At 59.9% G+C, this 57671-nt stretch carries 41 protein-coding genes (1 of these 41 running past the window's edge); 18 read left to right on the plus strand and 23 right to left on the minus strand.

The features are described 5' to 3' along the window. Positions 1-105: 105 nt before the first annotated feature. Entirely contained in the window at positions 106-528 is a 423-nt protein-coding gene (gene hpaR, locus AC07W7_RS17985; protein ID WP_076961398.1) for a homoprotocatechuate degradation operon regulator HpaR, read from the minus strand. Between the two features lie 206 nt (positions 529-734). Between hpaR and AC07W7_RS17990 the strand changes: the two genes are divergently transcribed. Both AC07W7_RS17990 and AC07W7_RS17995 read left to right on the plus strand, forming a co-directional pair. Further along, positions 735-2033, plus strand: a complete 1299-nt coding sequence (locus tag AC07W7_RS17990; RefSeq protein WP_495039820.1) for an NAD(P)/FAD-dependent oxidoreductase — start codon at positions 735-737, stop codon at positions 2031-2033. A gap of 30 nt (positions 2034-2063) precedes the next feature. Beyond that, the gene (locus tag AC07W7_RS17995) at positions 2064-2429 is read left to right on the plus strand and encodes a cupin domain-containing protein (protein WP_099168517.1); all 366 of its coding nucleotides are present in this window, start codon (positions 2064-2066) and stop codon (positions 2427-2429) included. 163 nt (positions 2430-2592) lie between these two features. Here the strand turns inward: AC07W7_RS17995 and feaR are convergent, their stop codons facing one another. The 3 genes from feaR to AC07W7_RS18010 all read right to left on the minus strand — a co-directional run bounded on the left by feaR (position 2593) and on the right by AC07W7_RS18010 (position 5701). Continuing rightward, a complete protein-coding gene (gene feaR, locus AC07W7_RS18000; RefSeq protein ID WP_495039821.1) occupies positions 2593-3528 on the minus strand; it encodes a transcriptional regulator FeaR in 936 nt (311 codons plus the stop codon). A 108-nt stretch (positions 3529-3636) separates the two neighbouring features. Further along, on the minus strand, positions 3637-4257 hold the full coding sequence (locus AC07W7_RS18005) for a DUF3156 family protein (RefSeq protein ID WP_495039822.1): 621 nt from the start codon (positions 4255-4257) through the stop codon (positions 3637-3639). Next, a complete protein-coding gene (locus tag AC07W7_RS18010) occupies positions 4202-5701 on the minus strand; it encodes an APC family permease (protein ID WP_495039823.1) in 1500 nt (499 codons plus the stop codon). Before AC07W7_RS18010 ends, AC07W7_RS18005 begins: the two co-directional genes overlap by 56 nt. A 215-nt stretch (positions 5702-5916) precedes the next feature. Here AC07W7_RS18010 and AC07W7_RS18015 point away from each other — a divergent pair, with 215 nt between their 5' ends. Both AC07W7_RS18015 and AC07W7_RS18020 read left to right on the plus strand, forming a co-directional pair. Beyond that, positions 5917-7245 (plus strand): alginate export family protein, encoded by a 1329-nt coding sequence (locus AC07W7_RS18015; protein WP_495039824.1) that lies wholly within the window; start codon positions 5917-5919, stop codon positions 7243-7245. A gap of 123 nt (positions 7246-7368) precedes the next feature. After that, positions 7369-8856, plus strand: a complete 1488-nt coding sequence (locus AC07W7_RS18020; RefSeq protein WP_495039825.1) for an aldehyde dehydrogenase family protein — start codon at positions 7369-7371, stop codon at positions 8854-8856. Here AC07W7_RS18020 and AC07W7_RS18025 read toward each other — a convergent pair whose 3' ends face one another. The 13 genes from AC07W7_RS18025 to AC07W7_RS18085 all read right to left on the minus strand — a co-directional run bounded on the left by AC07W7_RS18025 (position 8857) and on the right by AC07W7_RS18085 (position 19849). Further along, positions 8857-9258, minus strand: coding sequence for a RidA family protein (locus AC07W7_RS18025; protein ID WP_236309256.1), 402 nt, complete (start codon positions 9256-9258; stop codon positions 8857-8859). Positions 9259-9289: 31 nt separating this feature from the next. After that, on the minus strand, positions 9290-10087 hold the full coding sequence (locus AC07W7_RS18030) for an ABC transporter permease (RefSeq protein WP_076961390.1): 798 nt from the start codon (positions 10085-10087) through the stop codon (positions 9290-9292). Further along, a complete protein-coding gene (locus tag AC07W7_RS18035; RefSeq protein ID WP_169864342.1) occupies positions 10084-10773 on the minus strand; it encodes an ABC transporter ATP-binding protein in 690 nt (229 codons plus the stop codon). The genes AC07W7_RS18030 and AC07W7_RS18035 overlap by 4 nt, the downstream gene beginning before the upstream one ends. A gap of 300 nt (positions 10774-11073) precedes the next feature. Further along, positions 11074-12333: an OprD family porin gene (locus AC07W7_RS18040; protein ID WP_495039851.1), complete on the minus strand. Its 1260-nt coding sequence runs from the start codon at positions 12331-12333 to the stop codon at positions 11074-11076. A 170-nt stretch (positions 12334-12503) separates the two neighbouring features. Continuing rightward, positions 12504-13004 (minus strand): flavin reductase, encoded by a 501-nt coding sequence (locus AC07W7_RS18045; RefSeq protein ID WP_076961387.1) that lies wholly within the window; start codon positions 13002-13004, stop codon positions 12504-12506. Positions 13005-13023: 19 nt separating this feature from the next. Further along, positions 13024-13986 (minus strand): PDR/VanB family oxidoreductase, encoded by a 963-nt coding sequence (locus tag AC07W7_RS18050; RefSeq protein ID WP_495039826.1) that lies wholly within the window; start codon positions 13984-13986, stop codon positions 13024-13026. A gap of 60 nt (positions 13987-14046) precedes the next feature. Beyond that, positions 14047-14787, minus strand: a complete 741-nt coding sequence (locus AC07W7_RS18055) for an SDR family NAD(P)-dependent oxidoreductase (protein WP_495039827.1) — start codon at positions 14785-14787, stop codon at positions 14047-14049. Positions 14788-14797: 10 nt separating this feature from the next. After that, entirely contained in the window at positions 14798-15274 is a 477-nt protein-coding gene (locus AC07W7_RS18060) for an aromatic-ring-hydroxylating dioxygenase subunit beta (protein ID WP_099168550.1), read from the minus strand. Positions 15275-15276: 2 nt separating this feature from the next. Then, positions 15277-16563, minus strand: a complete 1287-nt coding sequence (locus AC07W7_RS18065) for an aromatic ring-hydroxylating oxygenase subunit alpha (RefSeq protein ID WP_076961384.1) — start codon at positions 16561-16563, stop codon at positions 15277-15279. Positions 16564-16610: 47 nt separating this feature from the next. Next, complete coding sequence (locus AC07W7_RS18070; protein WP_076961383.1) at positions 16611-17135, minus strand: nuclear transport factor 2 family protein; 525 nt, start codon at positions 17133-17135, stop codon at positions 16611-16613. Positions 17136-17144: 9 nt separating this feature from the next. Then, positions 17145-17504, minus strand: a complete 360-nt coding sequence (locus tag AC07W7_RS18075; RefSeq protein ID WP_099168529.1) for an IacB protein — start codon at positions 17502-17504, stop codon at positions 17145-17147. 31 nt (positions 17505-17535) lie between these two features. Then, positions 17536-18708 (minus strand): acyl-CoA dehydrogenase family protein, encoded by a 1173-nt coding sequence (locus AC07W7_RS18080; RefSeq protein ID WP_495039828.1) that lies wholly within the window; start codon positions 18706-18708, stop codon positions 17536-17538. Positions 18709-18727: 19 nt separating this feature from the next. After that, positions 18728-19849, minus strand: coding sequence for an amidase (locus AC07W7_RS18085; protein ID WP_495039829.1), 1122 nt, complete (start codon positions 19847-19849; stop codon positions 18728-18730). A gap of 695 nt (positions 19850-20544) precedes the next feature. On the opposite strand from AC07W7_RS18085, the gene AC07W7_RS18090 reads away from it, so the two are divergent. The 5 genes from AC07W7_RS18090 (at position 20545) to AC07W7_RS18110 (ending at position 25932) form a co-directional block, all read left to right on the plus strand. Continuing rightward, positions 20545-21693 carry an ABC transporter substrate-binding protein gene (locus AC07W7_RS18090; RefSeq protein ID WP_495039830.1) on the plus strand — a complete coding sequence of 383 codons (1149 nt, stop codon included), beginning with the start codon at positions 20545-20547 and terminating at the stop codon, positions 21691-21693. 80 nt (positions 21694-21773) lie between these two features. Further along, the gene (locus AC07W7_RS18095) at positions 21774-22811 is read left to right on the plus strand and encodes a branched-chain amino acid ABC transporter permease (RefSeq protein WP_076961378.1); all 1038 of its coding nucleotides are present in this window, start codon (positions 21774-21776) and stop codon (positions 22809-22811) included. After that, entirely contained in the window at positions 22808-24598 is a 1791-nt protein-coding gene (locus tag AC07W7_RS18100; RefSeq protein WP_495039831.1) for a branched-chain amino acid ABC transporter ATP-binding protein/permease, read from the plus strand. Before AC07W7_RS18095 ends, AC07W7_RS18100 begins: the two co-directional genes overlap by 4 nt. Then, entirely contained in the window at positions 24595-25371 is a 777-nt protein-coding gene (locus AC07W7_RS18105) for an ABC transporter ATP-binding protein (protein WP_495039832.1), read from the plus strand. The genes AC07W7_RS18100 and AC07W7_RS18105 overlap by 4 nt, the downstream gene beginning before the upstream one ends. 84 nt (positions 25372-25455) lie before the next feature. Beyond that, positions 25456-25932 (plus strand): MarR family winged helix-turn-helix transcriptional regulator, encoded by a 477-nt coding sequence (locus tag AC07W7_RS18110; protein WP_099168534.1) that lies wholly within the window; start codon positions 25456-25458, stop codon positions 25930-25932. A gap of 11 nt (positions 25933-25943) precedes the next feature. Here AC07W7_RS18110 and AC07W7_RS18115 read toward each other — a convergent pair whose 3' ends face one another. Both AC07W7_RS18115 and AC07W7_RS18120 read right to left on the minus strand, forming a co-directional pair. Next, positions 25944-27431 carry an aldehyde dehydrogenase family protein gene (locus tag AC07W7_RS18115; protein ID WP_169864332.1) on the minus strand — a complete coding sequence of 496 codons (1488 nt, stop codon included), beginning with the start codon at positions 27429-27431 and terminating at the stop codon, positions 25944-25946. 61 nt (positions 27432-27492) lie between these two features. Next, a complete protein-coding gene (locus AC07W7_RS18120) occupies positions 27493-28839 on the minus strand; it encodes an aminotransferase class III-fold pyridoxal phosphate-dependent enzyme (protein WP_495039833.1) in 1347 nt (448 codons plus the stop codon). A gap of 213 nt (positions 28840-29052) precedes the next feature. On the opposite strand from AC07W7_RS18120, the gene AC07W7_RS18125 reads away from it, so the two are divergent. After that, on the plus strand, positions 29053-29982 hold the full coding sequence (locus AC07W7_RS18125; protein ID WP_169900421.1) for a helix-turn-helix domain-containing protein: 930 nt from the start codon (positions 29053-29055) through the stop codon (positions 29980-29982). Here AC07W7_RS18125 and AC07W7_RS18130 read toward each other — a convergent pair. Further along, positions 29953-30531: a TetR/AcrR family transcriptional regulator gene (locus tag AC07W7_RS18130; RefSeq protein WP_495039834.1), complete on the minus strand. Its 579-nt coding sequence runs from the start codon at positions 30529-30531 to the stop codon at positions 29953-29955. The genes AC07W7_RS18125 and AC07W7_RS18130 overlap by 30 nt on opposite strands. Positions 30532-30712: 181 nt before the next feature. Between AC07W7_RS18130 and AC07W7_RS18135 the strand changes: the two genes are divergently transcribed. Both AC07W7_RS18135 and AC07W7_RS18140 read left to right on the plus strand, forming a co-directional pair. Further along, the gene (locus AC07W7_RS18135) at positions 30713-31864 is read left to right on the plus strand and encodes an efflux RND transporter periplasmic adaptor subunit (RefSeq protein WP_495039852.1); all 1152 of its coding nucleotides are present in this window, start codon (positions 30713-30715) and stop codon (positions 31862-31864) included. Between the two features lie 30 nt (positions 31865-31894). Further along, complete coding sequence (locus AC07W7_RS18140; RefSeq protein ID WP_495039835.1) at positions 31895-35041, plus strand: multidrug efflux RND transporter permease subunit; 3147 nt, start codon at positions 31895-31897, stop codon at positions 35039-35041. Positions 35042-35120: 79 nt separating this feature from the next. On the opposite strand, the gene AC07W7_RS18145 is transcribed toward AC07W7_RS18140, so the two are convergent. The 3 genes from AC07W7_RS18145 to AC07W7_RS18155 form a co-directional block, all read right to left on the minus strand. Next, entirely contained in the window at positions 35121-35447 is a 327-nt protein-coding gene (locus AC07W7_RS18145; protein ID WP_495039836.1) for a DUF2388 domain-containing protein, read from the minus strand. A 328-nt stretch (positions 35448-35775) separates the two neighbouring features. Then, a complete protein-coding gene (yddG, locus tag AC07W7_RS18150; protein WP_495039837.1) occupies positions 35776-36681 on the minus strand; it encodes an aromatic amino acid exporter YddG in 906 nt (301 codons plus the stop codon). Positions 36682-36781: 100 nt separating this feature from the next. Continuing rightward, on the minus strand, positions 36782-37558 hold the full coding sequence (locus AC07W7_RS18155; RefSeq protein WP_495039838.1) for a helix-turn-helix domain-containing protein: 777 nt from the start codon (positions 37556-37558) through the stop codon (positions 36782-36784). A gap of 557 nt (positions 37559-38115) precedes the next feature. Between AC07W7_RS18155 and AC07W7_RS18160 the strand changes: the two genes are divergently transcribed. The 6 genes from AC07W7_RS18160 to AC07W7_RS18185 form a co-directional block, all read left to right on the plus strand. Further along, entirely contained in the window at positions 38116-46437 is an 8322-nt protein-coding gene (locus tag AC07W7_RS18160; RefSeq protein ID WP_495039839.1) for a Tc toxin subunit A-related protein, read from the plus strand. A 34-nt stretch (positions 46438-46471) separates the two neighbouring features. Then, positions 46472-48208, plus strand: a complete 1737-nt coding sequence (locus AC07W7_RS18165) for an Ig-like domain-containing domain (RefSeq protein ID WP_076961364.1) — start codon at positions 46472-46474, stop codon at positions 48206-48208. A gap of 90 nt (positions 48209-48298) precedes the next feature. Continuing rightward, a complete protein-coding gene (locus tag AC07W7_RS18170) occupies positions 48299-48904 on the plus strand; it encodes a hypothetical protein (protein ID WP_232243861.1) in 606 nt (201 codons plus the stop codon). Position 48905: 1 nt separating this feature from the next. After that, positions 48906-56276, plus strand: coding sequence for a SpvB/TcaC N-terminal domain-containing protein (locus tag AC07W7_RS18175; RefSeq protein WP_495039840.1), 7371 nt, complete (start codon positions 48906-48908; stop codon positions 56274-56276). Positions 56277-57138: 862 nt separating this feature from the next. Next, a complete protein-coding gene (locus AC07W7_RS18180) occupies positions 57139-57372 on the plus strand; it encodes a hypothetical protein (protein WP_495039841.1) in 234 nt (77 codons plus the stop codon). 96 nt (positions 57373-57468) lie between these two features. Continuing rightward, positions 57469-57671, plus strand: partial view of a hypothetical protein gene (locus tag AC07W7_RS18185; protein WP_495039842.1) — the beginning only. 223 nt of this gene lie beyond the right edge of the window; only the first 203 of its 426 coding nucleotides appear in the window; its start codon is at positions 57469-57471; its stop codon lies off the right edge, out of view.

Consider the following 57671-nt stretch of genomic DNA (forward strand, 5'->3'; position numbering starts at 1 on the left):
CGCGATGGCGGTGTATCAGTACCAAATTTATTGGCTGACCCACCGCCATCGCGAGCAAGCCCGCTCCCACACAAGCCCGCTCCCACATTTTGGATGTGTGGTGTTTCAACGCTTGATGCTTTTCAGCTCATCGAGCAACCCCAGCAAAGTCTGCAATTTCTGCGCCCCCAACTGTTCCTGCAAGCGCTGGTAGTTGGCCTCCATGCACTGGCTCATGGAGGCAAAACTCGCCCGGCCCTTGTCCGCCAGGGTCACCAGGACCCGCCGTTGATCCTGCTCGGCCTTGCGCCGATGGATCATCCCCGCCGCTTCCATGCGCACCAGCACGCCCGTCATGCTCGGCTTGAGGATGCAGGCCAGTTCCGCCAGTTGGTAAATCTCCAGTTCGTCGTGTTGATTGAGGATGCGGATCACCCGCCATTGTTGCTCGGTCAGGCCATGTTCGTTCAGCGAGGGGCGGAAAAAACTCATGGCCGCTTCGCGGGCCTGTAGCAAAGTGAGGGTCAAGGACTGCCGGGGTTTGAGCATAGAGTCAGGGTCACGTGCTATTTAGTTAATGTTTTAACGAAACTCTAACATCCCCACTCCGCGCAAGCGCTATAACTTAGGGGTCGCGCACGTTCATGGCGCGCTGAATCAAAAGCCCCGGCACGCAGGATCAAGACATTGCTGGCGCCAGGGGCCCTAATGAAGACATCTGCTTTAGAGCCTTCCTTCACTTTTCAGGCGGCGCCATGATCAACATTGAAACCCCCACGTATTACACCGCGACCAAGAAGTACAACCTGAGTTTCCCCACCCTGGAACAGGACATCGAGGCCGACGTCGTGGTAATTGGCGGCGGCTTTTCCGGGATCAATACCGCCCTGGAACTGGCAGAAAAAGGCATCACCCATATCGTCGTGCTGGAGGCGCGCTACCTGGGCTTTGGCGGCACCGGGCGCAATGGCGGGCAGATCATGGCCGGCATCGGCCACGACCTGGAGAAGATCAAGCAAGACGTCGGCGAAGACGGCCTGCGCCAGGTGTTCGAGATCAGCGACCTGGGCGCCGACATCATCAAGGCGCGGATCGCCAAGTACAACATTGATGCCGACTTCTGCCACGGCTACGGCTATATGGGCTTTAACGCCCGCCAGGAAAAGACCCTGCGGGCCTGGGAAAAAGACTTCAAGTCGCTCAACAGCCAGCATGAAATCCGCTTTCTCGGCGGCTCCGACGTGAAGCAGATCATTGGCTCCGACGCCTACAGCAGCGCCCTGCTGCATATGGGCGGCGGGCATGTGCATTCACTGAACCTGCTGCTGGGCGAAGCCAGCGCCCTGGCCGGCCATGGCGTGCAAATCTTCGAGAACAGCCCGGCGCTGGAGATCAGCTATGGCGAGCGCATCACCGTGCGCACCGGACGCGGCTCGGTCAGGGCCAGCAAGCTGCTGTGGGCGTGTGACAGCTTCCTCAACAAGCTGGAGCCGGAGCTGCATCGCTCGACCATCAACACCTACGCGTTCCAGATGATGACCGAGCCGTTGAGCGAAGAACTGATCCGGCGCATCAGCCCGATCCGTGGGGCCTACAGCGATATCCGCCCGGTGATCGACTACTACCGCGTGACCAACGAAAACCGCCTGCTGTTCGGCGCCGCCACGCCGCTGGTAGAGCACATTCCCGGCGACTTGAAAGCCTGGAACCGCAAGCTGATGCTGAAGATTTTCCCCTACCTCAAGGACGTGAAGATCGACCTGGCCTGGGGCGGCCCGATGGCCTGCAGCCCCAACCTGTTCCCCCAGGTCGGCACCCTGCCGGGGCGCAGCAATGCGTTTTTCGTCCAGGGTTACTCGGGCTTTGGCGTCACCCCCAGCCACATCATCTGCAAGGTCCTGGCCGAAGGCATGAGCGAAGGCTCGGCGCGCTATGACCTGGTCAGCTCGATCCACCGCCCGACGATTATCGGCAAGGATGCAATCCGCCCCCTGCTGCTGACCGCCGGCAAATCCTGGCACCAACTGTCCGGTTACTGGAATGGTCGCCGCTAACCCCGTTTTTATCCCTCTGGAGCAACTGCCATGACCTTCGTTACCCTCAAGAAAGATATCCAGCTGTCTGAACTCGATGCCTGGGGCACCGTTGCCGATCTGGGCGCCGAGATCCTCGCCGGCGAGCTCAAGTCCTTCGGCAAAATGACCTTCGGCGCGCCCACCGACAAAGTCAGCAGCGCTTACTTCGGCACCACCCGGGGCAAATTCCGCATGGTCTATCCGTTTCATGAACAAGCCACGGTGGTCACTGGCGAGGTGCGCCTGACCGACGAAAATACCGGCCAAACCACCCGCTACCAGGCCGGTGACAGCTGGTTCGTGACCCAGGGCACGCCGGTGCTGTGGGAAGTGCTGAGCGAGAGTTTCGTCAAACACTACTTGGCGGTCGCATAACTGCGTTGTTTTATGTGGGAGCGGGCTTGTGTGGGAGCGGGCTTGCCCGCGATGGCGGTGGATCAGTTAAATACTTCTAATCTGACACACCGCAATCGCGGGCAAGCCCGCTCCCACACAAGCCCGCTCCCACATTCGGTATGTGGTGGCTGATGAATTGGGTTCAGGCCATCCGGCTGGAGCGGAACTCCTTGGGCGACAGCTCGAACTGCTTCTTGAACGAACGGCTGAAATGCGCCGAATCGGTAAAGCCCCACTTATAGGCAATCGAGGTGATCGACTCGCTGCGCAGGAACGGGTTGGTCAAGTCATCGGCGCTGCGTTTGAGCCGCGCACGCTGGATGTAGCGGCAGACGCTGTCGTCCTGCTCCTCGAACAACCGGTATAAATGGCGCACCGAGATGTTCAGGCGGCTGGCCAGGCCCACCGGGCTCAAGCCAGGCTGGCTCAGGGACTCTTCAATGACCTTCTGCACATAGCTGCGCAGGTTGTTGCCTTGCAATGCCACGGTATCGTCGCGCCCGTCGTCGTCCTGCTCCAGGGCTGAACCCAGCAGCGACACAAAGGCACACTGCAATGCCTCGACCTCATCCTCGGCGCCTTCGCCGCCCTTGCACAACTGGTCCATCAACACATGCAGCATGCGCCCACAGGCCTTGCTGGAGGAAATCTTGCCAAAGGTCTTCGATTGGCTGCCCATCTGCTTGCACACCTGGGCGCGCGGCAACGACAGCGAGAGATGTTCGATCAAGCCGAACGGGGTGATTTCAATGGAGCCCACCGAGTCCATCAACAGCAGTTCGCCAGGGGCCAGTTGTACCCGCTGGCCGTTCTGCACAATCTGCGAATAGCCGCTGCGCTGGCTGACCAAAAAACAATCCTGGTCGTTATCGCGGTCGGGGTTGCTCGCCTGGCGCTTGATCAACCCGGCGTTGGTACGCAGGCTGGCCAAGGGCAACCCGCCATTTGAAAGCATGGAAAACTCGCCGATAAACAGCGAGCGGTTGAAGGCCAGTTCGGTGTCGAAGTGGCCGCACATCGCACGCAAATCGCGGTTCCAGGTGTCGAGCCCCTGTTGTGCACGCTGTTGGATACCCATGGGTGTCTCCACAATGGCTTATTGTTTTTGTCGGGCAATAGTTAACATGTTATCTATATGCGCGCAACCAGTACCTGTCCGCCATGGTGATTGCACGAATGATGCCAGTCAGAGCCCGCCCACTACGCGCTGCAAGCCGGCCAGCGCAGCCAGCAGCGCATCCCGCTGTTCACGGCTCAAGGCGATGTAGCGCCGAAAGGCCGGCAGGCGATTGACCACCTCGCTGCCGCCCATATGTTCCAGGCGGATGTGCCATTGCCGGGCGTGCAGCTCGATATGCAGGCGCTTGAAATCCAGGGGCATCAACGCCGCTTGCAAGGCGCTGTCCTGTTGCAGGCGCGCCTGCAGCAGCCCCAGCAATGCGCCCTCGCCCGAGCGTTGCCGGCAACGGATGCCGGTCCGGCGGATGGCCCCGCCATGGTGCAATGCAAAGCGCGCCGCGCCCTCTGTCGAGGCGGGCAGGCACAAACTGAACTCGGTGATGACCAGGTGCATCAACAGCTGCGATTCGGTGCGCTCGCGGATCTCCAGGTGCAGGCTGTCGTCCTCCAGGGCTGCCCGCGCCAAGGTCGGCGACACCTGCTCGAAACGCGCCAGCCCCAGGTTGCGCCGCAATTGCCCCAGGGTGCGCCCCGGCTGATATCCCGCCGGTGCGCGGTGTGCGCTGAAGCCTTCAGACAGCTTTTGCCGCAGGGCCGCTATAGCCGTGGTGAGTGTGACCCGGTTCATTGGCAAACTCCTTGGCCAGCACGTCTTCTACCGACGCCGGCGTGAATGGATTGACCTTCTGCACCACCAGGGTCCAGAACAGCGCATACACCGCAGTACCGCCCAGCATCACGCCAAACGGGATGTAGATATCCGCCGGGTTCATCCCCGGTGGCGTGATAAACCACATGCCCAACAGGATGCCGACGCTGGACAGCAGCTGCGGCAGCGGGAACCACGGCGAGCGGTAGGCCCGTGGCAAATCGGGGCGGCGAATACGCAGGATCACCACCGAGAGGGTGACCAGCAGGTAAGCGAAACTCCAGGCACACACCGCCGCCAGCACCAGGTGCATGATGGTGTCGGTGTTGCCGCCCAGGTACAGCGCGTGCAGGCAGGGAATCAGCATTGCCAGCAGGATACACAGCACCGGGGTCTTGAAGCGTGGGTGCAGGTAAGTGAAGACCTTGGGCAATGCGCCGTCCACCGCCATGCCATACAGAATGCGTGGCACACCGGCCATCAGCGTGTTGATGGTGGCGGCGCCGGCAAACAGAAAGCCGATGCCCAGCCACAGCGGCCCGATCTGCCCCATCACCTGCTCGGCAAAGCGTGGAATGGCCATGGGTGTGTCCAGCAGATGCACGCCGCTGGCTGCGTCCAGCACCACGTTTTCCACCTGGCGCTTCATGGCCGCGCCGTAGATGAACATGCACGTCGCCACGCCCATCAGGCCGAGCATCATCGCCCGTGGCATGACCTTGGCCGACTGGCGCAAGTCCGGGGCCAGCGGGGTGACGAACTCGCAGCCGACAAACATAAACATCGCCATGCCCACCAGGGACAGCACCGTCACCAGGTCGCTGCCCACCAGGGATTCGCCAAACCAGCCGTCCAGTTGCACCGCCGGGGCGGCGATCAGGCCCAGCACGCCAAACACCATCAAGGTGATCCACATACCGAAGGTGAGGATGATCTCGGCGCGGCCAAAGGCGCTGACGCCAAACACGTTGAGCACACCGAACACCAGCACAAAGCCCACCCCCAGCAACCAGGAGCCACCGGCGGATTCGGCCAGGGTATTGAGGTGTTCAAAGTTCACCAGGGCCATGACCCCGGCCAGGATGGTTTCGGCGGTGCCGGCAAAGACGTGCACGATCAAATAGGCCGACAAGGTGCCGGTGATCGCAAAAAAACGCCCCAGGCCGCAATTGATGTAGTCGTACACCGAGCCGGTGGTGGGCAGTATCGAGGCGGCCTCGGCGAAGGTCGTGGCCTGGGCCAGCATCATCACCACGGCGAGCAGCATGGCCAGCGCAAACGCGCTGCCGCCAATGCCAAAGCCCATGGTCGCGGTGAGAATCACCGGGCTGGCCATGATCAGGCCAATGGTGCTGGCCAACGCGGTGGGGAAACCCACCGTGCCCCGGTTCAGGTGCGCGGTAAGTCTGTCATTGCTCGACATGGTGCAGATCCTCGCAAGGGATTTTTTAGAAGTGTTTGCACTGTGCACCCGCCCAACCGGAGCGTCTTGCCCCTGGCTGCCGCCGATTTTGTTGCTGCCTGCCAGGGCTTGCGGCTTGGCGGCCAGGATCAATTGCCTGGCACGCAGGTGAAAGACTTGCGCCGCCGACGCTCGCCCTAATGCGCCCTCAACTTAACCCCTGGGGGACTATAACAATGGAGCACACACTCAAAACCCGCCACCTGCGCCCGGCTGCCGGCCTGGTTCTTGCGTTGTGGCTTGGCCACCCTGCGGCCCAGGCAATCGAACTGTATACCGACGACGACACCACCATCACCGGCAACTTCCTGGCTGTATACGGCCTGTTCAATAGCCGCAAGAACTACGAGGGCAGCCCGGGCGGTTCGACCTGGCGCGAAGGCTTTATCAAGTATGGCTTGAGCGTCGAGCAGACCCTGGGTGGCCCAGGCAGTGTGTATGGCACCGCCAACCTGGTGAGTTCCGGCACCTGGGGCGATGGCGATGCCTCCCACGTGACCGACGGCAGCGAGCGCACCACCACGTTCGACGAAGCCTTTGCCGGCTGGCGCTCGGGGGACCTTTTACCGGCGCTGGGCAAGGATGGCCTGGACCTGTCGTACGGGCGCCAGATCATCACCGTAGGCGACGGTTTTATCGTCAACGACGACGGCCCGAACCTGGGCAATGGCGTGGCCGACGGCGAGTTCGACCGTGGCGGCGCCTATTACATCGCGGCGCGGCATGCCTTCGACAAGGCGGCCGTGATGCGCCTGGGCGGCAAGGACGGCCTGCATGGCAGCCTGATGTGGATCGAGTCCGACAACCGCGCCCAGGCCCTGACCGAAATGGCCATCGGCACCCTGGAATACAGCGCCGCGCCAGGCACCCTGGGCTTGACCTATCTGCACGGTATCGATGTGGATCAGCGCTTTGCCAACGACCTGCAAAAGCAACGCCGGGGCATGAACCTCTACAGCCTGCGCGGCAGCGGCAATGCCGGGATCGACAACGCGCACTTCTCGTTTGAATACGCCTGGCAGGACAAGGACCCCGGCCCGGAAAAAGCCTGGTACGCCGAGGCGGGCTATACCTTCGCCGACCGGCCCTGGTCGCCGGACCTGACCTACCGCTATGCACGCTACTCGAAAAACTGGGACGCCCTGTTCGCCGGCTTCAATCGAGGGTTTGGCACCTGGGTCCAGGGCGAAGTGGCGGGCAACTACGCCGGGCCCTACAACAGCAACACCTCGGTGCAGCACGTGGCGCTCAAGGTCAAGCCGCTGGACAACCTGACCCTCGGCGCGCTGTTCTTCGACTACCAGACCGTGAGCAAGCGCAACAGGCTCGACCTGGATGGCCGCGAGCTGGATCTGTATGCCGAATGGGCGGTGAATGAGCACTTGATCATCACGCCATTGATTGGCCTGTACCGCCCCGACAAAGACCAGGAGACGGGCGGCAACCAGGTGGGTGGCAATGGCACCAACGTGTATAGCCAGTTGGTGGTGGCGGTGCCGTTCTAAGACGTGGCTGCCCGCTCCCACAGGGGCATGGCAGCCACAGGCATACGCCCCGGCAGGCACAGTCAAGCGTTATCCCGCAGCATTGGTTAGCCTCGGGTTTTCCTTTTTGATCAGGCACACCCCATGAGCGATATCGCGCTGCTACCCCAGGTCGAAGCCTTCCTGCGTCGAGACCACGGCCTGTTTATCGACGGTGGCTACATCCCCAGCCAGGCCAGCCAGACCCTGGAAGTGATCAACCCCGCCACCGGCCAGGTCATCGCCACGGTCGCCGACGCGCAAGCCAGTGATATCGAGCTGGCCGTGGCCTCCGCCAGGCTGGGCTTCAAACAGTGGTCGCGGACCGCCCCGGCGATCCGTGGTCAGGTGCTGCTCAAACTCGCCGACCTGCTGGAACGCCACCGCGAGGAACTGGCACAGATCGAAACCTGCCAGTCGGGCAAGCTCATCCAGATTTCCCGCGCCTTTGAAGTGGACCAGGCCGCGCATTTCCTGCGTTATTACGCGGGCTGGGCAACCAAGATCAGTGGCCAGACCCTCACCCCGTCGCTGCCCTCGTTTGCCGGCGAACGCTACACCGCCTTCACCCTGCGCGAACCGGTCGGCGTGGTGGTGGGCATCGTGCCGTGGAATTTCTCCACCATGATCGCCATCTGGAAGCTCGCCTCGGCCCTGGTGACCGGGTGCAGCATCATCATCAAGCCCAGCGAATTCACGCCGCTGACCCTGCTGCGCTTGGCCGAACTGGCGGTGCAAGCCGGCCTGCCCGCTGGCGTGCTGAACGTGCTGACCGGTGGCGGCCAGGTGGGCAAGGGGCTGATCGAACACCCCGGCACCGACAAGGTGTCCTTCACCGGCTCGGTGCCCACCGGCCTTGCGGTGGGCCGTGCGGCCATGGGCGCCGGCCTGACCCGCGCAACCCTGGAGCTGGGGGGCAAAAACGCGGCGGCGTTCCTGCGCGATGTGAAGCTGGAAACCGCCGTCAACGGCATGATCGAAGCGGGCTTCCTGCACTCGGGGCAGATCTGTGCGGCGGCCGAGCGTTTCTTCGTCCACCGCTCGCAGATCAACCCGGTCATGGAAGCCCTGGCCCAGCGCTTGAGCCGGCTGAACATCGGCTCGCCGCTGGATGAGCGCACCGAGTTCGGCCCGGTCACCCATCGCCAGCACCAGTTGAAGCTGGAAGGCTTTTTTGCCACCGCCCGCGCCGAACACAACACGATCATCCATGGCGGCCAGCCGATGGAGCGGCCCGGCTGCTATGTGCAACCCACGATCATTCTCGCCAACAGCATCAACGACACACTGCTCACCGAGGAAACCTTCGGCCCCATCGCCACCTTCCTGCCCTACGACGACGAGGACGAGTTGCTGGCGTTGATGAACCACACCCCTGGCGGCCTCAGCGCCAGCCTGTGGACCAACGACCTAGGCAAGGCGCTGCGCATGGTCCCGGCGATCAATGCCGGCACGGTGTGGGTGAATATGCACACCCTGCTCGACCCGGCCGTGCCATTCGGCGGCAACCAGTCCTCGGGCATTGGCCGGGAGTTTGGCAGCGCGTTTATCGAGGACTACACCGAGCTCAAGTCGGTGATGATGCGCTACTGATCACCCCGGGATCAGCGCCTCCGCCTCGATCTCGATCAACCACTCGGGCAGCGACAGGCCGCTGACAATGATCCACGACGACGGCGGCGGGTTTTCCGGAAAGCGCTCGCGCAACGCGGCGGCGATGGGTTCCTGCTGATCGCGGGCGGACTCGACGATATACAGGCGCAGCATGATCACATGGGACAGATCGCCTTCGGCTGCGGCCAGGACCTTGGCGATATTGTCCAGGGCAGTGGCGGTCTGCTCGGCGATGCCGGGGCCGACGGTGCGCTCGTCAGCGTCCACCCCCACCTGGCCGGACAGCAGGATACGCCGGCCCTCGCGCACTTCCATGGCCTGGCTGAAACCGTATTGCAGGGAGTTGAAGACTGTCGGGGGGTTGAGGGTTCTTCGTTGCATGACGACTCCTTGTTGTCTGTAGGAAACAAGGCTACCCCAAGCGTTCCTCCAGGCGATACCTCAAGAAGCGATGGTCCGCGCAAAACAGCCGCCGGTAGGTCAGCAGCACCGCCCCCACCGTGCCCAATGCCGACGATGCGGCAATCAGGAACATGATCACGATCTGATAACGCACCGCGTCCTGCGGGCTTTCGCCGGCCAGCACCTGGCCGGTCATCATGCCCGGCAGGCTGACGATGCCCACCACCGTCATCTGGTTGAGCGTCGGGATCATGCCGGCCCTCACCGCCTGGCGGATCGCGCCCTGGGCAGCTTCCCAGCGTGAGCCGCCCAGGGCCAGGATCATCTCGAGGCTGTTGCGCCCGGTGGTCAGTTCCTGGGTCATGCGCTCGATGCCCAGGGACACACCGGTCAGGGTGTTGCCAAGGATCATCCCGAGGATGGGGATGGCATACTGCGGCTCGTACCAGGGGTGGATGCGAATAATCGCAAACAACCCCAATGCCGTGACCAGCCAGGAACTGCCCCACACCGACACGATGCTATCGACCCGCTGGCCCTTGTAGGTGCGCTTGCCCCGGCCGGCCGCCGACAGGCCGGCGATCAGCGTCATCAGGCACATCAGCGGCAGCACCACGTACCAGTAGGCAAACGCGAAGACCCAGCCCAGCAGATAACCAATCGCCAACAATTGCACCACCGTGCGGATGGCGGCCCAGATCAGCTCGCGCCCCAGGCCCAGCCTTAACAGCAGGGACAGTGCGCCATTGATCAGGATCAGTGAGGCAGCGATTGCCAGGTCGGTGGCGCTGAGATTCTGGTAATTCATGCCTGGCCCACCGCGCTCAAGACCCCGGCGTCCATGTGCAACTGCCGCGTGCTCATCCGCCGAGCCTGTTCATGATCATGTGACACCCAGATATAGGCATGGGCGCTACTGCTGTCAAACCAGGCGCGGATCAAGGCTTCGACTTCACTGGACGATGCGGGATCGAGGGCTGCGGTCGGTTCGTCCAGCAGCAACACATCCGGGTCTGACTGCAGCGTGCGAATCAGCGCCAGCACCTGGGCTTCGCCGCCCGACAAATCCCCGGCGTTTTTCGACAGGAAGTCCGGCGCCTTTCTGCCATGGGCCAGCAATGCGCAGACCTTCTGCCGATCAAACGTCAAGTGGCGCCAGGTGGCGAGCGAGTAAGGAAAACGCAGATTGTCCTCCACCGTGCCCTCGAGCAGCGCAGGCCGTTGGGAGAGGTAGCAGACGCGGCTGCGATAGGTCGGAATCCGCGCATGAGCGATGGCCTGGTTGTGCCACAGGACCTGCCCCGACGTGGGCGCATCCAGCAGGGCAAGGGCCCTGAGCAGGACACTTTTGCCCGAACCGGAGGCGCCGGTGATTGCGACGCGGTCGCCAGGGTACAGCTGGAAATCGGTCGGTTGCAGCAACGCCGCCTGGTGACGCTCGTCCAGTCGCAGCAGGGCCTTGGCCTCGATCAGGGGGGATTGGCGGTCGGCCATGGACTCATCACTCGGTTGAACAACTGGCAATCAAATACCCCACTGCCTCATTCGCGCAAAGGGCTGCACCCAAGACATGATGGCATACTCCACCACTACGACTCCCAACCTTAAAGCGGATAAGGTTTGTGCAAGAAGATCGCTTCGCGCTTTCACATCCCTTTCACAGTCGGGGGCCTAGGGTGATCCCAGCTCCTAGTGAAACCCTTTAAGCCCGCACTCCCCATCGCGGGCTTTTCTTTGTCTGGGATTTGGCTGGCAGCGAGGTGCACACTCACTGCCAGCACACTGAAGTCTTCCTCAGAACTTAACCACATACGTCGTAATCAAGCGCGTTTCCGTATAGTCCGGCCCCGCCGCGCTGCCATTGCCGTAGCGGGTCTTGACGTCATAACGGCGCCACTCCAGCCCCAGGTTCTTGAACGTCCCATCCTGCACCACATAACCAAGGCCCAGCCAGCGTTCGCTTTCAACATTCTGGTCCAGGGCGTTGTTACCGCGGTCGATGCCTGTTCCGCGAAAATAGCGGGTCTTGAACTTCAACCCGGGGATGCCCATCGCCGCGAAGTTGTAGTCATAACTCACCGACCAGGAGCTTTCATTGGGCTTGACGTAGGACACCACGGACCAGTTCACCAGGTACGGCTGGGGCGCGTAACCGTTGAGGGTGGGGAAGCCACTTTCACCGAGCATGCGCTGGTAGGCGACGCCAAAGGTATGGCCGCCTTTTTTCAAAGCGCTCATCAGGCCATAGGAGCGGTTATCGATCTTGCCGTACAGCGCCTTGCCATCTTCCTGGTTATCGAAGTATCGCAGGTCGCTTTTCAACGCATAGCCGCCCCCCAGGTCAAGGTCATGGCTCAGGCCGAAGTATTGCTGCTGGTAGATATCTTCCAACTGGCCGTAGAAATACGTCGCGGCCAACTGTGGAGTCAGTGCATACGTGGCACCGGCAAAGTTCAGGCCGTCGCTGCGGCGTTTTATATCCGGGCCGTTAAACAGGTACATCTTTTCACGGTCGGAAGACTCCCGCGAACTGATCTGGTTGAAGCGCCCGGCGGTCAATGTCCACTTGTCGATGTCCTTGGACTCGATACTGACTCCATTAAACGTGGTCACCAGTTGCCGGGTATCGTCGTAATACGCCACCGGCAAGGTCGGGCGGTGTTCGCCGAGCTTAAGTTCGGTTTTCGAGTAGCGGACTTTCGCCGCGAATGCTGCGCGGCCATAGTCCTGCACCGGTTCGCCACGGCTGTCGTCGTAGGGGATCACCGAGTCCGGCCCGCGCCCGCCGCCGCCGTCCAGGCGGTATGCGTACTGCCCGTAGAGTTCGAGGGCAAACTGCACGGGGCCTTCGGTGTAACCGGAGGCGGCCTTGAAGTCGAACCCCTGGGACCAACTGCCGACCCTGGACTTGGGGGCATCGGTCTGGTGAAAGTCCCGGTCCAGGTAAAAGTTACGCAGGCCCAGGCTGATTTGACGGTCGTTGATAAAGTCTGCCTGGGCAAACAGCGGCGTAAAGCAGCCCAGCAGGCCGACGAACACGCAGTCGCGGGCCATTCTATTTTCAAGAGGCATCGGTGGTTCCTTTCTATGCGCGCAAAACATTTGAGTGGGGCAGATCACTAAGGGGCAGTTAATCCGCAGTCTTGTTTTTATAACCACTGGCTGCAAAAAGACGCATGCGTGCGGGGCACGCTTATTGTTGTTTTAAAGAACCCTGGCAACACTCAGGAAGCGGCCTTCGATGCGTCCCCCAGGCGATGATAGGCACGGTTGAAATACACCAGGCCTTCCTGGCTTTCGCCATTGCAGATACCCAGCACCTCACAGTAGAAAATCGTATGGGAACCCACCTCGTGGGCCTGGGCGATCCGGCAGTCGAAACTCACCAGCGCTTCCTGCAGAATCGGCGCGCCACTTTCCAGGGTCAGCCACTGGGCACAGGCAAAACGCTGCTCGGTATTCATCTCGCGGTTGGCGAACACCCCGGAAATTGCCTGGTGATCGGCCGTCAGCACGTTGACGCTCAACACGCCGTTGCTCTTGAAGTTGATATTGGATGTCGACGCCCGGTTCATGCACACCAGCAGGGTCGGCGGCTGGTCCGTGACGCTGCACACCGCAGACGCCGTAAAGCCGAAGCGCCCGGCCGCGCCATCGGTGGCGATCACCGAGACGGCGCCGCCGAGCAGTGCCATTGCATTGCGAAAACCTGTTGTATCTACCATGGTCTTGCCCTCCGCCGATTCAGATGTCCAGCACCAGTTTTTTCGATTTGGCCCGCGAGCAACACACCAGGATCTGGTCGTTGGCGGCCTTTTCGTCGTCGGTGAGGTAGACATCCCGATGGTCGGGCTCACCTTCCAGCACATCGCACAGGCACGTCCCGCACACCCCCTGCTCGCAGGAGATTTCGATCTTGATGCCAACACTGGCCAGGGCATCGAGGATGCTCTGGCCTTCCAGGACCTGCACCTGCTTGCCGCTGCGTGCGGCGACCACTTCAAAGCCCTGGCCGCTGCTATCGACCTCGACCTGGAAGTACTCACGATGGATATGGTCCTGGGCATGCCCGGCCTTGACCGCCTCACTGATCACCCAATCCATGAAGCCGGCCGGCCCGCACACATAGACATGCACTCCCGCACCGGGCACCCCGAGCACCGCGGGCAGATCAAGGCGCTGCCCCGGGTCTTCGTCATCGAAATGGGTGTGGACCCGCGAGGCAAATGCCGCGTGCTGCAGCTCGTCGATAAAGCCGCAGAGGCTGCGCGAACGCGCGCAATAGTGCAGCTGAAACGCCTGCCCACGAGCCTGCAAGGCATACGCCATGGCCACCATGGGCGTGATGCCGATGCCGCCGCCGATCAGGATCGAGTGTTGCGCATCGGCCGCCAGGGGAAACAGGTTGCGCGGCGCGCTGATCTGTACCACCTGGCCTTCCAGCAATTGCTCATGCACCGCCACGGAGCCGCCGCGCGAGCCCGGATCTTTCAAGACGCCCAGGCGGTAGACCTGGGGGTTGGCCGGGTCGCCACACAGCGAGTACTGGCGGATCAGGCCCGGTTGCAGGTGAATATCCACATGGGCCCCGGCCTCGAAGGCCGGCAAGGCCTGGCCATCGGGGTCGGCCAGGTCGAGGACCACCACCCCCTGGCCCTGTTCCTGGCGCTTTTGCACCACCACTTTCAATAATGTTTGCACGCTCATATCGGCTCGTTCCGCTGGTTATTATTGGCCAAGGCCGATCACGGTCGGCCCGTTGTCGCGTCAGCGCATAAACAGCCCGCCGTTGACGTCCCAGGTCGCCCCCGTGACGAAATAGGCATCCTGCTCCGCCAGTTGCACCACCAGGCGGCCGATGTAATCGGCGCTGCCCAGGCGCTTGACCGGGATCGCTGCGAGCAATTGCTCCATGCGCTCGGGCGCGACCACCGCATGCACCGCTGGCGAGTCGATCGGCCCCGGGGCGATGGCATTGACCGTCACCCCACGCGCCGCCAGCTCCTTGGCGAAGATCTTGGTCAGGGTGATGATCGCGCCCTTGGAGGCCGCGTAATGCCCACCGGTCGCGGTCCCGCCGTTCTGCCCGGCCAGGGACGCCATATTGATAATCCGCCCATAACCCTGGCCGGCCAGGTACGCCCCCAGCACCTGGCATCCGAGAAAGGTGCCGCGCTGGTTGATGTTGGTGACTCGCTCGAACTCCTCGGGGCTGATCTGCATCAACGGCGTGGCCAGGGTCATGGCCGCATTGTTGACCAACACATGGAGGGCGCCGAAACGCTGGACAGTCGCCGCCAGCGCCTGCTCGAAGTCGGCCTTGCAGCCCACGTCCAGACGCAGCGCCAGCACACGCTCGCCGCTCGGGTCCAGGCGCCGGGCAGCGGTATTTGCCGCCACCTGGGACAGGTCGCTGAGCACCACCGCGTACCCCGCCGCGTACAACTGGGCGGCGATGGCATACCCCAGGCCCTGGGCGGCGCCGGTCACTAAGGCTATCTGTGTCATGCCGGCGCCCTCACAGGATGTAACCGATACCGGCGAGGGTGTCGGTGGAGTTGATCAGGTGGATCAGCTTGCGCTGGATCTTGAAACTGTCGCCGTCCCGCAGCAGCTCGAACGTGATATCGGCGGTGTAGTGCTTGAGCACATCCTTGCGGCATTCACGCAGGTTCTGCGCACAGCGCACAGTGACGGTGGCGCCGTCATCGGCCAGCAGGCGAAAGCGCGACAGCGTGCGCACGGTACGCGCCCGTGGCGTGGTGGAAATCGACTCGCCACTGGTCAGGCGCGTGACCCGCAACTGGCGCATGTGATGGTCGTCATAGGCATAGTTGAGGGTGTTTTCAAAGTCGGTTTCCAGGGGGTCGATGGGGATGATATAGGTGGCATCCTCGGTCCACAGCGCCAGCCATGCCTGGAACTCACCGTGATCGAGCATGTCCGCTTCTTGCCAGATAAAGGCACTGGCCTGGTTGAGCAGCTGTAGGTTGATCATCACTGGGTCTCCTGGGCCGACATCATTTTTTTCCACTGCTGATAGCCGGCGCGCATGCCGGTTTCGGCGCTGACATCACTGACCAGGCCATCGGCGCTGGCCTGCTCGCCGGCCAGGCCGCGATTGAGCATGACCCACAGGTCGGTGCCCGCGCTGGCGCCCTTCTGCACCCGCTCCCACGCCTCGGAATCGTCGGGCGTGCCAAACCCCATCGGGCCCTGGAAGTGCTCATGCAGGCGCAAACGGTAACGGTTGGCCACCGCCGGGCCGCCGTCCATGGTAATCACCGCGTGGTGGATCTCGGTCTCGTCCACGGCAATCGGTTGCAACACCCGGAAGAACGCCATCGAGCACGCAATATTGGGGAACAGATTGAGGTTGAACCCCGAACCGCCCACGGCACGGACGATGCGGCGCACCGCCTGCTCGTCATGCCCTTCTTCGCGCAGTTGCCCGGCCAGTTCCTCAAACCGCGCCGGGATCGGCAACTCAAGGTTGGCTTCCAGGTCGATCAGGTCCGGGATCATCACCATCACGCTATGGCCGTTGCCCAGGTCTTCGACGTAGCCGCTGCCGCCGACGAAATTGAGCATCTCTTCGGTCTGCTTATCCACCGACGACAGGAACGACTTGTGCACCAGCGGGAAGTGGTAGGCGTCGGTGGTGTTTTCCAGCTGGATTTTCCAGTTGCCGGGGAAGCGGAAGCGGTGTTCGCCAGCAACCTTGATCGGGTAGCCACCGCCCTGTTTCATAAACAGGTCCATCCATTTCCTGGCCGCGCCGAGGAAGTCCTCCAGCGGCTCGATGGCATCGTTGAAGGTGGCGAAAATCATCCCAGCATATTGCTCGACCCGCAGGCTCACCAGGGGGTGCTCGCCCTTGTCCAGCCTGTCGGCGTAGCTCTCCGGGTGCGGCACGCCGCGCAGCGAACCGTCGAGGGCGTAGCTCCAGCCGTGGTAGGGGCAGACGAAGCTGTTGGTCTTGCCCTTCTTGTGCTCGCACACCGTGGCGGCGCGGTGGCGGCAGCGGTTGAGCAGTACATGGATCGCCTGCTTGCGGTCACGTACCACAATCACCGGCTGCTTGCCGACGTAGGTGGTCTTGTAGCTGCCGGCGTCGGGAATTTCGCTGACGTGGCCGACCCAGATCCAGGTCTTGTAGAAAATCTTCTCCAGCTCCTGGTCGAAGACTTGGGCGTCGGTGTACAGCGAGGTGTGCACACGGTCCGACAGGACGCGTTCGGACGGGCAACTGTCAAGGTTTACGGCTTGAATCAGGTTATTCACGATGTCTCCTCGTCGACCCGCCGGGCCGACTCACTTGAATGCGGGTTTCACTCACCCGGCTTATGGGGCACCGGCAACCGGGCGCTGTGGTTCCACAGGCTCACAGGGCGGCTGAACAGGTTCTCGGTCTGGAAATGGGCGATGCGCCAGTGGCCGTCTTCACACTCGAAGGTCACGCTCAGGCGCGCACTGTTCAGATGGGACGCACCACTGGCAAAGGTCGAGGTCTGCAACATCACCCAGGCACCGCTGGCCCGCAAACCCCGGACCTCGATCTGTTCGCTGGTCAGGAAGTGCACGTTGAGGGCAAAGTGCGCGGGCTCGACCATGTAGGTGGCAAACATCCCGCGAATGGCGGCACGCCCGTGGTAGCCGCCAAAGGCTTCCTGGTACCTGCTGCCCTTGCCTTCCCAGATCGCCTTGGGGGTGAACAGGTCGGCCAGTTCATCCAGCGGCGAGTGGGCGCCCAGGTCGTCGCACAGCTGCATGTAGCGGTTCATACAGGCCCGTACGGCGTTGGCGCTTTCCAGGGTTTCTAGGCGTTGCGCCAGGGCTTGGAGCTGTTCGTTCATGGCCGGGCCTCAGCGCTGGATAATCAGTTCGCGGCCGGTGCGGGCCTCGACCTTGCAGTACTTCCACAGCTTGTAGGTGCCGTCACCCACCGGGGTGCTGCGAAACAGGTTGCAGGCCGCATGCACGCTGGCAATGTCCGGCACGTCCGCCAGCAGGTAGGTGGTCCAGGGGTAGCCGGTGGACGGGCCGACCATGCTCTGGTCATCGTCCATGTTGCCGAACACCGTGACGCCCGGCAGGTCATGGATGCCATTCCACATCTGGCTGAATGCAGCCCACACCTGCAATTGCTCGTCCCGTGGGGCGTCGAAGAAGTTCTGGTTGATGCCCATGCAAAACAGCACGCGCAAGGCTTTGGTATCGCTCATTGCAGTCACCTTTTTTCTTGAAAATCGAACGTCACAGATAGCCGGGCAACGGCTTGTTGCCGAAGAAAATCGCCCCGGCGCTTTGGTAAGTCATGTCGCCCATAAAGGCGTGCTGGGTGATGACCTGGGCATCGTTGACGAAGCGCGACAGCGGGCTGCTGCGGTACACCCCGCTCATCCCCGAGAGCATCTGCGCGGTGCGCGCAACATCGGCGGCCACGCGGGTGGCATGGGTCGACGACAGGCGCAGCAGGTTGGTTTGCGCCACCGACACCGGGTCGCCGGCGAGGATGCTGCTCCAGGCGTCGTCGATGGCCTGGTAGAACCAGGCCCGGGCCGAGAGCAAGGCCGCCTCGGCCTTGGCCACTTCCACCTGGGCCAGGGGCCGGTCGGACAAGGACGGCGCGCCGGTCACCGAAATGCGCCCGTTGGCCATGCCACTGAGTTCATCCAGCGCAGCCCGCGCCACGCCCAACCCGACCACCGACAACACCTGGGTGGCGAACGACAGCGACGGGTAGCGAAACAGCGGTTCGCTCAGGCTCGACGGCCCGCCACGCACAAAAGTCCACTCCTCGGGCACCACCACGCCCTCGACCACCAGGTCGTGGCTGCCGGTGCCGATCAAGCCGGTCACGTCCCAGGTCTGCTCGATGCGCACCTTGTCCCGGGGCATCACGGCCATGCGTGGCAGGCCGAGCATGTCGCCGTTTTTCGGGGCGATACCGACACCGATCAACGAGGCGCCCATGCAGCCGCTGGAGAACCTCCAGCGCCCGTTGACCTCAAGGCCGCCGTCGACAAACGCGGCCGGTTGCGGCGGGAAGATACCCCCGGCGAACACCACGTCCGGGCCGTTGGCGTAGACCTGCTCGATACTCGCCAGGGGCAACGCCGAGAGGTACACCAGGCTCATGCCAAAACTCGCCACCCAACCGGCGGAGCCGTCGGCGTGGGCAATGTCTTCGACCATCTGGCAGAACTGCCCCGGCGAACACTCGTCACCGCCGAACCGCTTGGGCACCAGGGCGCGGTACACCCCCAGCTCGCGAAAGCGCTGGATGATGTCGGGGCTGATGTGTTTTTGCTGGTCGAACTCACCGCTGCGCGCGCGCCGACGGATGTCGTCCAGCAGTTGCTGGAAGTCTTCACCGTCGATAATCGACAGGTCGGACCTCGGGCTTTGTGCACGGAGTGCAGTCATGGAATACCTCCAAAAATAATCAGGCTGATTGTTGTTCTAGGCGTTGCGAAATCATCAGGGCCACGGCGCACAACAAGGCGTCCTGGCCTTTGCCGGCGATCAGTTGCAGGCCTACCGGCAGGCCACTCGGCCCTTGCAGCGGCAGGCTCAGGGCCGGGTGGCCGGAGAGGTTGAAGGGGCGCACCAGGCGGGTCATGCCGATGGCGGCGCGGGTGTCCGCAGCCTGCGCCACTGCCAGGGGGTAATCGGGCATCGTCGGCAAGGCCAGGATCGGGTGTTGCGCCAGGGCCGCGTCTACCTCGCGGGTGAAGGCCTCGCGCACCTGTTCGGCCTGCTGCAGTTCGTCGTCACCGGTCAAGCCCGCAGCTTGCAAGCGTGCGGCGATATCCGCGCCCAGCAGGCCGCCGGGCAGCAGGTGGCCGCAGGCGTTCCAGGTCTCACGGTTGATTACCGCCAGGCCGGCGTCGTAGGCCGCCTGCATGCCGGGCAGCGGCGTGGGGTGCAGGGCAAAACCGCTGCGGGCCAAGGCGTCGTCAACCGCGTGCAAAATCTGCGGGTGCGCCGTGACCGGCACCACGCCAATACTGAGATCGGCCGGGCAGGACTGGGCCATAAACCCCGGGTCGATGACCTGCATCGCCGCAATCAACAGCGCCATGCTGGCGGCAAACGGGCCAACGCAATCGAGGCTGGAAACCCTGGGCATCACCCCCGCACGGCTGATCCGGCCAAAGCTCGGCTTGAGGCCAAACACCCCGCAACAGGCGGCCGGCACCCGCACCGAGCCACCGGTATCGGTCCCCAGGGCGAAGTCCACCAGCCCCGCCGCGACCGCCGCCGCCGAGCCGCTGGAGGAACCGCCAGGGATGTAGCCGGGGTACAGCGGGTTGTCGGCGGTGCCGCTCCAGTGATTGATCCCGGTGGTGCCAAAGGCCAGCTCATGCAGACTGGTCTTGCCCAGGATCTGGCAATTGCCCTTGAGCAGGGCCTTGACCACCTCGGCATGCTCCGATGCCGCCGCTGCGCGCTCCAGGGCTCGGCTGCCGGCACGGGTTGCATAACCTGCGATGTCGATCGTGTCCTTGACCATCACCGACAGACCATTACCTCCCAAAGCCAAATGCTCGACGACGATGGTCATGTCACCTCCCGCTCAATGTTGCGACGCCTGTCAGTGGACTGGGCAGGTAAAACCCTGCCCAGCGCTTAAATCTAAAATCATAATATTTACGTGAAATGTCAATTGATTTGTCTATTTAAAATTATGGGTATTTTCGGTGCACATTTTTCAGCGAACGCACCGGAGCCGTGCATTTCGGTAACACTCTGAAAATGGTTCAATTCAACATGAAATAAATAATAAATCCTTATATTTCATATAGATAAATAAAAAAACAAACCACCCCTCACACGATCCTTCTGTTTACCTGGAGCGCAAAATATCTCAAAAAATACGTAGAAACGAAAAGTTACCGATTGTTTTATCGTGAAAAAAAACCATCAAAAATAGCTAATTTATTGCGTATTTTTTAATAAAAAAACCCACCGAAAATAGCGATAAAACCGCGAGCTAGCGCCCTCGCATAACGCTCGCTTGCCTCGCCTTCAAGGGGCAAACACACCGGCCGCTGCCCGGGATAAATCCCGCTTCACACAACCACCGCAGATTTTTCTGGCATGCAACCTGCTATCGCCCTACTCGCCCATCAACAGCGGCTCACGCCGTTGCGGCAACCGCCAAGGGTTCGCCTCCATCGCGCACCGCGACCGCTGTTCAAGCGGCGACGGGCCGAGGGACGGGCGCTTGCTTAGCCTTGCAATGCTTCGGAGAACTCCATGCTCTTGAAAAAAGCTGTGTCCACCTTGCTACTGAGTGCGGCCTGCGTATCCCTGGCCCAGGCGCAAGTCACGGTCGGTGTGATCACCTCGGCCGCAGGCCCTTTGGCCATGATCGGCGTGCCGCAGAAAAACACCGTGGCGCTGCTGCCGACCCAGGTCGGCGACCAGGCCATCCGCTACATCGCGCTGGACGACGGCAGCGACCCGACGGCCACGGTCAAGGCGTTGAAGAAGCTGATCAGCGAAGACAACGTGGATGCGATCATCGGCCCAAGCGGCTCGCCCAACGCCATCGGGGTGATCTCGTTTGTCGCCGAGGCCCAGGTGCCGCTGTTGTCGCCCGTGGGCACCGCGGCGGTGATCCTGCCGATGACGTCCGAGAAAAAATGGGTGTTCAAGACCACGCAAAATGACGAGTTGATCGCCAAGGCGTTGTTCGAGCACATGGCCAAACACCAGGTGAAAACCCTGGGCCTGATCGGCACCGCCGATCCGTATGGCGAGAACTGGGCCAAGGTGGCCACAGCCCTGGCGAGCGAGCATGGGATCAGGATCGTCGCCAACGAACGTTTCCAGCGCCAGGACACCTCCATCACCGGGCAAAGCCTCAAAGTGCTCGCCGCCCGCCCCGACGCGGTGCTGGTGGCGGCCCCCGGCAGCCCGGCGGTGATGCCCCAGGCCACGCTGTTCGACCAGGGCTACCGTGGCCAGGTCTACCAGACCCATGGGGCGGCGCTACCGGACTTCCTCAAGCTCGGTGGCAAGAAGGTCGAAGGGACGATCCTTGCCGCCAGCCTGATGCTGGTCCTCGATGAGATGCCCGACAGCAACCCCTCGAAGAAAATCGCCGCCGACTACACCGCCGCCTATCAGAAGCTCTATGGCAGCAAGCCCGCCACCTTCGGCGCCAACACCTTCGATGCCGGCCTGCTGCTGCAAGCCGCCATCCCCCTGGCCGCCGCCAAAGCCGCGCCGGGCACCGTGGAGTTTCGCCGGGCACTGCGTGACGCCCTGGAAAGCACCCACGAGCTGGCCGGCACCCAAGGTGTCTACAGCATGACTCCGGCTGACCACAGCGGGTTCGATGAACGCGGCCGGGAGCTGATCCAGGTGAAAAATGGCACCTGGACCCTGCTCAAAGACTGAGACCGCGCGCCCCTGCCCGCTCGGCCAGCCGTGTCCGACGGGCGGCGCAAGCCTGATGACCCCGTGCAAAGAGTTGCCCTATGAATGCCCAGATAGCCTTGCTGCTTGGCCAGGACGGCATCACCAATGGCGCCATTTATGCGTTGTTGGCCTTGTCGATTCTCCTGGTGTTTACCGTGACCCGGATCCTGTTGATCCCCCAGGGTGAGTTCGTCACCTATGGCGCCCTGACCATGGCCAGCCTGCAGGCCGGCCACCCGACCGCACTGGTCTGGCTGCTGCTGGCCCTGACCCTGCTCGATGGCGCCCTCGACCTGCTCGCCTCGCTGCGCCGCCCCCACGCCTGGCGCCTACCGCGCAAGAGCCTGGTGAAGATCGCCTACGCCATGGCCATGGTGGGCCTGGTCAACACCCTGCCACTGGCGCAACTGCCCATGGCGCTGCAGGCCCTGTTGACCCTGGCGCTGGTGGTGCCCCTGGGGCCGCTGATCTATCGGCTGGCCTTCCAACCCATCGCCTCGGCCAGCTCCCTGGTGCTGCTGATCGTCTCGATTGCGGTGCATGTGAGCCTGGTGGGCATGGGCCTGTTGTTGTTCGGCCCGGAAGGCGCGCGCACCCGGCCTTTCTCCGAACAAGGCCTGGAACTGGGCCCGGTGGCGCTCAACAGCCAGACGCTGTGGATCATCGCCGCGTCCCTGGGCCTGATCATCGGCCTGTTTGTGTTCTTTGAGCGCACCCTGTACGGCAAGGCCCTGCGTGCGACGGCGGTGAACCGCATGGGCGCACGCCTGATGGGGATTTCCCCGGAGATGGCCGGCAAGAGCACCTTCGTTCTCGCGGCCCTGATCGGCACCCTGTCCGGGATCCTGATCGCGCCCATCACCACCCTGTACTTCGACTCCGGTTTCATCATCAGCCTCAAGGGCTTTGTCGGCGCCATCATGGGCGGGCTGGTCAGCTACCCGGTGGCCGCCCTCGGCGCTCTCGCGGTGGGCCTGATCGAAGCCTTCTCGATGTTCTGGGCCAGCGCCTACAAGGAGGTGATCGTCTTTACCCTGATCATTCCGTTCCTGCTGTGGCGCTCCCTCACCAGCCGTCATGTGGAGGAACACGAATGAAACCCCGCTACCTGATCCTCGCACTGATCGCCCTGCTGGGCCTGGCACCGCTGGTGCTCGCCCCCTACTACGTGACCCTGCTCAACTACATCGGCCTGTATGCCCTGGTGGTGCTTGGCCTGGTGCTGCTGACCGGCGTCGGCGGCATGACCAGCTTTGGCCAGGCCGCGTTTGTCGGCCTTGGCGCCTACACCACGGCCTGGCTGACCACCGCCGAACAACTGCCGGCCTGGCTGCACTGGGCGAGTGCCTCGCCATGGCTGACCTTGCTGGTGGGTGTGGCGCTGACGGTGACCGTGGCACTGATGCTGGGTGCCTTGACCCTGCGCCTGTCCGGGCACTATCTGCCGCTGGGCACCATCGCCTGGGGGCTTTCGCTCTACTACCTGTTCGGCACCCTGGAACCCCTGGGTGGCCATACCGGCGTCGGCGGCCTGCCAGCCATTACCCTCGGCGGGATCGCCCTGGACCAGGGTGAAGACATGTTCTACCTGATCTGGCTGGTGCTGGGCGCGGCGATGCTGGTCACCCATAACCTCCTCGACTCCCGCGAAGGCCGGGCGATCCGCGCGCTCAAGGGCGGCCAGTTGATGGCCGAGTCCATGGGGGTCAATACCTTCCGCTCGAAGATGGTGATCTTTGTTATCGCCGCACTGTTTGCCGCCGTGTCCGGCTGGCTGTACGCCCACACCCAGCGCTTCGTCAACCCGACCCCGTTCGGCCTGGGCATGGGCATCGACTACCTGTTCATGGCGTTGATCGGTGGTGTGGCGAGTATCTGGGGCGCACTGCTGGGCGCCGGCATCCTCACCGTGCTCAAGGAGTGGCTGCAAGACTGGCTGCCGCACCTGCTGGGCGACGCTGGCAACTACGAAACCATCGTCTTCGGCATCCTCATCGTGCTGCTGATGCACTGCGCGCCGGGCGGCCTGACGTCGTGGCTGGGCAAAGGGTTCAAGGTCCGCACCCGCAGCGCGCCGTTGCCCCTGGCACAGGCCCTGCCCCGGCGTGACGCCGCCGAACAAGGGACGCGCATCCTGCAAGCCAACCAGGTGACCAAGCGCTACGGCGGGCTGGTGGCCAACAACCAGATGAACCTGCATATCGACGCCGGGGAGATCCTCGCCCTGATCGGCCCTAACGGCGCCGGCAAAAGCACCCTGTTCAACCTGTTGTCCGGGGTCGATACGCCCACCTCGGGCGCCATTCATTTCAAGGGCCAGCCGATCACGGGCAAAACCTCGCGGCATGTCGCCCACTTGGGCATGAGCCGCACCTTTCAGCACGTCAAGCTGCTGCCCGGGATGAGCGTGCTGGAAAACGCCGCCCTCGGCGCCCACTTGCGCGGGCACAAGGGCGTGATCGCCGCCAGCCTGAACCTGGACCGAGCCGAGGAACAGCAACTGCTGGCCGAGGCGCGCTATCAACTGCAACGGGTCGGCCTGGGTGACTATTTACAGGAGGACGCCGCGAGCCTGGCACTGGGCCAGCAACGCATCCTGGAAATCGCCCGCGCCCTGTGCGCCGACCCGTGCCTGTTGCTGCTGGACGAACCCGCCGCAGGCCTGCGCCTCCAGGAGAAACAAGCCCTGGCCGCCCTGCTCAGGCGCCTGCGCGCCGAAGGCATGGCGATCCTGCTGGTGGAGCACGACATGGACTTCGTTATGGGCCTGGTGGATCGCGTGGTGGTCATGGAGTTCGGCCAGCCCATCGCCCAGGGCCTGCCTGAAGAAGTGCAAAACAACCCCGCCGTGCTTGAAGCCTATTTGGGAGGCGCAGACGCATGAATATGCCAATGGAACCCTGCAACGTCGGCACCACCCTGTTGCAGATCGATAACCTGAGCGTGGCCTATGGCAAGGTGCAAGCCTTGAGCAACGCCAGCCTGCGCGTCGGCGAAGGGCAGATTGTGACGGTGATCGGCCCCAATGGCGCGGGCAAGACCACCCTGCTGTCGGCGATCATGGGCGTGCTGGGCTCCCGGGGCCAGGTCAACTTCGACGGCACCCTGGAAACCGTGCCCGAGGTGGAAGTGATGGTCGGCCGCGGCCTGGGCCTGGTGCCGGAAAAGCGCGAACTCTTCACTTCGATGAGCGTGGCGGACAACCTGCTGCTGGGCGCCTTCCAGCGCCACCGCCGGGGCGAGCGCGACCACGGCCAGACCTTCAAGCAGGTGTACGACCTGTTCCCGCGCCTGTGGGAACGGCGCGAACAGTTGGCCGCCACCTTGTCCGGTGGCGAGCGGCAGATGCTTGCGGTGGGCCGGGCGCTGATGGCCAAGCCACGCCTGCTGATGCTCGATGAGCCCAGCCTGGGCCTGGCGCCCCTGGTGACCCGCGAGATCTTCCGCATCATCAGCAGCCTGCGCGAGCAAGGGGTGTCGATCCTGCTGGTGGAACAGAATGCCCGGGCCGCGCTGCGGGTCGCCGACTACGCCTATGTCCTGGAAACCGGCCAGATCGCCATGCACGGCCCCGCCCGGCAACTGGCCGACGACCCACGGGTGATCGAGGCGTACCTGGGGCTGAGCAGCAAGCATCAGGAAATGCTTGCGACCTGATAACCCCATGCAACCCCACTGTGGGCGACGTCAATCTCGCGAATATGCAACAATTGACCGTTGCCCACTACTCGAAGCCTGAGCATGACCACCGCGAAAAAACGTGTGAATCGTCATAACCCTGCCAGCCAGGAGTTCAAGAAAGAAGAGTTTCCCTTCTACTGGCTCGCCCGGGTCAACGGGCGCTATTCCATGGCGATGGAAAAGGCCCTGAAAAAAATCGACATGGACATCCCCCGCTGGCGCATCCTCTTGATCCTCAAGGACAACGGCGCGTCGAGCATCTCGGAAATCTCCACCCACGCCATTGCCAAGCTGCCGACGATCACCAAGATCGTCTACCGCATGAAAGCCGACGGCCTGGTGCAGACCAATGTCTGCTCCAACGATGGGCGCGTCACCCAGGTCTCGCTGACAGAGGTCGGGTACGAAACCATCGCGCAGAGCCACAAGATCACGGCGGATATCTTCAAGAACAGCTTCAAGGGCCTGACGGACGCGCAGCTCAACAAGCTCAACAGCTTGCTCGAAACCCTGTTCGACAACCTGCCCGAAGACTGACCCCCTGTGGATCAATAACGGATCATCACCGACTTGAGCTCGGTATAGGCCTCGATAAACGCATCGCCAAACTCGCGGCCCATGCCCGAGGCTTTGACCCCGCCGAATGGCAGCGCCGGGTCAAGAAAGGTGTGCATATTGACCCATACCGTGCCGGCCTCTATCTGTGGGATCAGGCGCAGCGCCTTGGACAGGTTGTTGGTCCACAGGCTGGCCGTCAGGCCGTAGGGCGAGTCGTTCATCAGGGTCACCAGTTCCTCCTCCGTGTCGTAGGGCAATACACAGAGCACCGGGCCAAAGGCTTCTTCTTGCAGCAACGGATCATCCGGGCCATTGGCCAGGATCAGCGTCGGCTCGACAAAGTAGCCCGGCCGGTCAATGGCCTTGGCCCCGCAGATTACGGTGTTGTTCTGGTTGGCCCGGGCGAAGAAGTCGAGAATCTTCTCCAGGTGCGCCTGGTTGGCCAGCGGGCCAAACTGGGTGCTCTCATCGAGGGGCGAGCCAACCTTCAGGGCGCCCAGGGCCTGCCCGAGTTTTTCCAGGAACTCACTGATCCGCGAACGATGCACATAGAGGCGTTCCGGCGAGGCGCACACCTGGCCCTGGTGCACATAAGCCATCTGCACCATGCCGGCCACGGCCTGATCCATCTCGACATCGGCCAACAGCGCCGCCGGGTTCTTGCCACCCAGCTCCAGGGTCGCCCGCGTGAGGTCAGCGGCCATCGCCGCCTTACCCACGGCAATCCCGGTCGGCACCGAGCCGGTGAACGCAACTTTGCTGACCTGGGCATGGGCAATCAATTGCTGCCCCACCTGCCCGGTGCCATTGACCACGTTAAAGGCGCCCGCCGGCACACCGGCTTCAAACGCCAGCTCGGCTACCCGCAACAGGGTCAACGGCGTGTATTCGCTGGGCTTGACCACGATGGTGCAGCCGGTGACCAGCGCCGAAGCGATCTTCCAGATGCCGATCATCACCGAGAAGTTCCACGGCACAATCCCGGCAACCACCCCCACCGGCTCGCGCAAGGTGTAGGCCATGTACTGCTCGCCGCCCATGGACGGAATCGAAGGGCTCATGGTCTGGCCGTTGATCTTGCTCGCCCAGCCGGCGAAGTAGCGCAGGAACACCACGCTCTGGGCCATTTCCAGGCCGCGTGACAGGTTGATCGACTTGCCCGAACACAGGGTCTCCAGTTGCGCCAATTCCTCGGCATGGGTTTCCAGCAGGTCGGCAAAGGTGTTGAGGATCACGCCACGGGCATAGGGCGAGGTGTCTGCCCAAGCGCCTTTGAAGGCCTTGCGCGCACTGGCGACGGCATCCTCGATATCCTCGTCGCTGGCATCGACGATGTGGCTGATCACCTGGCCGTTGGCCGGGTTATGGATGGCGATCTGCTGGGTAGACGTGCTAGGCCGGTAGGCGCCATCAATAAAGTTGGCCGGTGCGCGGGCAAGGAATTCGGTAACGGCGGGTAGCAAGGCAATGTCGCTCATAAACAGGGTTCCTCAAGGCAATCATCAGTGCGGCGCCCGATGGGCGCCGCTCATGGGGGGATCAGGTATGGGCCAGGCCGACTTCCAGGGCATGGCAGATCAGGTCGGCTTCTTCCAGCGTCAGGGTCAGGGGCGGCGAGAGGATGATCTTGGTCCCCACCGGGCGCACCAGCACCCCTTCCAGGCGCACACGCTCGGCCAGGCGCGAGGCGTAGCCCAGGGCCGGGTCGATGGGGGTGCGCAGACGCTTGTCGCTCACCAGGTCCAGGGCAAGCATCAGGCCTTTGCCGCGCACCTCGCCCACCACGTCAAAGCGTTCACTCAATGGTTTGAGCCGCTCCAGCAGATAGGCGCCGACCTTCGCCGCGTTGCCTGGCAGGTCTTCCTGCTCGACGATATCCAGCACCGCCAGGGACGCCGCGCAGGCCGTGGGATGGCCGCTGTAGGTGTAGCCGTGCATGATCACCTGGCCGAAGTTGTCGGCGGTTTCGATAGCCCGGGCAATGCGCCCATTGAATACCGTGGCGCCCAACGGGATGTAGCCGGCGGAGATGCCCTTGGCCAGGCACAGAATGTCCGGCGCCACGCCCCAGCCCCGCGAACCGAGCATCGAACCGCTGCGCCCGAAACCGGTGACCACTTCATCGGCAATCAGCAAAATACCGTAGCGATCACACACCGCGCGCAGCTGCGGCCAGTAGCCCGCAGGCGGCACAATCACCCCGCCCGCGCCCTGCACCGGCTCGGCGATGAACGCCGCAATGGTCTGCGGCCCCAGCGCGCGGATCTGCTCCTCCAATTGGCGAATGCAGTGGGCGGTCAGGGCCTGGGGATCGCTGCAGTCCCAGGGGTTGCGATAAGACCAGGGGCTGTCGAGCAGCGTGCAGCCTTCAAGCAGTGGCCCATGGTTGAAGTGATAGGCACTGATCCCGCCGACCGAGGTGCCGCCCATGTGCACGCCGTGGTAGCCATTGCGCAAGGACAGGAACCGGGTGCGCTCGGGCTCCCCGGCGGCAATCCAATACTGGCGGCTCATTTTCAGGGCGGTTTCGATGGCATCGGAGCCACCGCTGGAAAACAACACCCGTTGCATATCTTCCTGGGCAAACATCCCGGTCAAGCGCTCCGCCAGGTCATACACCCGGGGATGGGCAATGCCGTCGAAGGTCTGGTAGTACGCCAGCTCGTCCATCTGGCGATGGATCGCCTGCTTGACGCTTTCGCGGTTATGGCCGACGTTGACGTTCCACAACCCGGCGATGCCGTCGAGCATGCGCCAGCCATGGATATCGGTGACGTAGTTGCCATTGCCCCTGGCGATGATCAGGGTCTGTTCGCCCGCAGCGGCTGCGGCCGCTCGCATTGGGTGCCAGAATTTTTTTTCGGCGTTCTGATAATGCGTGTACATGATTGCACTCCCTTCCGAAGAGGCGGACCGAGAGGTTTCGGACCCGTCTGGACTGTAGGGAGCAACGCGGTCGGGCCGTTAACCAAATTCGGCACACTTGCCACAAGGCTGCCCAATGGGTTGCATGCCCCAGGGCAACCGTGATGTATTGAGGCGCAAACCGCCGCAGGGGATGTTCAACCACCGGCGGCTACCCGCACACCGGTGATGACCATGACGCAGATCGAAAGCCTTAGCTTTACCGACGCCAGCCAGCACGCGCGCTCGGTACACGACTGGGACCAGACCTACGACCAGCTGTCCCCCGGCCGGTTTGCCAGCCGTTTGCGGCAGCTGTGCAGCGGGCCCTTCCAGATATTCCACGAGCAGTTGAACCGGCGCATCGTGCAATACGGCCAGTCGCCCGCCGAGCGCATGTGCTTTTCGATTCCGCTGTGCACCAACAGCCAGGGCACGCAGAACTGCCTGGCCATCCTGAACACCCATGAAGAATTCATGTTCCACGCCCCGGAAAACACCCAGATCTTTGCCGCGACCTTTGCCCGCGACAAAGTCCTGAGGCTGGCCGCGCTAAACCTGAGCCCACGCAGCTACCGGCAACTGACCACGGCACCGTCGCTGCAGTCGCCCTGGCAGCGCACCAGCGAACTGCACCAGCGCATCCGGCAGCAACTGGGCCAGGCACTGGATTGCACGCCGCAACGCTTCAATGAGGCCACGGCCAAACTGATGGAACACAGCCTGCTCGGTGGTTTCCTGGACCTGCTGGGGAGCGTGGAGAGCGCTGGAAAACGCCGGCGCCCCAGTGTGCCGGCACGTCAGACGCTGGTGAAAATGAGCCAGCAGATCGCCCTCGCCAGCCATGACGAGCCCATCACCATTCTTGATCTGTGCCAGCGCCTGCACGTCAGCCGACGCGCGCTGCAGTACAGCTTCCAGACCATCGCCGACACCAACCCGGTGGATTACCTGCGCAGCGTGCGCCTGAATGCGGTACGGCGGCGCCTGGCCATGTCCTCGCCAGCCGAGGTGAGCATTGGCGATGCGGCGGCCCAATGGGGCTTTTACCACCTGAGCCACTTTGCCAGCCAGTACAAGGCCCTGTTTGGCGAACTACCCTCGCAGACCCTGCGACAACGCTGAGTGCGGCTGCGCGGCCGTTACCCCATGCAGGAACATCTGCTCCATCACCCAGGCCGTTCCCGCCGGCGCGGCGCGGCCCAGGCGCTCCGCCTCGACCAGGCCACACAGTAGCGATGTAAACAGCTCGGTCATCACCGCCGCCGCGATATCGATGCGAAACACCCCAGCCTGCTGCCCTTGCAGGAAGAAGCGGTCCAAAACGCTGAGGTACGCTTGCCAACCATGGTTGTTCAAGGTGTCCGGCCGGTACTGGAACACCATGAACAACACCCACTCACGGTGCGCCAGGTGCTTGTCGATCAAGTCCCGCAGGGCCTCGGCCGGTGCTGCGCACACAAGGTCCGAGTCGTCGACCACCTGCTGCATGACCTCGCGCGAGTACGCCAACAGCATCTCGATCAGGTTTTCCCGCGTGCCGCAGAAGCGGTGCAGCGTGGCCTTGCTGATGCCGGCCGCGCGCGCCAGTTCCTGGAGCGTGGCCCGGGGATGGTCAACGATGGCAACGGCCAGGGCCTTGAGAAGTTTTTCGTTGGGAGCGGGCGAAGACATGGCAACTGGCTCATTGGTTGGGCGTGAAGTGGAAGGCATTGTGCCGAAAATCCCCCCGACCTCAAGGAAAATGACATTTTTAAACACAAAAGAATCTTTTGAGACATTATTGTCTCAATAGGGTCAGCTATATATCATGCGCACCTTTCCAGACCTAGCCTCCAGGTGACACATGAACGCTTTGCGCGACCTGCGTATTTTCAGCTTTGCCGCAGTGGCCCTTGTCGGCCTCGCCGGCTGTGGCGCCCCCGACCAGCCCGAAACGGCCCCGCCGCCCCGGGAAGTGGAGACCGTGACTGTCGCCCCCGAGGCCTTCTCCCTGTCCACGGAACTGCCCGGGCGTATCGAGCCGGTCCGGGTGGCGCAGGTGCGGGCCCGGGTGGCCGGGATCGTGTTGCGGCGCCACTTCGAGGAAGGCGCCGAGATCAAGGCCGGCGACCTGCTGTTCCAGATCGACCCCGCGCCCCTCAAGGCCGCTGCGTCGCGGGCCCAGGGCGAGCTGGCACGGATCGAGGCGCAGTTGTTCGAGAACCAAGCCAAGGTCAAGCGCTATGAACAACTGGCCGACGTCGAAGCCATCAGTCGCCAGGACCTCGACACCGCCCGCGCCGCCCTGAAAAGCAGCCAGGCCGCCCAGCAATCGGCACGGGCCGACCTGGAAACCGCCGGCTTGAGCCTGGGCTACGCCACCGTGCGCGCGCCGATCTCCGGGCGTATCGGCCGCGCCCTGGTGACCGAGGGCGCCCTGGTCGGCCAAGGCGAAGCGACATTGATGGCTAGCATCCAGCAACTGGACCCGATCTACGCCGACTTCACCCAACCGGTGGCCCAGGCGCTGAAACTGCGCCAGGCCCTCAAGCACGGCAGCTTGTCGGCGGGCGACCCGTCGCAGCTGTCGTTGCAGGTCGAAGGCACCGACTACCACAGCCAGGGCACGCTGTTGTTCTCTGATATTGCAGTAGACCGTGGCACCGGCCAGGTATCGTTGCGCGGGCGCTTCAGCAACCCTGAAGGGGTGTTGTTGCCGGGCATGTATGTGCGCGTGAACGTGCCCCAGGGCACCGACCAGCAAGCCTTGCTCGTGCCTCAGCGCGCCGTGCAGCGCGGCAGCGACGGCCAGGCCCAGGTACTGGTGGTGGATGCCGACGACCGTGTCAGCCCGCGCGCCGTCCAAACCGGCGCCATGCAGGGCCAACGCTGGCAGATCACCCAGGGCCTGGAGGCCGGTGACCGGGTGATTATCGGCGGCCAAGCCGGCCTCGCCCCGGGTGACAAAGTGGTGCTTAAAGCCCCCGCGGCCCCCACTGCCCAACAACAAGCAGCACGCCAGTAAGCCCGGCATCACCGCGTTCGAGGTCTCACCATGTCTGTGTTTTTTATCAAGCGCCCCAAGTTTGCCTGGGTCATTGCGTTATTTATCTCCATGGCCGGGCTGCTGATCATCCCGGCCCTGCCGGTGGCCCAATACCCGAGTGTCGCCCCGCCGCAAATCACCGTCACCGCCACCTACCCCGGGGCGTCGGCCAAGGTGCTGGTGGATTCGGTGACCAGTGTCATCGAGGAAGAACTCAATGGCGCCAAGGGCCTGCTCTACTTCGACTCCACCAGCAACTCCAACGGCATGGCGGAAATCGTCGTGACCTTCAAGCCCGGCACCCAACCGGACATGGCCCAGGTCGAGGTCCAGAACCGCCTGAAAAAAGCCGAGGCGCGCATGCCCCAGGCGGTGCTCAGCCAGGGGATCCAGGTGGAGCAGACCAGCGCGGGCTTTCTGCTGATCTACGCCCTGAGCTACAAGAAGGACACGGGCAATCAGGATACGACCCTGCTGGCCGACTACGCGGCGCGCAATATCAACAACGAAATCCGCCGGGTCGAAGGCGTGGGCAAGCTGCAATTCTTTGCCGCGGAAGCCGCCATGCGCATCTGGCTCGATCCGCAAAGCCTGGTGGGCTACGGCTTGTCCATCGACGATGTGAGCCGGGCCATCAGCGCGCAGAACGTCCAGGTGCCCGCAGGCAGCTTCGGCAGCTCGCCGGGCGCCGTCGGCCAGGAATTGACCGCGACCCTGGCGGTCAAGGGCACCCTGGACAACCCCGAGGAATTTGGGCGCATTGTGCTGCGCGCCAATCAGGATGGTTCCAAGGTGACCCTGGCCGATGTGGCGAGGATCGAGGTCGGCAGCCAGGACTACAACTTCGCCACGCGCCTCAATGGCAAGCCGGCAGTGGGTGCAGCGGTGCAATTGTCGCCGGGGGCCAACGCGCTGAAGACCGCCAGTGCGGTCAAGGAGCGCCTGCAGGAGTTGTCGGTCAATTTTGCGCCCAACGTCGAGTTCTCGGTGCCGTATGACACCTCGCGGTTTGTCGACGTGGCCATTGAGAAAGTGATCTATACCCTGGTCGAGGCCATGGTCCTGGTGTTCCTGGTGATGTTCCTGTTCCTGCAGAACGTGCGCTATACCCTGATCCCCAGCATCGTGGTGCCGGTGTGCCTGCTGGGCACGCTGATGGTGATGTACCTGCTGGGCTTCTCGGTGAACATGATGACCATGTTCGGCATGGTGCTGGCCATCGGCATCCTGGTGGACGACGCCATTGTGGTGGTGGAAAACGTCGAGCGGATCATGGCCGATGAGGGTCTGTCGCCAGCCGCCGCGACGGTCAAGGCCATGGGCCAGGTGTCGGGGGCGATCATCGGGATTACCATGGTGCTGTCGGCGGTGTTCCTGCCCCTGGCCTTCATGGCTGGCTCGGTGGGGGTCATCTACCAGCAGTTTTCCCTGACCCTGGCGGTGTCGATTCTGTTCTCCGGCTTCCTCGCCCTGACCTTCACCCCGGCCCTGTGCGCGACCCTGCTCAAGCCCGTGGCCGAGGGGCATCATGAGAAACGCGGATTCTTTGGCGCCTTCAACCGCCTGTTCGGGCGCCTCACCGACCGCTACAGCGCGCTCAATCATCACCTGGTCAAACGCACCGGGCGGGTGATGCTGGTGTACCTGGGGCTGGTGGCCCTGCTGGGCTTTACCTACCTGCGCCTGCCGGAGTCCTTCGTGCCCGTGGAAGACCAGGGCTATATGATCGTTGACGTGCAACTGCCACCCGGCGCCTCGCGGGAACGGACCTCGACCACCGGCCAGGAACTGGAACAGTTCCTGGCCTCCCGCGAGGCGGTCGCCAGCACCTTCCTGGTGCTGGGCTTCAGCTTCTCCGGGATGGGCGAAAACGCCGGCCTGGCTTTTCCGACCCTCAAGGACTGGTCACTGCGCGGCGATGACCAATCTGCCGAAGCCGAAACCGCCGGGGTCAATCAACACTTTGCCAACCCCAGCGACGGCGCAATCATGGCGGTGAGCCCACCGCCCATCGACGGCATGGGTAACTCCGGGGGCTTCTCCCTGCGCCTGCAGGACCGTGCAGGCCTGGGCCGCGAAGCCTTGCTGGCGGCACGGGACCAGTTGCTGGGCCAGGCCAACGGCAACCCGAAGATCCTCTACGCCATGATGGAAGGCCTGGCCGAGGCCCCGCAATTGCGCCTGACCATCGACCGGGAAAAAGCCGAGGCCCTGGGGGTGGGGTTTGATGCGATCAACAGCACTCTGTCCACCGCGTTCGGTTCGGCGGTGGTCAATGACTTTGCCAATGCCGGGCGTCAGCAGCGGGTGGTGGTACAGGCCGACCAGCGCGACCGGATGACGCCGGACAGCGTGCTCAAGCTCTTCATCCCCAATAACCTCGGGGCCCTGGTGCCCATGAGTGCCTTTGTCAGCACCCAGTGGGAACAAGGCCCGGTGCAGATTGCCCGCTATAACGGCTACCCGTCGATCCGTATTGCCGGCGATGCCCCACCCGGCGTCAGCACCGGGCAAGCCATGGCCGAGATCGAACGCCTGGTGTCGGAATTGCCGGCGGGCATCGGCTATGAATGGACCGGTTTGTCCTACCAGGAAAAGATCGCCAGCGGCCAGGCCTTGCAGCTGTTTGCCCTGGCCTTTGTGGTGGTGTTCCTGCTGCTGGTGGCGCTGTATGAAAGCTGGGCCATCCCCTTTGTGGTGATGCTGATCGTCCCGGTGGGCGCCCTCGGCTCGGTGCTGGCCGTGACCAGCCTGGGTATGCCCAACGACGTGTACTTCAAGGTCGGGCTGATCACCATCATTGGCCTGGGGGCCAAGAATGCGATCCTGATCGTCGAGTTTGCCAAGGACCTGTGGGCCCAGGGCTACTCCCTGCGCGATGCGGCCATCGAAGCCGCGCGCCTGCGCTTTCGCCCCATCGTCATGACCTCCATGGCCTTCATCCTCGGCGTGGTGCCCCTGGCCATCGCCACCGGCGCGGGTGCTGCCAGCCAACGCGCCATCGGCACCGGCGTGGTCGGCGGGATGCTCAGCGCGACGGTATTGGGGGTGATTTTTGTGCCGGTGTTCTTTGTCTGGGTGCTGTCGATGCTCAAGCCAAAATCGGCCCCCCATCAGGGTGACAACACACTGCCAGCCACGCGGGTCAAGGAGTAAGGGATAACGAAAATCAACTGTGGGAACTGTCGCAGCCTCGCAGGGGCTCGGTGGTTCCCTGGCGGCGGTGTCGCCGACGTCAACCTGCGGCGGCGATCGCCAGGGCCAGTTGCGCGTCAGACATCAGCGCTGGCTTGTAGGCCGAACGGTAATACCTGCACGCCTGCTCAAACTGCGCACCACGGATCTCGCCATCGGAACCAATAAACGCCAGCGCGTCACTTTTGGACGATTTGAAAAGCTCTGGGATATATAAGGTTCCCGCAGTGGCTCCCGAGGTGATCACAAAGGGCGCTACCGAGGTGAGCATAAGCGCCGCCTGGAACGGGTTATTGTTTTCGGCGGCCACCGCCTGAGTGCCAGCCACCAGCAGGAGGGTGATTGCCAGAGGGTGCCAAAAATCCATGGGTGAGTGCTTCCTTGCGTTCAGAGGGGCGCCACGATAACAGAGTTGGGGAGGTGTGTTTGGCCGCCCACCTTATCTGTGCGGGCTATAGGAATGGTTTGGCAGGTTTTGCGCAGGCACAAAAAAGCCGATCTGGCTGATCGGCTTAAGCATCTGGCTTTACTCAGAAAATATAGTCGGGACGGAGTGATTCAAACACTCGCCCCCTAGCCCCCCATCTCCTTTTTCATACTTCTTGAAAGACTCAAAAATTTCACTCTGGATTTTTCTAAGCTAGTCTTTACTTGAGCTCCAGCGGTGCTCGGTTCAACGAGAGTCCAGGTCGATATCACCGCGAGGCCTTGCGTGACCGGAAAGTGGCAATGACCGCTCCCGTGATGATCAGCACTGCGGGAATTATCAGGATCGGCTTGGCATCGCTTTGCCCCACGGCAATAAGCAGCAGGGTGGAGAACAGCGGCGCCAGGTAAGACAGGGCGCCAAGCATCACTAGGTTTCCGTGTTTGGTCGCGTGATCCCAGGCGAAGAAGGCCAGACCCACTGGGCCCAACCCCAGGGCGATGATTGCTGCGTATTGGCCTGCGTCCGGCCGCACCGTGGTTTCAAAAGCCAGGTGGCAGAGCAGCCCAGCCACTGCGATCAGGCCGCAAATACCACCGATGATGCTGCTTGAGACATTACTGAAACGCCGGTTGACCACCGAATAGATCGACCAGACCCACGCGCAGGCAAAGGCTGCGGCATAACCGATAAGCGGCATGCCGACGCTTTCACCCTGGGCACGCTGTTGCATGATGAAGGCTGTCCCCGCCAGGCCGAGCAAGGCTCCTAGCAGTTGGCGCTTGCGCAACGACTCGCCAGTAGAAAACCCTGAGAGCAGGACGATCAATAGAGGCCACAGGTAGGCAATCAGGCTGGCCTCAGCCGCCGGTGCGGTCTTCAGGGCAAAGAAATACAACGAGTGGTAAATGAAGATGCCGGCGAACCCCGTTGCCCATACATACCAGGGCTGTCGCCAACTGCTGAACCCCCCAGCGCCACGCAAGCCGAGTATGCAGATACTCGCCACGAACGCGACGGCAAAACTCGATGCCAGCAACTGAAAGGCCGGGATTCCGGCTGTCAAGGTGGTCAGTAGCGCCAGACACGCCCACAGGAACACCGCAATCACTCCAATCAGAGTGGCACCTACGGCGCTTTTGGTGATGGCGCTGGATGCGTTAGTCGTGTTCATGCTAGCCCGTCTGCGGATAATCCTGATGCGGGGACAATAGATAGGTTGTACGAGGACGTATTGATCAAGCCCGCTAAAAAATTGTTCAAGTCTGCTGCTTTTAGTGGCCGCGCGCTTGCTTGCGCACCGAGGCCGGGGTCAGGTTACGGGCTTTCTTCAGGGCATGGCTCAGTGCACTCTGGTCGGCGTAACCGGCGCGATGCGCAATCTCAGTGATCGACAGAGCGGTCTGGTGCAACAGGTCGATGGCCAGATTGAGGCGCAAGGTCGCTATATGGGTAAACGGGGTGATTTTCAGGTGCCGCCCGAACAGGACATACAAGCGCCGCTCGCTGGTCCCAGCGTTACGGGCAATGTCATACACCGTCATGGGCGTACTCAAGTGCTGTTCGATGTAGGCCAATGCCCTGGCGAGGATAAACTGCCCGGGATCGTTCGGCGCAACCTCTGGCTGCAATAAAGAACCCAGCAGCAACCGGCTCCATGACTCAGCCATCGTAGGCGAACTGATCAACCGTGGTCCATTGCTGCTTGCGTAATCGAGCAAATGACGAATATCGGGCCTGACCGCAAAAAAGCGTTTTTCATTGAGAGGGTCAAGTAACTGTACGGTGCTTTTGTGCACATCGGCACGCTGAGTCAATACGTCCAGCACTAGGAAACTGTTATGGGTGTTGGCGAGGAATGTATGCCGGGCCCCGGAGGCGATCACCACGCCCTGGCTCGCATCGACCTTGCCACCGCGTCCATCGACCTCAATCTCCATACAACCGGACTGGGGCAGGACGATTTGATGAAAGTCATGTTCGTGAAGCTCGACCTGACCAGAATAGGAGCGCAGAGCCAGAGAGAATGGTTCGGGGGCCTTAGAGTTCATCCATCACTCTCCTTAATCCGAGGCACTTATCTTACGTCAACGGTAACTCCAGGAACCAGCCTGCTAACGGTAGCAATTGCAGTCAAGTAACTGCGGTTAACTTGATCACGTGTGAACACAGGAATTACACCTCTTCCTGAGATACGATCTTCGACAGGCATAAGCACGTGCTTAACGTAATCGTACGGATCATGCTGACCGTGGGTAGGCCACTACAAACATTTTGCGGCTATGACAGAGGCGAAAAACACCACTTCACCCGTTCCGCCCCAATGCTTCTTACCGCCAACTTGAAAGATCGCACTGCCGCGCAATCACGTCCCTCAGATGAACATCTCACGTGCATGATTTTCATGCGCCCTGGACTTAAGTCAATAAAATCAAGTGGATGCGAAATTATTATTAGCTGATGACGTTCACCGCATGGTCAAAATAGTTTTCTTAATGGCATTTTGCCAAAGGTACGCTATACCCAATACACCTCTGCCTGCTCCATGGGCAATAGCTCTTTTTCAGCACCATCGAAAACAAACGGCCGCACCAAGGAAGGTGAAATCATGCTGTTTACAATGGGTATTTCTGGCGGAACGTTTGTAAAGTTTTTTTCGCAAAATCCTGAGTTCAATCTTCGAAAACACGATTTTTTCAAAAAAACTGCACAATCCCAGATGATTCTCTCCAGCTTGTCTGCGGACAACATAGAGGCCCTGAAAACCTATCAGCGCTTGCAGCAAGTCACCGATGATCCACATCTAGCTGATCGCTTGGTGAAAGCTGGGCTGGTTTCAGCGCATCACATTGCTCAACAGTCAGAGGATGAGTTTGTCGAGAAACAGGCAACTCGTCTCGACATTGACCCCGCAACGGCTCGTCTGCTTCACCGTGCTGCGGTTCAAGCAAAGCTACGTGCCCAGCTGACAGCCTTTGCGCTGAAAGGGTCGGTGGGGTCTGCGTTTTACCGTGCAGGAGCGATGAATACTGCCGATGCTGATCTTGCCGCATTAATAGAAGCAATCCCGAGTTACCAGGACTTCTTCGGATCGCTGGACTACTGCAGTTGCGATCCTGATCAGTCAATCTTCAGTCCTTCGGCCTATATGGTCGACATGCTCCGTATCATTTATCAGTATATCGACAACAAGACTTACAATGCCGGCATTCCAAGTGGTTGGCATTTAAGTGAGCGGCGCCCGGATATTGAGAATATTCCCCTGACTCCAGAGATGACTCGCCAGCTTGTTCCCTATCTGCAAATCATCAACGAAGTCCTGGAAGCATCCATTGCCAGCTCTACCCATTGGAATGACGTGTTTAGGGCCTTGACCGATCAACCCTATCCATTCGTCTTGCCTTTCATTCTACCTCTAGCCCAGACCCGGATTTACTGCGCAACTCTTGGGCCTTCTTTACTAAACATCTACCAAACCTATCAGGCGCAAGTTTCAACTCCTGCGACATCTGAACTCCCCGGCCCACTAGCCATTGGTCGTGAGGCCCTTGGTCTGAGTCCCACGACCACGCAAATAGTCACAACCGTGTTGACCAGCGCTGAGGCGATAGGTCCTTACTACGGCATTGGTGACGGTCGTTTACTCAAGAGGCTGCTCAGCGGGACGGTTAGTGTCGCCAAAGGTAAAAATACGGTAACCGGTGACGGCACCGATTTTACCAGTCAGGTGAAAGTGGGGGACTTCGTTCAGTTGGGGCCTCAACGTGCCCAGGTGCTCAGTGTCGATAGTGCGACTCGACTCACCACCGTCCAACTCTGGAATATAGATGCTGGCGCCTCGACCATGATGGACTTTCCCTCCACTGATCTTGGCTTCTCCCTGGTGTTCACCCAGCGTACCGGCCTCGACTTTGCACAACTGCAAGCATTGCTGAATCAACAGCTGTCGGCACAGGAGCAGGCGGCCGGACTAGCCACTTTATTGTTCATAAATAAAGGGCTCGCGGCAGATAAGTGTCTTTCAGTGATGATTGATCGTTCCGATTCGTCAATGCCAGTATCCCGTATTGCCAATCTCGACCTGGCCGCATTGGACAGGCTCAATCGATTCATACGCCTGGCCAATGCAAGCACACTCCCCTACGCCGATCTGGACTGGTTGATACAGACCCTTGGCCAAGGCCGCATCGACGCTGATGCGGTATCCGCTGTAGGTAGAACAGTGGCTTTAGCACAACGCCTGGGTTGCTCTGTGGAAGAAACCCTCGGTTTGTTTCAACCGCTAAAGACAATAGGCATCGACGATCCGGGGCGCCCCCTCGATATGTTTGACCGATTGTTCAATAGCGCATCGATACTGGGCTCGACGGTAGGTGCGCTGCCTGCGTTCTCCGCCAAAGGAACCGTCTCGGTGCAGGGCACTACGGTGACCGGCACCAACACCGCCTTCAAGCAACAAATAGAAGTGGGTATGCGGGTGCGAGTCGCGGGAGAACTCAAAGTCGTCGCCACAGTTGTCAGTGATATAGCTCTGACCGTGACTGGCGCGTTCGCCCAGGCGGTAGAACAGGCGGTGATGGTGGTGATCCCGACCGCCAATACGCCTTCCGATGCACTCCCTGTTTATCACCCGATATACCCAGGCAACATCACCTATCAGGACATAGTCGCCGAGTGGGCTCCCGATGCCCCCGCCGCACCGAGCTCGCAACTGGCGGAGCTGCGCAGTCGGCTTCGTGCCGGCCTGAATGTCGTGGATGATGATCTGACCGCAATTGGGCAACGGGTTCTGGCATCGCTGAAACTGTCAGGCGACTTGACGGCGAATGCAGTACAGATCCCTCTCAGCGTACCGAACCTGTCTGTGCTTTACAGCTATGCAAAATTTGCGCGCCAGACCAAATTGACGGTTGGCGAATATCTGATTCTGCTCGACCTACTCGAGATCCCCGTAGTCGCTGATCTCGATAGCGCTATGGCTGTAGCAGACTGGGCAAGCTGGTTGAAAGAATCACGTCTGAATGTCTACGCGCTGGATTATTCGCTGCGTGGCACCGTCAGCAAGCACTACACCCCGATGTTCACCTTGGCGGCGCTGCCCAATATTCTCGCCGCGCTTTGGCAGACGGCACAGGACTGGCTGGTGCTGGGGCCAGGCTTTATCAGCCAGGATATTACTGGCGAACAGTCGCAGGTTTTCTTCGATCGGCTCAGTACACATCAGGCAGGCTTTCTTAGCGTGTATGGTGCCGTTTTAGAAAAGGTTGTGGACTTTACCAGCGTTGCTTTTGTCGATCCTCTTGATGTGGCGTCCTTTGTTTCCCCACGGATTGACGCACAGCAGTCCAAGGAAGCATTCGATGCACTGGTCAGCCACAACGTACTAAGCAGCACAGGGGTGTTAACGGTAAGTTTTACCGCTGCAACAGATTTATCGTTTCTATTTGCCTCGCAGCCAGACCGTCAATCGATGATTGCCCAGGTACAGGCACGTCTACTGTTGACCAAAGGTCGGATCGAGCATGTGGTTGCCGTGTTGCTGTCCTACGGCGGAGCTCCAAATATCGAGCACCCCAACCGTGGTGTACAGCGCTTCCTGTTGTCAGAACAACTGGGGGTTGTGCTGGGTTCTGATACGGGTACGCTCTTGGCCCTTGGCCCGGACATTGCCGCGACAGTAGGTCTGACAGACTATGTGGCTGCGTTCTTGCAACCACCGGTAGGTCAGCCCGGTCGATGGGTCTCTCCCTCGCCGGCAATATGTGACTTCATGGTGTTGATGTCTCGAGTCGTCACGCTGAATCAGCAACTGAGATTTAACGCCAGTGACATCACCTTTGTAATCGACTGCCCTGCGCCCTTCGGGATCGCCGCGTTGAATACGCTTACTTTGGATAATGTGCGGGCCATGTGGAATTACCAGCGCTTGCGCGAGGTCTGGGATGACACTAAAGAGCGCTTGCCTGAGTATTTTTCTCTGCCTGCCGGACAAGATTGCTTGGTCGATAAAAAGACCGAGGTCCTCTCAACGCTGAGCGGTTGGCCGGTAAGTCAGATCTGCCGATTGCGCTCAACGCTGTATGGCACCTCTGCGGACGACAGCACTGTGGCAGGGCTTGTCACAATGAAAGCCTGCTTCGACACGGCCACAAACCTTGGCCTGGACATTGACGGAACTCTGTCGCTGGCTCGGCTCAATATCCTGCCGGCACAGGTTGATACCTCCACGTGGACCAAGTACTCGGCAGCATCGACTTCGACGATTGGATCGCTCAAAGCGCGTTACGGCAACCAGGGTTGGGAGACTGTTTACCGTCCCGTCGAGAACGCGGTGAACGAAGCCAAGCGTGATGTGCTGACGCCTTACGCGATTTATACACTGAACCGCACATTTGCCACGATCAACAACATTGACGAGCTCTACGCCTACCTATTGATCGACACTCAAATGAGTGGATGTGCCGACATCTCTTACATCAAGCAAGCCCTTCTCTCGGTTCAGCTCTATATGCAACGCGCCAGAATGATGCTGGAACCAGGTATCTCAAAACTGAGCATTCCGGAGATCTGGTGGAGCTGGATCGGGTCATACCCGTTATGGGAAGCTAATCGCAAGGTTTTCCTCTACCCGGAGAACTACCTTGAGCCGCAGTTACGCCTGGACAAAACCCCACAGTTTCAGAACATTCAGGATAACCTCACAGCTAACGATATCACCCCGATAACGGTCAACGATGCCTATGTTGACTACTTTGAAACCTTCGAGTCACTTGCACAGCTAAAGCCCGTCGGCTCTTACTATGGCATTGCGCCGGACCCCTCATCCCAGGGCACGATGACGCCCATGCTGTACCTGCTGTCGCGCACGGCAACCGCGCCCTACACCTACTACCTGCAACGACGGATTGATACCACTGGATGGACCGCCTTTGAGAAAGTCGACCTGCTTATACCTTCGCCGATTGTTTCTCCGCTTTACGCCTATGACCGACTTTTTCTGTTTTGGGTAGAACAGGACACAACATCAGCCTCAATGGTGCAGGGAGGAAGCGCGAACAACTCCGCCGACACAGGGGCAACGCTGAAGTACAGCTTTATCAATTTCAGCGGCAAGTGGACCAGCCCACAAACGCTTGACCACTTTGTCATCAATTTCGCCCCCATGCAGGGGGGGTACAGCACACCACAGATCAACCCGGCCGACTTCAACGTCAACCGCCCGGAATGGAAGATCGCGACGCCCATGTTGATCAAGGGCAAAAACGACGCGCAAGACAGCATTATCGTCAACTATGGCTGGTTCTACGACCTGCCGGGCGGCACTCCCATTCCACCGGTTGCCCCTGATCCAAAGGTCATCACTAATCCCGATGCCATGGCCTTGGCCCAAACGCTGTATAACTCCAGCCAGTACGCCATAGCTGCCTCGAATCAAGGGACGAGCGGTGCTACCTATGCAAACCAGTCACGCCTGCTGCTCAATGGGCTGGATGTCTCACCGACCTATCCGGTTCTTGGCGCCTACAACCTCAACCCCACAGCCCCCAAACCCTACCTGCCACAGATTCCTCGAGCAGTTGTCGCGTCTGACCAAGTGCCGTTGATGCGGATGACCGACTTCGACAACGTCTTCCTGATCAATGCGGTCGGTCAGGGGGCCACCGATGTCTGGATACCTACAAAGAGCGTGGAGGTTTTGTTCAACGTCAGCGACCGGGCCGGATTCACCAGTCCGGTCATCAACCAGCCCTTATGGTTCTTGTGGGATAACGGAGACGAGTCATTTATCCTGCGCTCGACTGAACCGGGCATCAAGCGACTCGAGGAATATGTATCCGTCCACGCAGGCAGTGAAACGAACCAGACAACATTGATCTCTGGCAACTACACCGACTCCCCAGCTCCCTTCGAGAGCATTATCTGGTCAGTCGAGCGGTTGTCGACTGGCGCCATCGGTCGTCTGAGCCGGGCACTATTTTCCGGGGGTGTACCCAGGTTGCTCTCGCCATCCACCCAGGTCGAGCCTGCTACTCCAGCGTTCCCATTCAGTCGTTTCTACAACAAGGGGGCCCCCTCCCCCAACATCAAGCCGCCCCTGCTGCTTGATGGTGACGCCATCGACTACAAAGGACCGTATGGCCTTTACTTCTGGGAGATTTATCTCTACGGCCCTTGGATGATCGCAAGCCAATTGCAGGCCAACCAGCGCTTCGCCGAGGCCCGGCAGTGGTTTGAATACATCTTCAACCCAACCATACCGGTTGGTTCTGATCCGACGGTGAAAGATCAGAACAATCGATTCTGGCAACTGGTTGCTTTTCGCGACCTGTCGGTTGAGCACCTGAAAGACATCCTGACCGACCCATTGCAAATCCAGGCTTATAACAACCATCCCTTCGAACCTCACGTCATTGCTCGTCTTCGTGGAACGGCCTACCCGAAAGCGATTGTGATGCGGTATGTCGGTTTACTGCTCGACTGGGGTGATTTCGAGTACACCAAGGACACCTGGGAGTCAGTCAGCCAGGCGACGTTGCTCTACATCGTCGCCCGTGAACTGCTGGGGCCGCGTCCGATTGACGTCGGGAGTTGCGCGACTGAAGCACCGGCGACGTTCAAAGATATACAAACGAAGTACGGTGCCGATATCCCGCAATTTTTGATTGACATGGAAAACGTCTCGGGGCTCTCCGAGGCAGTCGCCATACCATTGGATAGCAGCGATCGTTACGTCCCGTTCAATGATCTGGACTCTTACTTCTGCGTACCTGAAAACAGCGACCTAATCAAATATTGGGACATGGTCGAACAACGCCTGTTCAAGATCCGTCATTGCATGAATATTCATGGCGTCGTGCGTCAATTGGCCTTGTTTGAACCACCCATTGATCCGATGGCACTGGTTCGGGCCTCTGCGGCGGGAGCCGCGTCCAAAGTGGTTGATCAGCTACAGGCGGGCGCGCCCCCCTATCGTTTCACGACTATTTTCCGTATGGCCAAGGACTTCACCCAGCAACTCAGCCAAATTGGCAGCCTGCTGTTGGGCGCGCTGGAGAAGAACGATGCCGAAGCACTTGCACGATTGAGCGCCGGCCAACAGATCCAGATACTTAATCTCACGACCCGGTCGATGGACTTGCAGATTGCCGAGGCAAAAGAGCGCATTGCTGGGTTGCAGATCAGTAATCAGGCCGTTACTGCACGGCAGTCTTTCTACCAGGCGTTAATCGATGAGGGCTTGATCCCAGCCGAGCAACTGCAAGTAGCCATGGTCATTCTGTCAAACGTCCTGAGCACCACCAGTACCATCATGAATGGCTTGTCGTCCGGCGCGTTCCTGATACCCAACGCCGGCTCACCTTTTGCCATGACCTATGGTGGGCGAGAGATAGGTAACAGCTTGAAAGCTGCGGCTTCAATTTTTGAAGTGATGGCACAGATTTCCAAGGGTGTAGGCGATGTCAGCCAGATGGTCTCAGGCTTCGAGCGACGCGAACAGGAATGGCAACAGGCACTGACTCAAGCCAAGTACGATGTTCAGGTATTGGACAGCCAAATCGTCGCCTCCAACTTGCAACTGCAAACCCTGCAGCAACAGCTGGCGACGCATCGCCAAACCTTGACGAATGCCGCTGAAGTGGATGACTTCCTGCGTAAGAAATTCACCAATGTAGAGCTGTACCAATGGATGGTTGCACGGTTGAGCACCGTCTACGGGCAAGCTTACCGAATGGCCTTGGAGCTGGCAGTTTCCGCGCAGCAGGCTTACCAGTTCGAGATCAACTCGACCGACCGTTTCATCACGTTCGACTATTGGGACGGGCTGCATAAAGGCCTGCTGGCCGGTGAACAGCTGATGATCAGTCTGAGCCAGATGGAGGCCGCTTATTATCGCAACAACACTCGCAGTTTCGAGATTGAAAAAACCATCTCCTTACTGGCCCTGGACCCGGAAGCATTTGTTCGCTTTCAAAATACCGGGGTATGCGATGTCCTGCTCAGCGAGTACTTGTTTGATCTCGACTATCCGGGCCACTACGCCAGGCAGGTCAAGTCGATTTCCATCACCATTCCAGCGATTCTGGGGCCGAATCAGAACATCAAGGCCACGCTGACCCAGACCGGCAGCCAGATTCTGATCAAGCCCGATATAGATGGTGTCGACTACCTGTTGGGCCTCAGCTCTCAAACCCCTGATACCAGCGTACTCCGGGCAAACTGGAGGGCCAGCCAGAAGGTGGTCCTTTCAAGCGGTATTGACGATGCCGGTATGTTCCAGCTGGATCTCAACGATGCTCGCTACTTACCATTTGAAGGTACAGGCGCCATAGGCGCTTACCGACTGGAAATGCCCAAAGAGAGTAACCGACTCGACTATACCAGCCTGACCGATGTGGTAATCAGGCTGCGCTACACCGCACTGGACGGTGGCACACCCTTTGCGAATGAGGTCCGCAGCAAGATCAATAACATTCCATATCGCGCCCAGCGCGCTTTCAATCTTGCCGCCAATTTCCCCACTCAATGGTTCGGTTTTACGCATCCCCCCAGAGACGCCACGCAACAAGCCTTTACCGTAGTCATGGCTCGTGGATGGTTCCCGGCCAACCTAGGCCTCAACCAGGTGGTAGGGATCGACGCCCTGCTACAACTGCCCGATGACATCACGCTGGGAGGCAATCTTGTAACCTCTCTTGAAATAGGTGCCGGGGCCAACGCTAACAAGGTCCCTCTGACCTTCAATGCAGCCAATGGTGTCGCGACGGCTACCGGCCTTAGCATCACCGATTGGGTCGATCAGCCCTGGTCGCTGATCGTCACCAAAAGCGGTGTGCCATCTGGCATCGCCGCCACCGAGACAGGGTGGATTGACCCGACCAAGTTGATCTCTATCGGCCTGCTGGTGAGTTACATCGCCAACCGGCCTTAGGCAGCACCCGGCGCTTATGACAAGGAGAAACACCATGACGGATATGTGCAAAGCTCAACACTGTGGCAGCGTGTCAACGCAAATCAATAACACGTGCAAAGCCAATGGATGGCCCGTTAACCATCTGGTTCTGGTCTGCGATGCAATAACGGGAACATGCTGTAATTGCACCTGTTCCTGCCTGGCCTTCGACACCCCGGTGCGCCAGTCGACCACGCAGACTAAAGCCATCCAGACCTTTGTGGTCGGTGATTCTGTACTTGCGTACGACCCCAACGGTCAGTCTCAAGTACGTGACGTCGCCTTTTCCAACGGGACAACTGTGACCAGTGTCCAGCCGGAAATGGCTTATGTTTCATTCCTTCTTGGCGCAGAAGAAATCACTGTCACCGTCACCATGAATCACACATTTCTGGGCGCGGACCGCAAACTGATCCAGGCGCAGATGCTAAGGCCAGGCTATAAGGTGCTCTTAGCCAACGGCGCACCCACTGAAATCACCAAGTTGGAAGTCAAAAGTTACACGGGTGGCGTGTGGAATATCTCGACATCCATCGGGCAACCTATCAACTTGGACGGGCACCTGATCGACACGGACGGTATCTTGTCTGGCGACTTTTCCGTGCAGTTGTACTACGACGAGTTAGCTGACCAAGGCTTGGCGGTTCATCGAGGCACCGAGCCCGCTGTAACAACCCGAGCCCATGACGCGGCAATCAATGCTCACGCTGCCAACCTCAAGAGCACGGCTCTTTCAGCGCGTCCGACGCAAGCCGTGGATGCGTTCCTGGCTAATGCCGGAAAAAGCGCAGCAACCTTATTGCGCAGCTCAGGCGCGGGCACCGGCGGAATTACCCTGCAGGGCGACCATGGGTTTACCTTGGAAATTCCGCAGCATGCCATAGATTTGGGATTCCTGACCCGGATACAGGCCGAGGAAGCGCAACACTCCCAGCAGGCTTATTCGGTACGTGACCCGCAGCGAGCAGGTTATTGTTTGTGGCTGTTCAAGCTCTTCCATTCCATCTACCCGGACACCCACTTCATCCTGGATGCGGCGAGTCGCGGGGCCAATGCTTTTTCGCTGAAACTGGGCAAAGAAAAGTATGTCCTGGTGCAAGGCGGCCTGGTACGTGCCGAAGCACTGGAGTGGCAAGGGTTGGCCTTGGTGTTGGGGTATCTGGTCAGCCGTTTCTCGGATACGCAACCGGTAGGGCCTACAGGTTTGCTCTGCAAATCAGTCGCAGACTATCTGGCGCCCTCTGTCCTGCAAAGCGTATTCAATCCGCTTTATCCGTCTGTCATCTTTGCTGCAATAAGCCAGGTAGAGGCATTCTTCAGCCATATCCCGACCAAGGCAGATCATCCAGAAACCGGCTGCCATGCGACGGACTTGGATTGCCGCATTGAAACCTACCGCCGGGCGGTTTCTTTTGAACCCTCCCCTCCCTGCGCCGGTGGTCCTCAACCCGCCACGCTCAAGTTGCTCTACGCCGTTCCAGGGGCCGACATAAAGGCGCCTGTCGCGCTGACTTTCAGTGACCCTCTGGACCAAGCCTCGGCACAAGACGTCGCCAACTACTTCCTTCACCCGGCGGCCAAAGTACTGAGCGTGGTGAGCCCCCCAGGCATACCGAATACCATCAACCTGATTGCCGACCTGAAGCCGGGGGTGACGTACAAGATAACGGTCTCTGACCTGCTCTCCGCGGATGGCAATGCCTTGAATCCACAATATGTCCGGGCAGCCTTTCAGTCTCCTTCCAGCTGACGCTATCGACCCAGAACCAAAGGGGTATCCATTCGGGTGGATACCCCTGGTTAGAGGCAGCTCATATACCTCGGCAAAAAGGTCTTCAATATGACAATCAGCGACAATCAAGCAATGCCTCCTGACTTCCAGGCGTTTACCAGCCTCGACGACGGCTGTTTACAGACCGGTCATTATCTCGGACTGGATGGACCGGTCAGCAGAGCGGTTTTCACCGCCATTATCGATAACCCAACGTACGCCACAGCGCTCTTTACGGCACGTATAGCGCCTGTCTTTCGTGACCATCTGCTGGCGCATCCACAACAGTCTCTGCAACCCGAAAACAGTAGTCACACAAGCGCTCGGTCGTCGAGTATCGAACTGAGTAACAGTGCGTTGCTGAAAAAAGCGGCACACTCTTTTGTGGCCTGGGGACGTGGAGGATTCAAGACCACCGACAACGATCTTTTCGAACAACGGCTTAGTGCCTGTGAGGCCTGCCCGCATCACACTGCGACGCCAGACAAGCTGGCCTATCGGGTGGGCGCAGCCCTGACGGGCGAGAGCAATCGTAAAATCTGCGAACTCTGTGGTTGCGTCACCGGGAAAAAGGCCCGGTTACGCGATGAGCAATGTCCAGGGGCGCACCCTGATCGCCCCGGCTACAGCCGTTGGGGAGATCCCCTTGCGCGTGTCAACACGCAGGGACGATGAAATGACATCTCTCGAGCCCGACACCACTGAAGACACTCCTGCTGTGCAGGAGCCGCGAATCAAACCATCGAGCGTTACCCTGCCAAAGGGCGGCGGTGCCATTCAAGGTCTCGGTGAAACGTTTTCGGCCAATGCATTTACAGGGGCCGCAACGCTGGTTCTTCCAATAGCTCTGACCGCTTGCAAGGGCAGCGCCCCTGCACTTTCGCTGCAGTACCAGTCGGCAGCAGGCAATGGCATCTTCGGATTAGGCTTTAATGTCGATATCCCGGCGATTGCCTGCCGTACATCCACCGGGCAACCCCTTTATGACGGTACCGACACTTATGTCCTACCTGATGGAACGCCGCTCGTTATAGACAGTTCGACCCCGTCCCGCGAGCAGGACGGCCTCATTATCAAGCGATATCTACCTTGCCATGAAGGTGGCTTTGCACTGATCGAGCAGTGGATCAACACGCTGACACAAAGCAGCTTCTGGAGAATCATCGACGCGAGCAACGTGCAGTCTCATTTCGGTCGAACGGCTGACGCACGTATCGCAGATCCTTCACAACCGGAGCATATTTTTTCCTGGTTGCTCGAAGATCGAATCACTGCTCATGGCGACGCAACGCTGTACACCTATCAGGCTGAAAATACCGCCAATATTGCCACTGCCATTTACGAACAGGGACGCGTACAGACGACCAATCGATACCCAGAGCGCATTCTTTACGGAAACGACACGCCGGTGTTTTCGATCGAAGATCTGGCCACCACCGAATGGCATTTCGAGGTCGTTTTCGATTACGGCCAATACACACTTGATCCATTGCCCCCACAGCCTTACTTACCACCGGCGCATGCCCAATGGACGGCACGGCAAGATCCGTTTTCGACCTACACGGCCGGCTTTGAGATCCGAACTCACCGGTTGTGCCAACACATACTCATGTTTCATCGCTTCAAGGAGCTGGGCGACGAGCCGGTGTTGGTTCGGCTGACTCGATTCACCTACGACCAGAATCCGGTCGCCTCGCGGCTGATCATGGTCGAGGCGGAGGGTTGTCAGTCCACAGTGCAGGATTACACCAGCCAAGCGCTACCTCCGCTGGAGTTTGGCTACACCCACTTCGCACCGCAAAGTGGCCGCTTCGAAGCATTGCGTCGGAGCGATGAGGTGCCAGCTCCGTTAGTTGGATCAGCACCTTGGTATCGATTTGTCGATCTACAAGGGCAAGGACTCCCCGGTATTTTGTTTCAGTCGCAAAGTACCGTCTTGTATATGGCCCCCCAAGGGCCTTGCAAGCACATCGATACGGATGACAACAGCGATGAAGTCATTCTCTATACCCCTCCTGTTGCGCCCGCGACCTTCCCGAGCCTGGGGCTCAACGGGAGTTCGACTCTGCTGGATATAACCGGTTGCGGTCGCCCGGCGTGGGTCGCCGTCAGTGCTGATGGTTCACGCTATGCCCAGGCCTTGGCAAACGGCGGATGGGCACCTTTCGAGGTGCTGCCTGCGGTCCCTCGCGATCTGCTGTCGCCCCATAGCCTGATGGCTGATCTCACCGGTGACGGACTGAACGATGTCGTGTACCTGGATGATCAATCAGTGCGTATCTATCCCTCGCTGGGTACTCAAGGCTACGGGCCGGCGCTCGTGCGCCCACGCGACGATGGGGTTCCGCTGACAACCCAAGATTCGTCTTGCGTGGTCTTGCAGATGACCGACATGTTTGGATCAGGCCGCGAGCATCTGGTACGCATTGCCAACGGCTCGGTGGAGGTATGGCCCAGTCTCGGGTTTGGACGTTTCGGCAGCAGGGTCCAGTTGGGTAACGCTCCGCAGTTCGGTGAGGACTTCTCCATCGACCGCCTGTTCCTTGCCGATATCGATGGCTCCGGAACGGTCGACTTGTTGTATGTCCACCCCGATCATATCGACCTGTACATGAACCACAGCGGTAATGCTTTTGCCGAGGCGATTGCAATACCTCTGCCAAACACCTGGGGGCCTGGCAGCAAGATCCAGTTCGCTGACGTGCGTGGTAACGGCAGCGCCGCACTGGTCTTCAGCGATGCCCATTTGCCGGGGCCGCTGGCTTATGACTTTGGCTCTCGCAGCAAACCCTACCTGTTGAATCGAGTAGATAACAACATGGGGGCGTCGACCCATATCTCCTACCAGCCTTCCACTACCTACGCGCTACGTGATCGGCGCGATGGACGCCCCTGGGTAACCGAGCTGCCCTTTCCGGTCCAGGTCGTGGACCGGATCGATGCCATAGACAGTGTCTCGCAGACAAGATTGGTATCAACCTACAATTATCGCCATGGTTACTATGACCCTATCGAGCGCCAGTTCTGTGGTTTCGGGCAGGTCGACCATACCGATACACAAAGCCGGGAAGAGTACCTGCGCAGTAGTTCCGGCACCGCAGAAATCCACACCCCTGCATCTCTGACCCGCACCTGGTACCACACCGGAGCCTGGATGGATGGCAGCCTATGTGACGCGTTTGTGAATGACTACTTCGCTGCTGACGCTTCCGCCCCCAGGGTTATGCCTGCCCGTTTCCAATGGCTAGGAGAGCCGAGTACAGAGTCCGTTCGTCAGGCTCATCTGGCACTCAAGGGTCTTCAGTTGCGACAGGAAATCTATGGTCTGGATTCGACGGATGCGCAGAGCACGCCTTATCATGTTGTGGAAAACGGCTATGACGTACGCCAAATCCAACGGCCACTCGATAAGCAGCATGCCGTCTTTTTCGCTTATCCACTGCAAACGCTGAGCCTGCACTACGAACGTAATCCGGCTGATCCGCGTATAACCCAGGACATGACCTTACAGGTCGACGACTACGGCAGTGTGCTGCGACGAGCCAGCATCGCCTATCCGCGTCGCGCCGACATCGCCACTCGATTACCGGAACAATCGCAATGTTTCGTCACGAGCAATACCAACCAGTACGTTGACCTGACAGGGAACGATGTGCGCTTGCTGGGGCAGCCGGTGGAATCATACAACTGGTTGCTAAGGGCGCCACCGCCCCCCTCTTCGGGCCAGACCTACACGGTCGAGGAGCTTGCCCACCTGATCGACACTGCCCTGGCGGATCCCGAGGCCGACTTGACCTTGTTCGGTCGGTACCGCAGCTATTACTGGAGCCCTGAAACAAAAACGGCGTTGCCGTTGGGGCAAACGAGCGCTCAGGGGTTGCTCTGTCAACAATGGACCGCATTGGCAACGCCAACTGATCTTCAAACTGCCTATGACGGTGTCCTGAGCGCGGCCGACCTTACACAGCTTTTGGCACAGAACGGAAAATATATCGAGAACGATGGCCTATGGTGGAACCCTGGCCTGCTCCAGACCTTTCTGGACACAGATCACTACTATCTGCCCAGCAGCATCATCGATCCGTTTGGTGCGACACAGACCCTAGAATATGACCCCTATGACTTGGTGCTTGTGCGCAGTGAAGACGCTTTGGGTAACGTGATCAACGTTACCAGTATCGACTACCGAACGCTCGCCCCGTGGGAAATTACCGATCCCAACCAGACAGTATCGCAGACACTCTGCGATGCACTTGGTATGGTTTGCGCAACCTCGCTCAGAGGAATGCAAGGTAAACAACCCGTAGGTTTCAAATCACTCTCCCTTGATCGCAGGGAGCAGCCCTTCGACCTGGAGACGGCACTTTCGCAGCCACAAACCTACCTGCAAGGCGCTGCGACTTACACCGCTTACGATCTCTTCAGTTGGTGCGGGCGGATCACACCTCAGGCCTTGAACGGGCTTGACGACACATCGTCCAACGTGTGGGAGTCCCTCGTTGGTCAACACTATATAAGCCGCAGTGGCGCCATGCTCAAGCGTTGGCGCGAACGCCCCCTTGGTGCGCCATTGCAATTGCCAGGTCTGTCGCCTCAAGTCGCATCAGCGGTTGGGGCACGACTAGCGATGGTGCCCAGCCAAGTCCCTGTCCACGCCACCACCCTGCAAGCTGAAACCTACGAGTTAACTGGTCGTGTCCAATACTCAATACAGTACAGCGATGGCTTCAATCGCCTTGTCCAGTGTCAGGCATTGGTCGATCCAGGGCCGAGCTGGCAAGTCAATGCCAATCACTCGGTCACCTCGACTCATAGCATCGAGCGCTGGGTCGTTTCGGGAGCGACGGTCTATGACAACAAGGGCAATCCCATCAGACAGTACGAGCCCGTCTACAGTGCAGGCCGAGGCTATATCAGTAATGAAGAGCTTTCTCGCTTCGGGGTCAGCCCACTGATTCGGTATGACCCGCTCAACCGTAAGATCCGCGTCGACACCCCCAAAGGTTTTTTTACAAAGACCCTGTTTTGCCCATGGTCCGAGCACTTGTTCGACACCAACGATACTGTGCTCGACTCTGATTATTACCGCACCCACATCGATGACCCGACACTCGATCCTCGGGAGCGCACAGCGCTGCAACAGACCGCTGTTTTCTTCAACACCCCGACAGTACGCCAGTTCAATGCCTTGGGGCAGGCCATACGGGTGACCAAGCTGCTTGCACCCCAGGCCACGAACCAGCGTCTGGAAGACGCCGGGCTGACTATGTTCAACTACTTCGATATCCAAGGACAATTGCTGGACAGTGCAGACGACAGGATGCTTACACAGGGTTTAAAAAATATCAGGGTGATCTTTACCCTTGATGGACAGAAGATCAAAAGTACCTGTGTCGACAGCGGCACTCGTTGGGTTATCAATAATGTATCAGGCAAGCCGATCTGGGGCACCGATAGCCGGGGAGCAATCCAGACAAGTCGTTATGACCTCCTGGGGCGCTTGCTGGAAGTTCAAGTCATTGAGGCCCATGAGCCGGAACGCCGCACGGTACGCAAGATACAGTACGGCGAGTCAGTTCCCGATGCCCAGGGACTTAACTTACGGGGTCAGCCCTACACGCTGTTCGACAGTGCCGGGCTTGAAGTCAATCTGGCATATTCGATTCAAGGGCAATTGCTAAGTCAGACCCGGCAATTGGCAATCGACTTCTCTCGGGAAGCCGATTGGAAGCAACTGGATGACACGCAGAAATTCCAGACCGACTGGACCTACGATGCATTGAACCGGGTAGAAACCCAAGCGTTACGACGCCTCAATGATGTCTCGGCGGAGCGGGTAAGTTATACCTATGCAAGAACCGGCCTGGTGTCCCAAGTCAGTTTGACACCAGCAGATACCGGTATCGCCCAAGTGTATGTTGACAGCATCACCTATGACGCCAAGGGCCAGCGCCAACAGATCACTTATGCCAATGGCGTGACAACGCGCTATACCTACGAGCCCAGTACGTTCAGGCTCCAGGCGTTAGTTTCACAACATACCCTGGATAGTAGAACGCTCCAGGCGCTGAGTTATGTCTATGATCCTGTTGGCAACATCACCTCTATCGACGACGCGTCTCAACAGGTGGTGTTCAATGCCAACCAGCGAGTCGACCCGCAGTCCAACTACACCTATGACGCGACCTACAGACTGATCAGCGCTAGTGGTCGTGAACACCCTGGAGTGAGTGACGGCGGCAATGACTTTATCCCCCTCTCAGCGTTGAATGACGGCCGGGCCCTGCAAAACTACACTCGAACCTACAGCTATGATCTCTCCGGAAACCTTTTGCGCATACAGCATCAAGCCGCGATATCGACGAACAGGGCGGTGACGATATCGACAACCAGCAATCACGGTGTCGACGCAACTTTGACAACCGATCCCACCCGGGTCGATGAGTTCTTCGACGCCGCTGGCAATCAGATGCGATGGGCTGGGCTATCAGGCGCTCAGTGGTCTTATACCGATCGCCTCGCCAATATCACCCTGGTTACGCGCAGCAACGGTACCAACGACACCTCGTTCTACGTTTATGATGCCAATGGCGTCCGGCTGCGCAAGGTTACCCGTACGTTCGGCAGTGCCGGTGCGACCGAGATGCTGGACGATACTGTCTATATCAATGGCCTGGAGATTCGCCGGCGCTTGATCAATAACATACTAACCCAAGAGTACCGCACGATTCGCGTGATGGATGGTGAGCGCTGCCTGGCGCAGCGTCTGGTCTGGACTGTGGGGTCTCCAGGCGATGGCGTGGCTTCGCCACAGTTGCGCTACCAGTTGGAGAACTATCTGGGGTCGGCCGTGATGGAGCTGGACTCATCCGGCAAGATCATTACTTATGAAGAGTACTTTCCCTACGGAGGGACAAGTTTCATCGCCGGCGACAATGCAACGGATGTCCAACTGAAGCGTTATCGATATGCAGGCAAAGAGCGTGACGAAGTGACGGGGTTGTACTACTTCGGCGCACGTTACTACCAGCCGTCCATTGGGCGCTGGCTCAGTGCCGACCCATCCGGTCCGGATGATGGCTTGAATCTCTATTGTTATGTCGGTGACAACCCAATCATTTTTTCCGACCCTAACGGGATGCTACGAGTTTTGGTTGCTGGCGAAGGCAAAGATTTCAGCTACTCCACTGCGCTGGCGAAAAAATATCCGGACGCAACTATCATGGTCACACAATACGACATCACTCCCCGGCCAGAAAACGGGCCCGCGAACCTACACTACTACCCCAACCAATTGGATGTGACATCACCCGATAGCTGGGCAGCTCTGGCCGACTGGGCCCAGGATAATGCCGATGGCGATCGCTTTGACACACTTGTATTCAACAACCCCCACGCGGGCTACGGATTGAGCAAGTTTCAAGTGATGGGTATCGATGCTGGCTTCAAGGAACTGCCGGCAAGCCCTTCGTACGAATACTCGCGCGCCTTGGGGCAGCAGGATGTTGCGGGGGCTACCCCGCAGATCACCGATATGTCCAGTCTTAAGACACTCGATCTCAGTGATGTTTTTGTACCGACAGGGGGCGTTAAATATATAGCCAGCAAAAGCGTGATGGGTATGAATGAAAGCATTCTTAATGGTTTCTTTAATCTGGGTCGCAGTGTCACCGAACCCACGGGAACACTGATTGCGTTCCTGCCGAGTGGATCTCGGAATGAAAAGCTTGTGACAGACTTTAAAGGGGGTAAACGGCCGCCTGCAGGTGAGGGGACTTTCAGTGCCAAGCAATTCAGTGAGGACGCTGCGTACAACGACCACGCGCTGGGGGTGAACTACAACAGTAACCTGACGGCAACGCAGCCACACGCCTCTTGGGGGCCAAATTTTACGCCAGGACCACCGAAACTGGGCAGCATGAAATCTCATCAGTATAAGCGCAGTAACTCGCCCACGCCGGGGCTCAATCGAAGGCCCAGGGTCGACTCCAGCGTCTCCAGCCCACACTCAGGTTCAGAGAGAGCACGCAGCCCTGAAAGGCATTAATGGATAACGAAGTGTTCGCACTCGTTGGCCAGCCCTGCCGTTGCCCGAATGGCGCCAGCTCAGTGGCGCCATTCGTATCATTCGTTAATAGCGTCAGACCCGATTTATTTGGTCCTGGGAAGTGCTCGATTCCAACTTGGATACTCCCCAATATGACTATTCATACAAGGCTTGCGACCGATTCTGGTGGTGCGCGGTGTCATGATAAAACATACGTACAAACCCTAGCAGGGCGAGTGCAGGGTATGCGTCCGGGCATCACGCCTTGCGTGATTAAACCGGTTGCCACTTATGCGGCAGCAACCCATCGATTTCAGTCGCCCGCTGCGTCGGTAGGCGGCTCCTTGTCCAGCAAGTAACCCGCAGCACGCAAGTCTCTGTCATGGTTGCTGATCAGGTCAGCCCAGATGGCGTTTTCAGGGCGCATTCACTTGCGTATTCCACTAGGATCCGAAAAACCATTGCAAGAGACGTAGACCATTCTTGGAGCATAGTCTTGACCGGGAATGGAGAACTGCCATTGTGGCCCTCCCTGCCCTACACCAAACTGAACCGTTCGCTCCTGCACCCGCTGATCACAACTCAGGTCGTAGCGGTGCGTTGGACGCTGTGTATGCGCGCCCTCAACTGCTAGTGCAGCGCCGGGAGGCGGTTCAATAATGGGCGAACTACCTAGACCAGTTGCGGCAAAACAGTGAGCACCTCAAGCACAACGCGCGTGAAGCTAAGCTTTCAATGGGGCGCCTGGCAATTCCGGGAGTGCTTCATCGCTATTTCCGAGGCCGTGCGACTGGGCTACGCCACTAACGATGAGTTGATCAGCGCCCTACCTTAATTTACGGTCAACCGCCTCGTCCTGGGTTTGGACAAACTGCTCGCAGCAGAGATGTCCCACATCAACATGGGTACGCTTTCCATCGATGATGACATCCGCATCGTCGAGGCACTCGCGGCTGGCCAGGTGCTTGAGTTGCCGCTAAACATCGAACAGCTGGAACGAAACGATCCACTGATGAGGAAGATTCTGATGGGCATTGGCGTACGTAACCCAGCGGGTGCCTTGGCGCTCTTGAAGCCTAAAGTCGAGGGGGTTTGAGATGGCATCTAAAGAGCACTTCAACGAGAGCGACCTAAGCACGTCCCCCTCAGGGGAATGATGTCGGGCGTTAATGGTCACTTAGCCGGAGCTGGGTTGGGTATCGGTGTTGGGCTGTCGGTAGCAAATAGTGCCAAGACTGACCGAAGGATGATCCAGTTGGGACAGACGGCCAACATGTCGCCGGCTCAAAATGAAGATATGCGCAAAGAGATATTCCGAGTATCAAAGTCGTATGGCAATGATCCCGACTCTATTCTGGGCGGTGCAGAAGCCTTGTTGGCTGGTGGTCTCAGTCC

The sequence above is a fragment of the Pseudomonas sp. GW821-FHT01D09 genome (genome assembly GCF_059422465.1).

What these genes read in the sequence shown, in the direction of transcription:
- AC07W7_RS18130 (WP_495039834.1), bottom strand. Translation starts at nt 30,531, where the DNA reads ATGTCTTCGCCCGCTCCCAACGAAAAACTTCTCAAGGCCCTGGCCGTT.
- AC07W7_RS18175 (WP_495039840.1), top strand. Translation starts at nt 48,906, where the DNA reads ATGACATCTCTCGAGCCCGACACCACTGAAGACACTCCTGCTGTGCAG.
- AC07W7_RS18070 (WP_076961383.1), bottom strand. Translation starts at nt 17,135, where the DNA reads ATGAACGAACAGCTCCAAGCCCTGGCGCAACGCCTAGAAACCCTGGAA.
- AC07W7_RS18025 (WP_236309256.1), bottom strand. Translation starts at nt 9,258, where the DNA reads ATGCAACGAAGAACCCTCAACCCCCCGACAGTCTTCAACTCCCTGCAA.
- AC07W7_RS18020 (WP_495039825.1), top strand. Translation starts at nt 7,369, where the DNA reads ATGAGCGATATCGCGCTGCTACCCCAGGTCGAAGCCTTCCTGCGTCGA.
- AC07W7_RS18095 (WP_076961378.1), top strand. Translation starts at nt 21,774, where the DNA reads ATGAATGCCCAGATAGCCTTGCTGCTTGGCCAGGACGGCATCACCAAT.
- AC07W7_RS18080 (WP_495039828.1), bottom strand. Translation starts at nt 18,708, where the DNA reads ATGACTGCACTCCGTGCACAAAGCCCGAGGTCCGACCTGTCGATTATC.
- AC07W7_RS18120 (WP_495039833.1), bottom strand. Translation starts at nt 28,839, where the DNA reads ATGTACACGCATTATCAGAACGCCGAAAAAAAATTCTGGCACCCAATG.
- AC07W7_RS18100 (WP_495039831.1), top strand. Translation starts at nt 22,808, where the DNA reads ATGAAACCCCGCTACCTGATCCTCGCACTGATCGCCCTGCTGGGCCTG.
- AC07W7_RS18110 (WP_099168534.1), top strand. Translation starts at nt 25,456, where the DNA reads ATGACCACCGCGAAAAAACGTGTGAATCGTCATAACCCTGCCAGCCAG.
- AC07W7_RS18085 (WP_495039829.1), bottom strand. Translation starts at nt 19,849, where the DNA reads ATGACCATCGTCGTCGAGCATTTGGCTTTGGGAGGTAATGGTCTGTCG.
- AC07W7_RS18125 (WP_169900421.1), top strand. Translation starts at nt 29,053, where the DNA reads ATGACGCAGATCGAAAGCCTTAGCTTTACCGACGCCAGCCAGCACGCG.
- AC07W7_RS18165 (WP_076961364.1), top strand. Translation starts at nt 46,472, where the DNA reads ATGACGGATATGTGCAAAGCTCAACACTGTGGCAGCGTGTCAACGCAA.
- AC07W7_RS18075 (WP_099168529.1), bottom strand. Translation starts at nt 17,504, where the DNA reads ATGAGCGATACCAAAGCCTTGCGCGTGCTGTTTTGCATGGGCATCAAC.
- AC07W7_RS18050 (WP_495039826.1), bottom strand. Translation starts at nt 13,986, where the DNA reads ATGAGCGTGCAAACATTATTGAAAGTGGTGGTGCAAAAGCGCCAGGAA.
- AC07W7_RS18155 (WP_495039838.1), bottom strand. Translation starts at nt 37,558, where the DNA reads ATGAACTCTAAGGCCCCCGAACCATTCTCTCTGGCTCTGCGCTCCTAT.
- AC07W7_RS17990 (WP_495039820.1), top strand. Translation starts at nt 735, where the DNA reads ATGATCAACATTGAAACCCCCACGTATTACACCGCGACCAAGAAGTAC.
- AC07W7_RS18145 (WP_495039836.1), bottom strand. Translation starts at nt 35,447, where the DNA reads ATGGATTTTTGGCACCCTCTGGCAATCACCCTCCTGCTGGTGGCTGGC.
- AC07W7_RS18105 (WP_495039832.1), top strand. Translation starts at nt 24,595, where the DNA reads ATGAATATGCCAATGGAACCCTGCAACGTCGGCACCACCCTGTTGCAG.
- AC07W7_RS18090 (WP_495039830.1), top strand. Translation starts at nt 20,545, where the DNA reads ATGCTCTTGAAAAAAGCTGTGTCCACCTTGCTACTGAGTGCGGCCTGC.
- AC07W7_RS18035 (WP_169864342.1), bottom strand. Translation starts at nt 10,773, where the DNA reads ATGGCCGACCGCCAATCCCCCCTGATCGAGGCCAAGGCCCTGCTGCGA.
- AC07W7_RS18005 (WP_495039822.1), bottom strand. Translation starts at nt 4,257, where the DNA reads ATGAACCGGGTCACACTCACCACGGCTATAGCGGCCCTGCGGCAAAAG.
- AC07W7_RS18010 (WP_495039823.1), bottom strand. Translation starts at nt 5,701, where the DNA reads ATGTCGAGCAATGACAGACTTACCGCGCACCTGAACCGGGGCACGGTG.
- AC07W7_RS18160 (WP_495039839.1), top strand. Translation starts at nt 38,116, where the DNA reads ATGCTGTTTACAATGGGTATTTCTGGCGGAACGTTTGTAAAGTTTTTT.
- AC07W7_RS18015 (WP_495039824.1), top strand. Translation starts at nt 5,917, where the DNA reads ATGGAGCACACACTCAAAACCCGCCACCTGCGCCCGGCTGCCGGCCTG.
- AC07W7_RS18170 (WP_232243861.1), top strand. Translation starts at nt 48,299, where the DNA reads ATGACAATCAGCGACAATCAAGCAATGCCTCCTGACTTCCAGGCGTTT.
- AC07W7_RS17995 (WP_099168517.1), top strand. Translation starts at nt 2,064, where the DNA reads ATGACCTTCGTTACCCTCAAGAAAGATATCCAGCTGTCTGAACTCGAT.
- feaR (WP_495039821.1), bottom strand. Translation starts at nt 3,528, where the DNA reads ATGGGTATCCAACAGCGTGCACAACAGGGGCTCGACACCTGGAACCGC.
- AC07W7_RS18030 (WP_076961390.1), bottom strand. Translation starts at nt 10,087, where the DNA reads ATGAATTACCAGAATCTCAGCGCCACCGACCTGGCAATCGCTGCCTCA.
- hpaR (WP_076961398.1), bottom strand. Translation starts at nt 528, where the DNA reads ATGCTCAAACCCCGGCAGTCCTTGACCCTCACTTTGCTACAGGCCCGC.
- AC07W7_RS18115 (WP_169864332.1), bottom strand. Translation starts at nt 27,431, where the DNA reads ATGAGCGACATTGCCTTGCTACCCGCCGTTACCGAATTCCTTGCCCGC.
- AC07W7_RS18040 (WP_495039851.1), bottom strand. Translation starts at nt 12,333, where the DNA reads ATGGCCCGCGACTGCGTGTTCGTCGGCCTGCTGGGCTGCTTTACGCCG.
- yddG (WP_495039837.1), bottom strand. Translation starts at nt 36,681, where the DNA reads ATGAACACGACTAACGCATCCAGCGCCATCACCAAAAGCGCCGTAGGT.
- AC07W7_RS18045 (WP_076961387.1), bottom strand. Translation starts at nt 13,004, where the DNA reads ATGGTAGATACAACAGGTTTTCGCAATGCAATGGCACTGCTCGGCGGC.
- AC07W7_RS18140 (WP_495039835.1), top strand. Translation starts at nt 31,895, where the DNA reads ATGTCTGTGTTTTTTATCAAGCGCCCCAAGTTTGCCTGGGTCATTGCG.
- AC07W7_RS18055 (WP_495039827.1), bottom strand. Translation starts at nt 14,787, where the DNA reads ATGACACAGATAGCCTTAGTGACCGGCGCCGCCCAGGGCCTGGGGTAT.